Source organism: Methylobacterium sp. D54C (assembly GCF_053345595.1).
The window spans coordinates 115,344-156,394 of sequence record NZ_JBKFAK010000011.1 but is presented as its reverse complement, the minus strand read 5'-3'; the positions used below and the strand labels follow the sequence as shown (position 1 = coordinate 156,394).

Here is a 41,051-nt window from a genome sequence, read left to right as displayed (position 1 = left end):
GTCGCTGGCGTCGAAGGCGTAGCCGGCGTTGATACCGAAGTAGGCGCCGGTCCAGGTGAAGACCGGGACGGGGGTGAACACCGGCGGCGGGGCGGCGCGGCGCGGCAGGTCGGCGGCCGAGGCGGCGGCGGTGAGGGCCGTGAAGGCGGCCAGCGAGGCCAGGAGCTTGGTCATGTCGGTTCCCCGAATGTGTGATCTGGCGGTGTGGCTACCGATCACCGGGGGAAATAGCTGTAGTTTTGAGGTCACACCGCCTGTCGAAGGCCCGAAATGCCAGAGTAAAGCATCCTTCAAGACGCGACGAAGCGCCGAAATACAGCGCGCATTACGCGGGTGAGCGCGACAACAACGCGGCGGCGTTTTGGTTGCATCGACATGTCGGGTCGGCACCGGGTGTGACGGGTGCGCCACACCCGGTGCCGGTGGGCCGCCGGACGGCGCGGCGGCGATCCCGGTCGCTCCCGCGGGATCCCGACACCGGCCTGGGCGACCCGGCAAGGTGCCGGAACGCCCCCGCTGCCGCGAGACAGCTTTTCATCCCGCGGATCCCGATCGAGGGTCCGATCACCCGCGCGTCCCGGGCCTCGATCCGAAGTTATGACTCCTGTTACCAACGGGAAAATAGATGGACTCGACAGTCGTCGTCGCGACGACCGCGCGATGGGAACCGGGCGCCATGCATGTGAGAGTTCGCCTCGACGGCGCGAACCCGCGGCGCTGGCACGTCGCGCTGCTGGACCGGCTGTCCGGCCTGCCGGGCATCGCGGCGGTGAGCGTCGACGCCGCGCCCGGTCCGGAGGAGTGGCCGGCACAGGCCGACCTGCTGTTCCGCCTGGAGGCCCTGATCTTCCGGCTGGCGCCGAACGGGTCGGGGCCCGTGCCGCCCGCGGATCTCGCGGCCTGGACCCGTCCCGGGACCCCGGACCTCGTGCTCGACCTGTGCGGCGACGCGGCCGCCGCCTGCCCGGTCTGGCGCGTGGCCTACGACGGCGGCCTCGGCGAGACCGGCCTGCTCGCGAGCCTGCTCGCCGGCCGGGTCCCGCAGCTCGACCTCCTCGAAGGCGGCACCGTCGTCGCCGCGGGTCGCCTCGGCTCGGACTACCGGGGTTCCATCGCCGTCTCGTTCGAGGATGCCCTGTCGCGCACGGCGACGCTCGTCGCCGCCGCCCTGCGGGCCCGGTCGGACGGCCGCGCCTTCGCGGCGACGCCCGGCGCGGCCGCGGCCGCGCCCGCCCGTCCGGGGCGGATCCTGGCGTCCCGGCCGGCGCGGCTCGTCGCCCGGAGCCTCGTCGGCCGCCTGTACAGGCTGTGCTACCACGCCCCACACTGGCGCACCGGGTGGCGGACCCTCCGCGGGCCGGACCTCGTCGCGCTGGGCTGCCATCCCGCGGAGGGCTGGCAGGTGCTGCCCGACGACGGGCGGCGCTTCTACGCCGACCCGTTCCCCCTCGCGGTCGACGGGACGACCCACGTCTTCGTGGAGGAGTTTCCGCACGCGACCGGCAAGGCGATCATCTCGGCGGTCCGCTTCGGGCCGGACGGGCCCGAGGGGCCGCCCGTCCCGGTGCTGGAGGAGCCGCACCACCTCTCCTACCCGTTCGTGTTCGCGCGCGCGGGCTCCGTCTGGATGGTGCCGGAGAGTTCCGCGGCCGGCACGGTCGATCTCTACCGGGCGACCCGCTATCCGGGCGGCTGGGTGAAAGAGGCGACGCTCCTCTCCGGCGTGGTCGCGAGCGACGCGACGCTCCTCGAGCACGGCGGCCGCTGGTGGATGTTCGCCACCGTCCGGGACGCGCCCGTCGGCGCCCCGCCCGGATCGGGCTGCCACCACGACGCGCTGTATCTCTGGTCCGCGCCCGACTTCCGGGGGCCGTACGCGCCGCATCCGGCCAATCCCGTGCTGGTCGACCCGTCCTTCGCCCGGCCCGCGGGCCGGATCGTCGCGCGCGACGGGGTCCTGATCCGGCCGGTCCAGGATTGCGCCCACGGTTACGGACGCGCCCTGTCGCTGGCGCGCATCGACCGGCTCGACCCGGAGGGGTTCGCCCAGACCATCCTCGACCGGATCGAGCCCGGCCCGGCCTGGCCCGGCAGCTGCCTCCACACGCTCAACACGGGCGGCGGGATCGAGTGCATCGACGGCTCCGGTCGGGCCTCGCGTCTCAGGGCTTATCTGAGCGCGCGGTCCGGCGCCTAGGCCGGGCCGCGGCGGAAGCTCGGCCGTCCGGAACCAGCCGCCGCGATCCGTGTTCGCTCACGAACGCGGAGACCCGTTGCCCCCATGATCATGATCCTCATCTGCTTTCTCGCGCCGTGGCTCGCCATGTTCCTGCGCGGAAAGGTGTTTCAGGGCATCCTCTGCATCATCCTCCACCTGACGATCATCGGATGGATCCCGGCGACGATCTGGGCGCTCGTCGTCACCCGCAAGGAAACGGCCTGACCGGGGCGGCCTGACCGGGGCGGCCTGACCGGGGCGGAGCGGCCGGGATCGGCGGCTTCGTCGCGCGGTCCGATCCCCGCATACGGGAACGGCGGGGCTCTCGCCCCGCCGCTCACGCCGTCCGTCGGGTAATCCGTCCCCGGGCGGCCCCGAGGGCCGCCGCGGCTCAGAAGCCCATCAGCACCCCGGCCGAGCCGGTCACCGTCATCGCGAGGCCGCCCAGGAAAGCGCCGATCATCGCGTAGGAGAAGCCCTTCAGGACCATGTCGTGCACTCCTTTCATCAAGCGGCGGGTCCTCAGCCGGACCCGGTCGGTTCGTCTGCAATGATGATGCCGGATCGGCCGGGCGCGTGCGGTGCGAAGAGTCACGCTGCACCGCGGAACCGTTCGGCGCGCGCTCAGGCGGCGACGGTCAGCGGACGTGCCGCCGGGGCCGTCTCGCTCACGCGAAATGGGCCGGCAGGCTGAGGGCCTGCGCGTAGGTCACGAGCGCGACCGCGCCGGCGATCAGGGTCGCCACCAGGGCGATGCGGTTGGTCCAGGTCATCGTCGTCTCCATCGGGTTCGCGACTGTGTTCGCGGTGTGATCCCGATGTACGCTCAAGCTTTCGGGCCCGGCGTGTCCCGGAACACCCGCGGTCGCCGGAGCCGCTCGGAACCGCCGCGCGCGGGCCGCTCCCGGCCACCCGGAAATCGCGAGCGGCGCCCCGTCGGCCCTAGGCGGATTGCGGCCCCGACGCGCCGTCCTTCGCCGCGGCGCGCAGGGCGGCCGGGCGCGCCCGGCAGCGGTCCAGATAGGCATCGAGGGCCGCGCTCGCCGGGAAGGCCGCGCGGCCAAAGCCCAGGGCGCTGCCGATCAGGATGTCGGCGCCGGAGAACCGCGCGCCCATCACGTAGGGGCCGCGCGCCAGGGCGGCTTCCAGGCGGTCGACCACCGCCGCGTGGTTCCGGCGCTTCTGCGGCGATCCCGCGAGCTCACCCGTCAGGCCGGCGAACAGCGCGGGCTCGAACTCGGCGACGTACCAGGCCAGCCACGTCAGGTACGCGCCGCGCTCGGGGGCGCCCACCGCCGGCGCCAAGCCGGCTTCGGGGAACGTCTCCGCCAGGTAGAGCACGATGGCCTGGGACTCGGTGACCAGACCGCCCGCGTGCAGGACGGCCGGGACGCGCTTGTCGGGATGCGGGTTGGCGGCGTCCGGCACGCCCTCGCCCGTCATCGGCCGGAAGATCGAGACCGGCGCGATGGTGTAGGGCACCCCCATCTCCTCCAAGAGCCAGACGATGCGCGAGGAGCGCGATTGCGGGGCGTGGTACAGGGTGATCATGGCGCGGTTCCTGTCGGCACGGCGCGCGGGATGGCCGTGGCGGGAGGACTTGTAGGGACGCCCTGCTGACAGCATTCTGTCAGCAGGAGTCGGTGGATGCGGCGCGCGGACAGGCTGTTTCAGATCATCCAGATCCTGCGCCGCTCGCCGCGCCCGGTGACGGCCGCCGCGATCGCCCGGGAGCTGGAGGTCTCGGTCCGCACGGTCTACCGCGACGTCGCCGACCTCGTCGGCCAGCGCGTGCCGATTCAGGGCGAGGCCGGGCTCGGCTACGTGCTCGGCGAGGCGTTCGACATGCCGCCGCTGATGCTGACGCCCGACGAGATCGAGGCGGCCGTCCTCGGCGCGCAGTGGGTCGCGGGACGGGGTGAGCCGGTCCTCGCCAAGGCGGCGCGCGATCTCATCGCCAAGATCACCGCCGTGGTCCCCGAGCGCCTGCGCCCGCTCATCGCCGATCCGTCGATCGGCACGCCGACGGCGTTCGCGCAGGCCGCGGACGGGATCGACGTCGCCCGCGCGCGGACCTGGATCCGCGAGGGCCGCAAGATCCGCATCCAGTACCGCGACGTCCGCGGCGATCCGAGCCGGCGCGTGATCTGGCCGGTGATCGTCGGGTTCTTCGATCAGGCCCGGATGGTGGCCGGCTGGTGCGAGCTGCGCGGGGCGTTCCGGCACTTCCGCACGGACCGGATCACGGACGCCGAGTTCCTGGAGGAGCGGCACGGCCTCCGGCCCGCCGTCCTGCGGGCGCGCTGGAAGCGGAGCCTGCCGGACCGGCAGGAGGCGGCGAACCCCGCCGCGCCGGCCGCGCCGTAGGGGCGGATGACAGGGCCACACGGAAAGACCTGGCGACCCCGGTAGGGCTCGAACCTACGACCTGCCGCTTAGAAGGCAGTGTTCCCTATTGCCTTGAGACCTCTTTCGGGCGTAAGCCCCCCAAGGGAAAGCGGCGCATGGTGCCGGTCGTAAATCGTTGTTATATCGTGCAAAATGGAAGTTAAGTCGAGTTAGCTTCCATCGCGATTTCGGCCAAACGCAAGGAAAGGCGTTGCGATCCAGCGAGATGCTTGATTCTATCGAGCTGTCCCAGGGCTGTCCGAGCTCGGGGCCACCAGTAGCCCAGGGAACGCCATGGCAAGTGAGCGCAAGGAGATCCGCCAGTCGACCATCGACAAGGCCCGGCGGGACGCCTCTGAGGGGCAGAGGCGCGAGATCGTCGACATCGGCGGCAAGGGGCTTGTCCTGAGGGTCCAGCCTTCGGGATGCGTGTGGCAGGCTCGCGTGCAGCATCGGCGTCGGCCTCATCGGGTCACCATCGGTCCGGTGGACATCTGGAGCCTCGCCCAAGCCCGCGAGGCCAGCCGCAACATCCACTGGCACGTCAAGTCCGACTACGGCGTACCCGACGCCCGTTGGATGAAGGAGTTGCACGACCGCCTGCTGTGGGTGGACAGGTCGCAGGAGCGCAACGGGGATGACGACCCGAAGGACCCTCGGCCTGGGCGCTCGTTGGTCCGTCCTCGCGAGGAGCGCCTGACATCCTGGACATTCCGCCAGGCCCGGGCGGCTTGGGGAGTCCATCTGGAGGCGGAGGTGAGCGTGGGCGACCTGTCGCCCGAAACGGTTCGGAACTACCTCGGGATCATGGGCTGCCCGGCCATGCGGACCCTCGATGACCGTCGGGTCGCCCACATCACCGACGTTGATGTCGACAAGGTCGTCCAGGGCTTGGTGAAGGAGGGCAAGCGTTCCACCGCGCGGGACGTCGCGCGGGTGAGCAAGCGCATGTGGAAGTGGCTCTACAGGCCGGCGAACCGCGAGTCGTCTGGCGTCGCGGTCAGCGGCACGCTCGACGATGTCCAGTCCCCGAAGCTCGGCAACGTGAAGAAGCGCCAGCGTTTCCCGAAGGTGGAGCAACTCGGCCTCGTGGTCGCGACGGCACGCAGCGGCGCCCTCGACCCGGTCATCGGCGCGGCGCTCGAATTGCTCGCATGGTCGGCCCAACGGCGGCTCACGGTGGTGCGCGCCCATGTCGACGAGTTCGGTGACTGGGACGGGCGACCCGGCTGGGGCCTGTGGCGCGTCGGCCATCGAAAGGTTCACAAGGATGGCAACGGCACGGTCGCCCATACGGTCCCGCTGCCGCCGCCGGCATGGGAGCGGGTTCGCGAGCACTTGGCCTGGAATGGGGTGAATGCCTCGGGCTCGGAGTGGTTGTTCCCCGCACGGCGCGACGCCAAGCTCGGCCAAGCTTCCAAGGCCGGGCACTTGGAGGAGGGAACCCTGACGAAGGTGCTCCCGACCATTCCCGGGGCCGATATGAGTCCGCACGACGTCCGACGCTGTTTCTCGACGGCGCTCTCGGTGGCCGGCCACCACCTGACCTTCATCGGCTACGTCATGGACCACTTCTCTCTCGGGTCCGTCACCACGCGCGACGAGAACGGGATGACGCGCCACTACACGGACGCTGAGATGATCGCCTTCAAGACGCCGGTCATGGAGGCGTGGCAGCGGTTGCTGGAGCCAGCCGTGCAATCCGCGACGCTTCCCCCGCTGCCTGAACTCAAGGCCGAGATCGTGCGCCTGAGGAATGAGCGGCGTGGCACCAGCAAGCCGCGCGAGAAGGCGAGGCTCAAGGTCATCAACGATGCAGCGTATGCAGAAGGGCGCACGCATCGTCAGCGCAAGCGGACCGACACCGCCCGACCGAGCGAGAGCATCTGACCGGTCAGAATTCAACCTGGGGCGCACCGCCAACATGACGTCGGGCGCCTTTGCAAGGTCGCGCCAGACCATGCCGCGGGCCAACGGCCGCCCATCTGATATCAGGTCCCGGGGGGAAGTGGCCGTTCGGTCCCCGAGACGTCGTGGCTAGGGTTCGGGGCCTCGTGTTTGAAGGCTGTGCATGACGCGCCGAATGCGCGGCCAGGATGGCAACCGGGCATCCAACTTCGCGTTCGTCCGGATGTGATCATGGCATCCTCATAAGAGGCGCGATGAGGAGGAGGCAGCGATGGCATCCCAGGACGAGCCGACCCACCTCGACATCCATGACCGGTCCAGCCGCCAATCTTACGCCCGGCTGTTCGGTGTCACGGAGGAACAGCTTCGCAAGGCGGCGCGCCTCGTTGGCACCCGTGTGAAGACATTGCGAAGCCACCTCGCGCGCTGATGCGGACGCACGGCAGCTCACGCCCGCTGTGTGTCGCCCAGCGCGCTCACCCGCTCTGTCGATCAAGCTGCCCATCGCCCGAGAGTCGCGTTCGAAGCACTGGCTGACGGGTCGGCATTAACGGCATGCTTCTCGAAGGACGCCTTCGCGGGGGGATCCCAGCGCCGGTAGTGCATGAACACGAGCCAGCAGACGGCGACGAGCGGGAAGCCGACGAGGAGCAAACAGAGAGGCAGACCGCACAGCCCCGCCAGGACCAATGCCATCTTCGCCGGCGCGAACGGGGATTCCTTGCGGTAGGCATCCTCGTGGTTCGTCTTCAAGCCGTAGAGGAGCGCCATGTGCCCCTCCCCGCGCCCGGAGAGGAAGAGGTGGACGAGTTCGCCCTGCGTCTCCCGGAACAGGCTGTCGATCTCGTTGTGCATGATCACCCGGCCGAGGAAGTGGCGCTTCCCGTCCGGCATCACGACCTTCACTCCGTTATGGATGACGAACTCGCTGCCCATCTCGACGACGCCCGTGTCGATGACCTGGGCTCGGACATTCCATCTTGCCATCGTGCGGCCTCAAGCGATTGAATTCGGGATCACAGGTCGCCGTACTCGCGGAAGCGCAGGACGGCATGGCCACCGCTGGCGGACATTCCGGTCACGGCACAGTCGTCGGGGGCACGCCGAGGCGCCATCCCGCGCAAGACGATATCGGACCCCTTCCTGGTGCCGGTGACCGCGTAGGGGGCAGGCTCGCAGCCGGCCTTGAAGGCGTACGCGGTGCCGGACACAGGCCCGCCCGCGGCGAAGGTCCCCTTGAAGAGAAGCGTTCCCTGCCCGACCACGCCGCGCATGCCGGGCCTTGGGTCGTCGTACCGGATCTCACCGGCCCTTTCGTCCACCAGCACGAGGCTGCCATTATGCGTGTACGCGGTGCCCTTCGACTCGCCCACCACAGGGGCTGCAGGGTTTGGCGGCGGCCCACCGGCGGCGACCCGTGCACCGGCCGTCACCCGACCCGAAGCGAGGTCGATCCAGTAGCGCTGCGTGCCCGTGAGGCAGCAGCGGGCATCCCCCGGCATGAAGGCGGCCATGGAGAAGCTCGCGGTGCCCTTGTCGAAGGTTACGCCTGTCGGCCCCTCGCCGTAGATGCCCTCGACCTTTCGGACGAACGTCCAGTCCGGTCCTGCACGCCGGAACTGACCGACCGCCAGCGACACGGCGTTGCCGACAGCCGGCGTGTAGGCGACGAAGGCCAACCCGGTGCCGGCGTCGTCATAGAAAGCCCGCAGGGCGAGGATCCGGCCCGCATCACAGGCCTGATCGACCCCGTTCACGTCGGTGCAGACGATGTCGCGGCCCCCGGCGAACCACTGCTCGATTGCAGCCTTCGCCGGGCCAGCGGTCGCAAGCCCGCCGGCTACCTGTCCATGTGCCGACATCGTCGTGATGCCCAGGGCGAACAGGGCGATGCCGGGGTAGCCCCATGCATTCCCTGGCTGACGCCGGGGGATCATCGGACGCCTCCCAGGGGCGCCGTTCCGTTCGTATGCCCGATCAGAGTTCGGGGGCAGGCGTTTCCGGGCAAGGCCACATCCTGGCGGCGACCTCCCGCTCCTCGGGGCCCATCAGGTCCGTGTAGATGGAGGTGGTCGCGATGTCGGCGTGACCGAGCCATCGCTGCAACAAGTTCAGCGGGACACCCGACCGCACCGCGTGGACCCCGAAGCCGTGCCTCAGCCCCTTCGGCGAGGCGGCGTGACCTCCGACGTGCGCGAGTTCCATGACCTCCTTGACCTGACGCCACGCGGTCGTGCGCCCGATGGGCCAGAGCCGCGCGGTCGAGGGGCCGGCGCCATGCACGTGCGCCAGCATGTCTAGGAACGCCCGGGGCACAGGCACCTCGCGTACGATGCCGTCGCGGCGTTTCTTCAGGCAGCGCACCGACACCAGGCCGCAGTCGGGATCCAAGTCGCCGTAGGTCGTCCCGAGCGCCTCGCTGATACGGCATCCCGTCCAGGCCAGCATCAGGCAGAGCGTCTCGATCTGTGGAGGCCGGGTGGCGGCCGCGGCGATGAAGCGAGCCCTCTCGCCGTGGTTGACGTACTTGCGCCGCCCTCCGAGCGTGTGGAGGGAGAAGACACGGACCGGCATCTTGCGGACCATCACAGCGCGTCCTTGAGGCGAACAGGATTTCCAATTCTGTTCCGCGCCCTGGAAAGGGACCATGCCGTCGAGGAGATGGCGCCCCCGGAAGCAAGCGTTAAGCTTTGGTGTTCTAGGGTTTGCCCAGTGATCGCAGGAGCTTGAACAGAATTGGAAATTCTGTTCCGCGAGCGAAGGCCGACGAATCGGTCCCGGCCGGCTGGATCGGGCTGTCGACGCTCCCGGTACCACGGTCGCTAGCTCCATTTGGATAAACGTGGCTCGCTTCCGACGGTGAGGCGGACCGGACGCACCAATGCGGCTACAGCGGGAGACTTGTCGCGAGATCTCACGCCGTGCGACAGCAGAGACATCGCGTCGATCTCCCCCGGTTGTAACCCAATCATATTCGAATGATTACAATTATCAATAAATTGCTTGCCAGCTATTGGCGCGATGCTCGCGCAACGATCCTCGTGGTGGTCGCCTCCACCGTCGTCGGGGCCTTGGCCGCCATCGCCGCGCCGTACCTGTTTTCGCGGGCCGTCGACGACCTCGCCAAGGGAGGGCAGCGGACCGATGTCCTGCCGATCCTCATGTCCTACGCACTCTTGTTCGGGTGCGCGAAGGCCTTTGGGATGGGGTCGCGATTCTTGATCTTCCTGTGCGCCGAGCGCCTCTCGTTCATCGCCAACACGGCCTTCTTCGGCAGGCTGCTACGCAAGACGCCGGCGTTCTTCCTGGAGCACAACGCTGCCGAGATCGGCACAGCGCGCCAGCAGGGGACGCAGACCCTCAACACCATCACGCAGCTCGGGCTCGGAGGCCTGCTGCCTGGCTGCGTCCAGATCGCCTTCAGCGTCCTCCTGCTGGGCAAGCTCGTGAGCTGGGACATCGCGCTGATCGTGTTCGTCTACGGGGCTGTCGTGGTCTCCGTGGATTACCTTCGCGTCGGCCGCGTGAGAGGATCCCTCAATGCGGCCATGGACCGGAGCCAGGCGAACGCGAGCCTCGTCGGCAACGCGGTCGCCGTCATCGACACGCTGCGCCAGACGCGCGGGGAGGCGTGGGTCACGCAGCGGTTCACCGCCAGCGCGGGCGAGGCTTTCGCCCAGTGGAGGCGCTACGCCATCGTGAGCAGCGCCTTCTGCGGCGCCCTGGGCGTCGCCGCGGCCTCGCAACTGGCTGTCACGTTCCTGATCCTCGTGCCGCGCTACGAGGCCGGCCTCATCTCGATTGGCGGCGTCGTTCTCTTCAACACGCTCCTGATCCAGCTGAACGAGCCGTTCCACCTGATCGGCATAGCGATCAAGGAGACGGTGGAGGCCGCCGCCCGCTTCCGTCCCCTCGCGACGATGTGGGGCGCCCCCGAGGAAGTCGAGCCCACGGATCCGCTGCCCTACCGTCCGTCCGAGGGCATCGTCGCCTTTGAGAACGTGACCTTCCGACACCCGAACGGACGGGGTGTCTCGGGCGTGTCCTTTGTCGCCCGGCGGGGAACGCCGACCTTCCTCGTCGGCGAGACCGGCTCCGGCAAGTCCACCGTCCTGCGCCTGCTGTTGAAGGGCTTGCGGCCGACTACCGGGCGCGTCCTCGCCGACGGCCTCGATCTCGCGCGGGTGACGAGCGAGGACTGGTTCGCGCATGTCGGCGTCGTGCCGCAGGACGTAACGCTCCTCAACGACACCCTGTCCGTGAACATCGTGCTCGGCCGCCCGTACGACGCCGCCCGGCTGCGCCGCGCCGCCGCGAGCGCCTCCATCCTCGCGCGCATCGATGCGATGCCGGACGGGTTCGATACGGTCGTGGGCGAGCGCGGGCTCAAGCTGTCCGGCGGCGAGCGCCAACGCATCGCGATCGCCCGCGCCCTCTACGGCGAACCGTCTATCCTCCTCCTCGACGAGGCGAGCTCGGCGCTCGACGACGATACCGAGAGGCAGATCATGGATGGCCTGCGCTACGTATCCCACCGCCTGACAGTCATCGCGGTCACCCACCGGACCTCGATGATTCGGCCCGGCGACCAAGTCATCAACTTGGAGGCACGAGGCTGACGACCGAATCGAGTCGGCGGTCTGCCGCAGCACGACGGATGTCGTGGCCGAAGTCTGACGGGGGTACACAGTTGTGAGCCACCTGCGGCAGGAAGCCAGTTATTTGTTTTCCGTCATAGGCCGGACGTTCCTCATGAGTCTTTGGGTGCGCTAAGGTCCCAATCGTACTATTTTTCTTCGGGTTGAACGAAGTATTTCGTGGGGTGGCTTTATTAAAACTCAGAATTTATTGAACGACGTTGTTCTCGCCTTGTCTGGAAAAGTTGATGGCAGAGGAAAATACTGTCCGCATCGTGGATGTCGTTAAAGAGCCTTCCGAGGCGTATATGGTCACCATAGTGGGCGACTCGATTAGAGGGCTTGGAGTATCTGGCTTATGCCGGTTCCGACGCCTTGGGCGAAAAGCGAGAGGCCGCCCGGAGCTGCGATCCCCGCCACCGCGACTTCGACCGCTGCCACCGTGACGTCATGTACGCGAATGGTCTCCGACAGGCGGACCTCTCCGACCTGAGGAGATCGATCTTTCCGCTGGATATGAGGATAGGCAAGGATGCAGTGCCGGATCCCGGTGGCGCGAGCGAACGCCAGCGCCTCGTAAAGATCCGCTGATGCCACGGCGCTCGATTTCAGTCGTATCTGGCCCTTGTACTTCACGTCGATGATGAAGGGGCGGGTACCGTCGATCACGAGGTCGGGCGCCACCTTGACCTGCCGTCGATGGCCGCCTGGCCTCGAACTGGAGCCAAGTTCGAACTCGCGCTGCACGCCGACAACGCCTGAACCGAATGCCCGTCGGGCCGCGATAGTCAGAAGGCTCTCCCAGGCCTGCCAAGTCGCCACGACATATCCAGGCGCTTCCCGGCTGCCGGCGGAGTAGCTGCCGCCCATGCCATCAATGACGTCAATCGCGAGTTCGTAGGTCGACCGCCATGCGCTTGCTCTGCTCGGCAAGCGTTTGTGCTCGCCCCTACGTGGGGGAGGCTGACGCGGAAGATGGCGGATCACGCGTTCGAGGTTCGCGCGGATCTCAGCATCCTGAACGAGGGGCGCCAGGACCGAAGCTGCGGCGGCGATTGTGCGGTTGTGATGGTTGCGACGGCTGAGACTTGTCACGGCCTGCGCATACCCCTCCGCCTCGGGATAAAGCAGATCCGCCGGGTCGTAATCCCCCTCTAGCTCCACGCCCCAAGTCGCTTCGGTCTCGTAGGACCGGATCGGCCGTCGATGGTTCCTCCAGTATAGGGACGCCAAGGCCCGCCCGACCAAAGCCGCGAGATCCGTGTCGCGGGCTGTCGAGGCACGCAGGGTTTCGTCGAAGACGTGCCCATGCGTTGCGAGCACCGCGATCAGGAAGAAGTCCTCTCGCCACGACCCGCTCTGGTCAAGAAACTTAGGGACGACCTCGATTTCGATGCCGCCACCGGGCGTCAGGAGGCCAGCGAAATCGATCGCCCGGATCGAGCCTCCGGTTACCTGGAGTGGGGATCGCTCGAATCCCAAGGCGCCAGCGACTCTTTCGCCGGCATCAGCCAGCAATCCCCGTACCCGCGCAGGATCAATCCCTGAGGCCGATGCGATTTGTCCAATGATGGGTTGAGGCGGGCCGTACTCCGAGATCGTCCAGCGCCGCGGCAAACGGACCGCCATCTAATCGGCTTCGACGACCGACAAGAGGATCCGATAGATTTCTGCCCGACCGGGCGCGGTCGGCCCCACGAGCATGGCACGGGGCATCTCGCCGAATTGTCTTTGCTCAAGGCGATAGGGCCGACTGGAGCCATCCTCGCCGGCATTGAGAACCGTTGCTGCGCCTCGGATATCGCCGAAGAAGGCTTCGTCCACGTGGGCTTTGACGCTTCTCCAGGCGATCGCGAGGTGATCGAGCGCGCCGTCCACGGTTGTCGCTGGCGCCCCTGCGGACATCAGCACGCCGTGCCCGATCCTGAACTCCGGGCCGCGGCCGAGGGCGATCCGGTCGTTGACGGCCGCCCAAGCGCGTACGGCCGCCTCGTAGGCGTCGGTGGCCGTAGCCGGGGTCGCTGGCGGAGCGGGGGCGCCAGGCTGAAGCTTGAAGTGCGCCCTGAGGACGTTTGCGTCCGGCTCCATTGGGAACGGCGCCCAGCGTCGCAGGAAAGCGACGTCGAGGGGTTCGACCGAAACGTCTGCCTGGTTCATCGCGGCGAGAATGTAGAGATGATGCGGGAACGCGTACTCGCGATAGTTCCCCGACGCCGGATCCAGAAGCTCGAAGCTTTGCGTTTCCGGGCGACGCGAGCCGTCCGGCGCAAGCCGTTTCTCTCCCTCCATGGCGACGATGGCGCCGCCGAATACCTGAACTGCGGGCCCGCGGTTGATCTCGTCGACGATGAGCAAGGAAGCACCATCGGAGGTCAAGGCGTGCTCGCTCGCCCTATAGAGAATCCCTTCGTGCACCTTGAACTGGGTGGCCGCACCAGCCCCAAGGTTTGGAACGATGCCGGTTATGAAGTCCCTGTTCTTGCTCCCTTGGTGGAGCGTCGTTCGGAAGACCTTGCGGTCCGTCCTGCTCGGGCTCGGTATGACCAGGGTGGTCGAAGGCGCCTGCGGTCGGCGGATGGCCGCTGCACCGCTGCGTGTATAGATGGGCGTGACGCTCCGCGTCGGCGCACCGGCTTGGAAGAACGCAGCGACCTCGGCGAGCAGCCTGGACTTACCGGTAGCCGGCGCGCCAGCGAGAAGAACGTTGTGGCGGGCGGACAGTAATTCGAGCACCTCGGCACATGTCGGCGACGGACCGGACGCCATTGCCGTTCCGGCGCCCGGAGCGGGGGATCCGGACATGCTCAACGCCTCGGCGAGGGGTAGCTGTCGCCATGTTCGAAGTCGATCCAACCCTGCGCAGCCCTTCCAGGGGGCGTGTCCGTGAAACACCGCAGAAGGAAGGCTTTGGCCTCGGGCTCCCAATCCGGATCGTTCAGGTGAGCATGCGAAACGAATCGGGGCTCGATCCGTCCATCGGTCATCTGAACGAAGAGGAGCAACACGCGATCCGTATCCTCATCGAACTGTAGGGCCTCCAATTGGTCGTCGAGGCCATACCGATGGACCTTAGCCAGGCGAACCTCGCCCGGACGAGCATCGGTCGGATCCCAAACCTCGATAGGGGCCCGTCGTTCATTTGAAGTATCGCCGGGTTGGCCGATAAACCAATGGAGTTCGCCGGTACGCACGGTCCCCTCGACCTTCTTTCCGTGCAACTTGCGTTTGACAGTCTCGGTCTTCGGGAACATTCGTGCCATGAACGATAAGAAGGCATCCTGCGGCCGAAGACGGATGTCGCGGGCACCGCCACCGGATTTCTTATCGTTCGACTTGGCCTTGAACTTCCTCACGTCGCCCGGCAGGACCTCGCGCGCGAGGATGCGCCGAACGGCCGTCGCGACCGTCCCGGCTTGTCTCTCTTCACTTGGCATCCCGTAGGCCAACCTCATGTTCGGCGAGTTCGGCGGGAACGTATGGCACCGCTCCCGCCCCTCGCGCTGATTCGATGCGTGCCGCCCAGTCTATACCATCGCCGCGACGCTTGTCCGACCACTTGGCTAAGACGAGATCCCGTGTCGCAGTCGAACGCTGCTCTCCGGGAAGGGCCGGCTGCCCTCGATCCAGTAGCGGGAAATCGTCGAACACGAGAAGCATGTCGTCGACGGTGAAGCCGTAGGAACGCGCGACGAGCACGTCCGCCTCCGCACGCAGTTCGGCGATCCGCCAGAGCATCGTCGGGGACGGGGGCCCGGCCCTGTCGAGCTCCGATAGCCGCGCCACGATCTCAATCAGCCTGCGACCGGGCAGGCTCGTCGGATGCAAGGGAGGCAGGGCCAAACCTCCCAACAGGAAATAATTGACCGTGGTCGTCACCACTCTGCGCATCGCCCAGTCAAACGCGAGGCTGTTTACGATGCCGATCCACAGTTGCAGGCGGGCAACCCCCGGATCATTCGGGAAAAGGACGGTCGGGACCTTGTTGCCGCACAGGACGCCCGGCGGGATTAGGGCCGCCATCATCGAACGCTCGTTCGTCTGTCCCGTGATGTCGCAGAACCCTGCGCGGACGCTGCGCGAGCGCTCCAGGGAGGGCTTGGCGACCCGTTCCGCGTCGATGAAGAACTGGGGCCGTACGGTGGACGCCCCGGGAGGCATTGCCGACCAGCGTGCCGCACGTCCCTGTCCATCGACGTAGACCTTGGCACCGAACCGATGGGGTTGGACCATGCGGCCCTCGACGACAGGCAGCCTTCCCTTCCCTGCGGCGGACAAAAAGTCGGCGCGCGCATGGGTCATGTCCACCTCGCGGCGGTACTGGGGCTGCCACTGGGATCCAGGGGCGTCGGTGCGCTCGCCCGTCTTCTGCATCCTGAGAAACAGCCGCCATTCGGCGTCGGTACGAACCTCCGGGATGGTCAGGTCTGGCCTGATGGTCTCCAACACCTTGCGCGCGAGCTGAACGGGCGGGGTCACCTCCACCCCCCGCGTCGAACCGTGCCCATGGCATAGCTCGATCGCCGCCTTGGCCGATCGTCCCGGAGGCGCGGCCGCATAGGTCACAGCCAGAAACTTGAAGCGCGTATCGATCGGGAAGAACCGCGCCTTGTTGTCGAACACCGTGAGCCGCATCGCCGACGACTTGCGCAACAGAAATCGGCGGAGCCCTTCCGTGCCTTGGGACCGGATCAGGCCGCCCGGCACGAGGAGGGCGCCGTGTCCCCCAGGCTTTGTCAGCCCAACCATCAACTCGGTGAAGGCGACATAAAGATCCGGCTCGCCGTCGGAGAGTGTGGCGTAGCGCGCGGCGAGAAGCGCCGAGCGTCCGGCGGCCGTCAAGCGCGCCGCGTCGTATCCGTGCAGATCCGCCGGCAGGAAGTCTTGGCCGTAGTGTCGCGCGACGCCCGCACCCTTCACGAATTCATGTCGTGACAGCTTCACCTTTTCCCACGGTGGGTTGCCCACGACGACGTCGAAGCCCCCAGGGGCGAGCGCAAGCCAGCGTTCGCGGGGGACGAGAAGGCTGTCGTGAACCTGCCAGCGCGACCGCATCGCGTGCAGGGCATCGACGTCGTTAGTGAGGCTGGCCAGCGAGAGAAGCGTGCCGCGGAGGGCCGCCGCCGACAGGTCGGCGGCATGTACGCTATACGCCATCCATTCGGATGCCAGCATCCGGTCGGAACCGCACGCGGCCAGGGCCACCGCGGCAAGCAGCATGCCCGCCCCGCAAGCCGGATCGAGCACGAGCGCACCCGGCTTGAGCCAGTCACGCACGGCGTCGGCGAGATGCTGGGCCAGGCGGTGATCGGTATGATAGGCGCCGTCGGTGCGCTGGCGAGACTTGGTCAAGGGCTCGCGGGCAAGCGAGCTCAAGGCCAGTGCTGGCGGTACGCCCGATCCGTCTATGGACGAAACGAGATCCCGGCCGAGATCCATCAGCCGTCCGACAGATGCCACCGGACGACATGCGAAGGCGGACTGGAAAGCGGTAAGGTCGAATCCTCCAAGGCGGCTGGCGCCGGCTTCCAGGATCTGAAACCTCGCTTCGTCGGATCCACCCAAGCGTTCGGCAGAACGCCGGAGGATTTCCCGCGGGCCGGCTAGCTGTCGCTCCTCTGCGGTCGCCGTGCCGATCATGCCGCGGCCTTCAGCGTCGGGACCGACCGATCCACGCGGATCAGCACTTCGGACACCTCGGAACCCGCTTGGCTGGCGACCGCGTTCGGCCGGTACCGGCCAATCGTCATCAGGGGTTCGAGGGTTACCTCGCCGAGCGGCGCCAAGGCTGCCTTGAGATCGCTGAGCGGCACATGGCCCTGATCGCTGTACGAAAGCAGGACCGTACGCGTCGGCAGGCCGGCGACTAGGTCGCGGAGCGCTCGCACGGCCTTCCTCCGATAGCAGAAATCGGATGCCTTCTCCCGCCAAGGGCGGATCCCGCCGACACCTTCGACCTGCGGCTCGTCGGCGAGGACCAGGGTCTCAAGGATGTGGTAGTAAGCAGCGTACTGTCGCTTGGTGTACGGCGGGTCGAGATAGGCGACGTCGCTGGGACGGCATTCGACGTCGCGCGCGTTCCGGGTGCTGGTCGTGAACGTCGGCATGCGTTCAGGCAAAAGCCTAGCTTCGAGACGGACCTCCTGCAGAGCCTGCGCCTGCCACCGAGATAGGAAGCAGCCGTAGGTCCCGGCCGTGTTGGCGGCACGGTTGGCCGCTCCCACGAGATCGGCCAGGAGCAATCGGTGCTCTGCGTCCGATAGTTTGCCTGCCTCGTGCCAAGCCGCGATCAAGGCGCGCATGCCATCCAGCTTCATGGCATTGGACTCGGTGAAATAGCGGCGTTCGATCCCGATCCTTCGGGAGGACGCCGGACTGTACTCCCGCCACATGAAGCCCTTTCGCGGCTTTGTGGCGTTCAGGGTCGCTACCGCAGCCTGGTATCCTCCAAACCCCGGAAAACGGACCTGTTCGGCCCCCGTCAGGCGGGCTCCGGCCACGACGGTGGCGGCATGGAGATGGTCGTTCAGGAGCACGGGCCAGCCGGCCCGCGCAGCCACCTCGGCTACCGCGCCGGTCCCGCAAAAAAGGTCCACGAACCGACCGCCGGACGGCGTCCCCAGATGTTCGAGGATGGCGTGTGCCACGCGGGCCTTCGATCCGATGTAGCGAAACGCCAAGGCCTTGATCTCCGCCGATACGCCCGTTCCGCGGGCGAATCCGCATAAGCTTAGCCGCACCACCCGCATCCATCCAGAGCGAGTCGCGTTTCGTCGACAACGTCCGGACCTGCCATATCGAACAGCATGGTTCCCTGTTTGTCCACAGCTTACCGAGGCGGGGCGCCCGGCAAGACCAGCTGCCGTTTTGAACCATCGCAGGGCAGGATCATGCTCGGTGCCGCCCCGGGCGAACATTGCCCCCTCCAAGCGCGGCCCCCTACGGAGGTGGTGGGGACAAGGCACTACACATTACGGGATTCGATTGATCGCGCGCTCCGGATCCATCCTGAAGCACATCTTCGCCGTATTGCCGGTTCAGGAACGGTTGTGTTGCCAGGGGGCGTCGGTCGCTGCGGGGCGGTCAGCTCGCTGTTACCAGCAAACCTCAGGCCATCTGTGGGATCGAATATCGGGTCATGATCGACCTTGCCCTGAAACCGCTCCTCGCTTTGCGGCAAAAGACTGCTGGGGAAGGCTGCGGTCTCGGCGGCGTGTTCGTGGCGCTCGTCGCTGTTGCTGGGGCCGGCACCTTCGGTTTCGCGTCGTTTCATGCCATGTCGGGCCTCGCGGGCAAGGCGTCCGCGCCCCCCGCATCCGTGGAAGTGGGACAAGCCAGGGATTGGCCTGACCTAAAAGATGGGGTGCCGGTCTTGGCTGCAGCTCCTATGGAACGAGCTCGCCTGGATCGATCTGGCCAAGTTGCCGCTGTCACGGCAGTGGCGCGCTTGTCCGCGCCCCCAGCCACGCAGTCTTTGCCCCTCGCGCCTCCCGGGGCCCACGAAGCGAAGGGGGCGTTGGCCTCCTACAAGCAGACTCCGGTCGCGATCCAGATATCGGCCCTCGGTCCGACACAACTGGTGACGCCCCTGCCGCCCAGCCGGATAGTGAGTGCTCTTGCCCTGCGACCTGATCGGTCGATGCGCGCATGGGACGGGCCTGTCGGTGAGACGCGACCTGCTCCCGAGACGGGGAAAGAGCCCTTGGTCGCGATGGCTGCTCCCAGAGAGCGTCCAGGTAGAGTGCATCGCATCGCCATATCCCGGAATCCCAGTTCGTCTTCGGCGGTCCCCGCTTCCACCGCAGCTATTCTCCCAAAAGCGGCTGCCTCCGCCGTCGCCGGAGAACCTCGATCCGATGACAACGAAGAGGTACTCGGCGTGATGATCCCCTCGCTTGCCCCGGCGAGGCGTAAGCTTGCAGAAGGCTTCGAGGCTCTCAATCGCGCGATGCGTGATGCGTTCTAGGAGAGAAGGCCAAGACGGCTGACTCTAGGAAGCTTCGGCTCATTCGATCAACCAGCCCATAGCCTCGCATCAGCGTGCACGCCGGGCAGTTGGTTTTTTTGTTGTCCGCTTGCCCTTCCGCCCCGAAAATCTACCTGCTGCCCAATTTTCCAACCCGACAAAGCTTCGGCTAAGCGAAGGCCATGTCGCCGTGCCTTCATTTCGACAAGATCGGGCGGGTATCGGCTCAGCCGCGTGGCATGACGACATGCCTAAGGAGCGTTTCGCGTGATCGAGAATTTGCGGCCACAAGCGTTCGCGGTCGCGGCCATCGCCGGGATCGCTCTCAGCGCCGGGCAGGTGCAGGCCGCGCAGTGCGGCAACACCGCGGCCGGCTTCGATGCGTGGAAGCGGCAATTCGCCGAGGAGGCGCGCGGCCGGGCCAGCGCGGCCAGCCTCGCGGCGCTGCAGAACACGACCTACTCGACCGCCACCATCTCGGCGGACCGGGGCCAGCACAGCTTCAAGCTGTCGCTGGACCAGTTCCTCGCCAAGCGCGGCGGCCCGACCATCGTCAAGCGGGGCCGCGCCCTGAAGCAGCAGAACGCGGCCCTCTTCGACTCGATCGAGCAGCGGTACGGCGTGCCGCCGGGCCCGCTCCTGGCGATCTGGGGCATGGAGACCGGCTTCGGCGCCGTGCGCGGCAACGTCAACACGCTCTCCGCTGTGGCGACGCTCGCCTACGATTGCCGCCGCTCCGAGTACTTCACGGACCAGCTCTACGCCGCGCTGACCCTGGTCGATCGCGGACTGCTGACGCCGAACACCCGCGGCGCGGCCCACGGCGAGGTCGGCCACACCCAGTTCCTGCCGAAGAACGTGCTGGCCTACGGCACCGGTGACCTGAACAACGTCGGTGCGGCCCTGTCGTCCACGGCCAACTTCCTCAAGGCCCATGGCTGGCGGGCCGGCGCGGGCTACCAGCCCGGCGAGCCGAATTTCGCGGCGATCCAGGGCTGGAACGCGGCACCCGTCTACGAGAAGGCGATCGCGCTGCTCGGGCGCCAGATCGACAACGATTAATTCCTCTCGATCTTCGTCGCATCGCGAGTGGCGCGGCACGAGAGCAGGGTTTGCGGAAAGCTGCCGAGACCGCCCGCCAATGCGGGCAGTGACGGCTTCCGCCGGCCCGACCTCACTACCGTGTGGCCGCCCGACCGCGCCGGTCAGCTCGGTCCCTAGACTCCTGAAGCTCGATCCCCATGCCCGGGCGGCGAGCGGTATATCGGCGTGGTGCCATACGGGATATGAACCGGACGGATGCGCCGGTATGGATTTGGGTCGAGTGGTGGAGTTGGCGGATATTCGGGCTTTCGCCCGATTTGCGGATTTCGGCACCGTATCGGGGGCCGCACGCACGCTCTCCCTATCGAAATCGACGGTTTGTCGCTCGCTCTCGCGGCTCGAAGCCGCGCTCGGCGCTGCGCTGCTCGACCGATCGGCCGGGCAGTTGCGCCTCACGGACGCTGGCTTGCTCTTTCGTCCTCACGCGATGCGCATCCTATCAGACATCGAAGAGGCGACCATTGCCCTCGACGAGTTCCGTGGCCATCCGCCGGGGATGCTGCGGGTCAGCGCACCGACTTCGGTAGCTCTGTCGCTCGTGGCACCGATGACACCGACCTTCATCGCACAAAACCAGCACGTTCGTCTGATCCTGGACGTCGACGATCACAATCCCGGTTTTCCAGTCGGCCCCGTGGACCTCGCCTTGCGCGTCGGCCCACGGCCTGAGGGCGACTCCATTGCCCGCCACTTGATGACCACGGAGATGTGGACCTGCGCGAGCCCTAGATATCTAGCCGCTCGGGGGACGCCGGCCCGAGTGGTCGACCTTGAGAATCATGTGTTGATTTCCGGCGACGCTCGATCGGTGAGGTGGTCATACGGCACGGCTGACGGCGGCTGGGAGCACTTGGATGTCAGCCTCCGAAGCGCAATTTGCGAGCCCGCGGCGCTGGCACGCGCGCTGACGGAAGGTGCAGGCATTGGCCGGCTTCCGGATTTCTTGGCCGTCGAGGCCATCCACCGAGGTGATCTCGTTCGCGTCTTTCCCGAAAGGGCAGAAGACACGTTCGAGATCCATGCCTTGTGCGCCGTCCGTCGCAGATCATCCACCGACGCGCAGGCATTTCTCGTCGCTCTTGAGGACTACATAGCCTCGAAGATGGAGATCATTCAGTCGGCCTAAAATCGCGCGATGCTGGCAGAACCGGCACATCGTGTCGCCTCCTTCGCTCGTCCCCTCCTGGTGGCTCGCACGACGCATCGGGTTTGCTTCCTTAGCCGATCAAAGGGATCAAAAGAGCTAAGCCGGCACGATCGGTCGCAGCACGTGGGCAGGCTCTTCGCCGCCTTTCGCTCTCGTCGGCGGAGCGAGGAGACAGTTGTTAACCGACTGGCGCGTTCCGTTCTCAAGCGCATTACCCGACCGTGGTCCGGGCCGACCAAACGCATCCGGTCGCGAAATTCATGGGCGATGGCTCGGGTCAGCCACAGGCCGCCGATCCTCGTTCACCATCCGGGAGAGGGGATCACGAGCCAAAACCGTTGGCGGTCCCAATAATCTAGGGTAGCCCTAGGGAAAGGGAGTTGAAATGCATAGCCTCGGTCCAGCCGAACTGCGTGGCCTCTACGAAGGCGAGTTCGCCGCGTACAGGGACGAGGATTGGGCCAGGGCTTGGCGCCAGAATTACGCGAGCCAAGTCCACAGGGTGCGCAATGCCGACCGGGCGGCGTGGCGCGAGCCAGAGTTCCAGAGGATGCTTTGGGACGCGTCGGACGTCTCCGGCATCGGGCCGGGCCAAGCCGTCACCGTCGTGGACGCCTACCAGGACATGCAGCTGGCGGACCTCCTGTTCGATGCGCGCGCCTCGCTCAATGAACTGGGTGTCGAGGATCGCGGCTTACGTCTTCAGGCGCTCTTCGACCAAGTGCTGGGCTGGGTCTATCCCCGCTACACGCAGCGACGTCCCAAGGCGCGATTGGTGCGGCTGCTGGCCTCCATGTTCCCGGACGACATGACCTGCCTCATGGATGCTGGCCGCGTTTTCGCGGTCCAGCGTGCACTAGGGGCCTTGCGTTTCACGGGGGGCTACGTCGCGCAGCACCCGGGTCTACGAGAGCGGATCCGCGAGGCTGTCGGCACGGTGGCGACGATTGAACAGAGCGTAGACCAGTCGATCTTCTCTTGGTTCCTGTGGCAGACCAAGGTGTCGCGGGCGGATGACGGCGCCGTGGCGTTGCCACCGACCCAACGTGAGGCCAATGCGCTGCCGCCGCTCTCCCTTCTGCCGGCGAACGCGCAGCGCCGGTCGCTGGCGACGGTCAGGGATAACGTCAACCTGCTGGTCGCGATGGTGCGCGAAGCCGAACAGGGCATCGCCCGGGAAGACCTGATCGACGTCGTCCTGAACGAGGCATCGCAGCTCAACGCCAGGTCGGCACCGGGCATGATCTCCCAGGCGATGGGCGGCCTTGGCCTGATCCGGCTTGAGGATGGCAGCTACCGGCCGACGGAGCGCGGCCAGGAACTCCTGATCGCCAGCGACCCGGTGCAGGTCCTTCGAGCCCCGCTTGTGGGGCGGGTCTTCGGAATGGGCCATCTTCTTCTCATGGTCAGGCGCGAGCCGGGCAAGCTGCGGCACAGCGAGGCCGCCAAACGGGTGCAGGATCTCGTACCGACCTGGACGACCACGCTTCCCGGCTCGCATATCGTCAACTGGGCGAGGTTGGTCGGCCTCGTCCAACTCGATGGCTCGGCGGACGGAGGTCGGCTGGTCCTCACGGACGACGGCGAGGACTACGCTGCGGCGCTGCCGGAGGACTTTGAGCGGCTGTGGCGGCTTGCGCCCGAGCAGAACGTCGAAGTCGACGGAATCCCGGGCGAGGACGCGGCGCCCTCGCCGGAACGGTCGGCGGCGCCCGCAGCGCCCTACGACGCGCAATCCATCCTCGGCGAGGGTTGCTTCCTTGGGAAGGACCGCATCGAGGCCGCCGTGGAGCTCCTGCGGCGCAAGAAGAACCTCATCCTCCAGGGGCCTCCCGGCACGGGCAAGACCTGGCTCGCGAAGCGGCTCGGATACGCTCTGATCGGCGCGAAGGACCCCGAACGGCTAGTCGCGCTGCAGTTCCAACCATCGCTCTCGTACGAAGACTTCGTGCGCGGCTGGCGGCCGGACGGGCTGGGTGGGCTGAGGCTAGCCGACGGGGCCTTCATGGAGGCGGTACAGGCAGCTGCCGCAGATCCGCAACGGCCCTTCGTCCTCGTGATCGAGGAAGTCAATCGCGGCAACCCGGCGCAGATCCTCGGCGAACTGCTGACGTTGGTCGAGGCCACGAAGCGCGGTCCAGAGGAGGCGCTGCGCCTCGCCTACCCGAGATCGATCGATGAGCGCGTCTACGTGCCGGAGAACCTGTACATCGTCGGCACCATGAACATCGCCGACCGGTCGCTGGCGCTGGTCGACCTCGCGCTACGCCGTCGCTTCGCGTTCCTCACGCTCATGCCGGAACTCGGCCCGCCGTGGCGGGCATGGTGCATTGATCGCGGGCTCCCGCCGGCACTAGTCGCCGAGATTGGGGCGCGCATGGACGCGCTCAACACCGCAATCGCCGAGGATCGAGCGCTGGGGGCGCAGTTCCAGGTCGGCCACAGCTTCGTGACCCCAGTCGGCGACGATGCCAAGTCCGAGGACGGCTGGCGGCGATGGTACGACGAAACCATCGTCACCGAGGTGGCGCCACTGCTCGCGGAATATTGGTTCGACGACCCAACGAAGGCTAGCGAACGAACGGCCGCGCTTCGCCTGCAGGATTGAGGGGTGAGAGTCGCATCGACCATTGATGGACATGCGACGTGGCGTAGCCACGTCGGGATACCCGTCCGCAATCTTTGGATGCTGTTGGTCTACGCCGCGGACCTGGCCGGCTTCCTGGATCGGGCGGATGCGGACGTCGACGAGGAGACCGAGCTGCCGGAGCTTCTGGCGATCCTGCTCGCGACCGTGGTCGAGCGCCGCCTGCGTCGCAGCCTGTCGCGTGGGTACCTGATGACCGCGGCCACGCTCCCGAGGGTACGCGGACGGATCGACTGGCTGTCGACGGAAAGCGGCTCGCTGCTCCGGCGCGGACTGGTCGCCTGCCGTTTCGAGGAAATGACCAACGACACGCCGCGCAACAGACTCGTTCGGGCCGCCCTCGAACGTATGGCGGCTGTCGTCCCGAAGCCGGACCTGTCCCGGCGCTGCGGCGCCCTCGCGCGGACGCTGGCGGCGCAGGGCGTAGGCGGCAAACGCCCGACCCGTTCGGAATCCTCAAGGGATCAGGTTGCACGGCAGGATGCCGAGGACCGCCTGATGGTGGCGGTCGCTACGATGGCGCTCGACCTCCTCGTCCCAGCGGAGGCGGCGGGCGGTGTCCAACTCACGCGCCTGGATCGCGACGAGCGGCTGCTCCGCAGGATCTTCGAGAAGGCGGTGGCGGGCTTCTATCGGCACGAGCTCGGGCGTGCGCGGAACGTGCGGGTGCAGCACGGCCTTGGTTGGGACATAGCGGTGCCCACACCTGGTCTTGCCGCGCTTCTCCCAGGCATGCAGGCCGACGTGGTCCTGGAGAGCGCGGGGCACCGGATCGTGATCGATACCAAGTTCACCGGCATCCTGACCTCTCGTCCCTACGGGGGCGAGTCGTTCAAGAGTCCGCACCTGTACCAAATGTACGCCTACCTTCGGTCCCAGGCCGGGAGGGGCGACGCGCGTTCGGACGTCGCCGAGGGGGTACTGCTCCATCCGTCCCTAGATCGCCACATCGACGAGAGCGTGACGATCCAAGGGCATCGCGTCAGGTTTGCAACGGTGGATCTTGCGCGTCCCGGGGCGGACGTGCGTGCCAGGCTACTCGAAATCGCGGGTCCGTAATCCCGCCGACCCGACCCGATGCGCTGCCTACCTGGCATGGCCCCGAAGCTTACCTTCGAAATTAATGAGACCGTGGGCGCCCCGCGGTCACCCTGCGTCGTGGAAGGTCGGCCAAGAGGTCGTGTAGGTCGCGGCGGACGCTCACCCATGACAAGAGGGACATGTTCAGTACGACTACTCTCTACCCACTGAGTATATATTCACAATAAATATCTGACTTTATTGTTAAAATTGTGGTATGATGGGGCGCCAATGGTTCGTTCTGCCGGTAAAGATGATCTTCCCTCGGTCGCTGCTCTTTACCACCGCGTCTGGCACGAGACTCACGGGCCGTATATGCCGTATACTGAACGTGAGGCGCGAGGCGAAAGCTTTTTCCTGGACCGCTTAGCCAATGTGATGCCCAACGTAATCCTCGGCGAGGCTGAGGGAAAAATCATTGGATTTGCCGCCTGGAAGGGCTCGCTGCTCGCGCAATTTTTCCTTGACGTTGCGGTCCGCGGTTCCGGCTTCGCGCCGCGCCTCATGAAGGCAGCTGAACAAGGCCTTTACGACGACGGTATTAGGGAGGCTGAGCTGCATTGCCTCGTCGGCAACGAACGCGCACGGCGGTTTTATGAGCGCTCAGGCTGGCAAGTGCGTGGGATCATAGCGGAGTTGGTCAGAGGCGATACGGATGGTGAAGAGCGCAGCTTCTGGATGATGTGCAAAAGCCTCGCGCCTCTCAAATTGTCAAAGCAGTTTCCTCGCAAATACAGACACTAATCGCTCTTCAAAATCGGAATTGTTATCCTGCCGTTAACAAGAATCTGAATAGTTTAAAATCCACGATCATGAATCTGTGCAATAGTTATAACCAATTCTGTCCCGATAGCGTTTTCAGGATCGAATTGCTGATGACGCGCCGCGCCCATAGCATGCGGACTACGGGCGCATTAACGTCGATGTCCAGCGGTGAAGCTTTGTCGTATCGAGTTGTCAGCTTGTGGTGCAGTACGGTCATTGTATTCTTTCGGCATTTATTCTAGGTCGCGTGGCGGCGTCGCCTCGGATGAGAACCTATCCGGCTGGCCGGGCCTGAATGCCGGGCAATCTGCGCGCGACCCGACAGCCTTCCGGGCCGTCCCGAAATACGGCGGCTGCAATCGCCTCGGCGCTGCCCGCAGGGTCTTTCAGCCACCTCAGGAACACCACGGAGGTCGCATTTGCTGGATCGAGGTTGACGCTCGTGGTTAGGTCGCCGCTCGGCGGGCAGCGGCTTGATCGCCCTTCTGGCTACACGCAGACGATCGCCGAGTCGGTACGGCACCAGTGCTGCACGGCGTCCGCGAGCGACGAGCCGGCCGCATCGGTGCAGGTCGGGGCCCCGGCATCCGTGAACCACCGCGCGATGGCTTGGCCGGCCCGGATATGGTGAAGCCGGTCTCCGCAAGGGTCGGGGAGGCCGCAGCCGCGAGGATGCCGGCGCTGATGATGCGAGCGGTGACGGGAACGCGGGTCATGGCTGCTACCTCCGGGTCAGTTGACCGACATCACCAGGGCGCCATCGGCAGCCCTGAAGAAGCGGGCGCGGTCCTTCGCCTCCCCCCTACCGCTCAGGGTGGCCGTGAACTCGCACAGATGCCCGACACCGATTTCGACGGGCTGACAGCCCAGCTTGCGGAAGGCGGTGACGGTCGGCATCGCCGGTAGGTTTCCGCGCCCCGTACCGACGACGAACGCCATCGCCGCAGCCTGCTGCTGGTACAGAGTCGACGTGAACTTGGTGACCGCCTGGAGCATCTCGGACTCGGACGGTTCGCCGGAACAGGCAGCCAGGGACAGCCCGAGGACGGTCGCAGGGAGGGTGAGGAATCTCGGGATCACGGGGGACGCTCCGGGCGGCCACGAAGGCCGGGATGGGGACCGTGCGGTCTCCGCCGGCGGGTGCGGCCGGCCGAGAGCACGTAGACTGGCGAGAGATCCGTCTGTGGCGCCGGGGACGGTGGGGCGCGGGATCAGCGCAGGAGCTGGAGGATGCCCTGGTTGGCGGTGTTGGCCAGCGACAGGGCCGAGATGCCGAGCGACTGGCGCGTCGAAAGCGCTTGCGAGTTCGCCGCCTCCTCGTTCATGTCGGCGTTGGTCAGGTTCGCCGCGCCGGTCGTCAGCACGTCGATCATCGACTTGGTGAAGTCCTGCCGGTTCTGGACCGTCGACAGGTTCGAGCCCAGGTTCGACGACAGCGACTTCAGGCTGGCGAGCGCGTTCGTCAGCGCGTCCGAGGCCTTGCCCAGGTCGGCGTTGTTCTGGATGCCGACGTTGGCCCCGGACTGAGTCGTGGCGGAATCGACGAACTTGCCGATGCCGAGGCTGTCGGTGGTGAGGGCGTTGCCCTGGATCGACAGCTTCGACTGCGCGGTGCCGGTCTTCTCGTTGAAGGCGATGGTCAGGTTGTCGCCGGTGAGCAGGTTGGTGCCGTTGTAGCCGGCGTCCTTGGCCGTCTGGTTGAGCTGGTCGCGTAGGGCGGTGAACTGGCTGACCAGGGCCGAGCGCTGCGCCGAGGTGCCGCCGGCCGCCGTGGGGGCTGCGCCGCCGGTGAGCTTGGCGAGCTCGCCCGCGTCGGCCGTGAGAGCACCCGTCGTGGTGTTGAGCTTGCCGGCGGCGACGGTCAGCGTGTCGGAGCCGGTGCCGGTGATCTGGAGCTGGCCCTGGCTGTCGATGGCCGCCGTGGCGATGCCTGACTTGTTGATGTTGTTCACCAGGTCGTTGACCGTGCCGGAGGTCAGGCTGACGTTGTAGACCGTGTTGCCGGCGGCGAGCTGCAGCGTGTCGGCCTTGGTGTTGTCGATGCCGACGATGCCTGTCGCCGACGAGCTCGCGGGGGTGGCGGTACCGGCGAGCGTCTTCGCCAGCGCGGTGTCGTGCAGGCTCTTGCCCGTGGCGGTGGCCTCTCCGGAGGTCGCGAGGGCCTGGGTGCCCTGGAGCTTGGGCAGGTTGGTGGTGGCGTTCGACTGCGCCTGGGCGACCACGGACTGCATCTGCTTCACGATGCTCGTGATGCTATCGATGCCCTTCGAGGCCGCCTGGATCGTCTGGATGCCGTTGGAGATGCCGTCGAGCAGGCTCCCCAGGGCGGTGGAGCGGTCGGTCAGGCCGGCGGCGGTGAAGTAGTTCACCGGGTTGTCGAGCGCCGAGTTGACCTTCTTGCCGGTCGACAGGCGGTTCTGGTTCGTCGCGGCCAGCGCCGCGGTGTCCTGCAGGGACTGGAGGTTCTGCCGCGTGGCGGCGGACAGCGTGATGGACGAGGACATGGGCGGGGACCTTCGCGGGTCGCGGGGATCGCGACGACGGGCGAAGTCTCGGGTCGTGGCCCTTTTGCCGGTGGTGACCGTTTTTGGCTGCCCACGATGCTTGGTGGACGTTCCCTGCCAGCATGGGGACGTTTCTCGCCAAGGCGGCCCGCCATGGGGTCACAGCGCACGCAGCCATGCCAGTGGCGGCACGAGAGTCGCCTCGTCATCCGCTCCCTGGATGCCCGCTCGGGCTTCGGCGGGAAGGATGCCGTACCTTCTTCTGAAGGCACGGCTGAAGACTCGGGGATCGGCGAAGCCGCAATCATAGGCCAGGCGGGCGAGCTTCGGCGGCCGGGCCCCCGTTGGCAGCCGTGCGAGCGTCCGCATCGCTTGGGCGAGCCGTCGGTCACGGATGAAGGTCGACACCCCTTCATCCGGGAAGAGCCGGTACAAGGAGCGTTGGGAGAGGCCGAAACGGTCCATGAGCGTGGACACGTCCACGGTCGCGAGGTTCGCCTCGATGAAGCGCCGGATCGCTATGATGGTCGGGTCGCCCGGCTCTTTTCGGGTGCTCTCGGCGGAATGCGCGAGGATCGCGCGGCACAGCGCGAGCGTCGCCGCAACGAGCTGTGCCGCCGGGTCGGGCACCGGCAGGCAGGCGGCGAGATTGCGAAGGTGGTCGGCCACGAGCCGGGTCATCGGGTTCTCGGTCCCGAGGATCTTCCCGTGCTGGAGCTCGATCCTCCCGGCACCATCCGCCAGCACCAAGCGAGGCAGGATGAGCTCGACGCCGGCGGACGGTTCGGCATCGATGCGGATGGCATGCGCGAGGTCGAGGAGAACGATGTCACCGGGGCCGATCTCGCCGCCGGACCCTCCGGTGTCGATGCGCGCACGGCCCCGGAAGTGAGTGCGCAGGACGAGATGGTCCAGCGCCTGCCTGATCACGAGGGATTCCGGACGCTCGGTCGTCTGGGCCGGCGCCTCGAAGTCGCCGAGGATCATCTCGCCGAGATGGCGGTAGCGATGGAAGGCACCGACCGGCACGCGCGCGCCGTGATCAAGACGCGCCTCCATCAGGGGGGCGAGGCTGGCGACCCAGGCGCGGCCACGTCGCGCATCCTGGGGGATGTGCGCGAAGCGATGCTCGACGATCACCGGACCGCCGGGTGCCGGCAATCTCGACCTTCGAGGGGGCGCCCACCGACGCGGCGCGCTACCACATGCGCGCGGCGATCTCCTGTTCCTCGGCTCCCATCACGTTGGCGTAGATGGCGGTGGTGGCCATGCTGGCATGCCCGAGCCAGCGCTGGAGCAGGTTTAGGGGCACGCCCGAGCGGACGGCGTGCACCCCGAACGTATGGCGCAGGCCCTTCGGGGACGAGGCGGCCGAGCCCACGCCGATCGACGCCATCACCGCCTTCACGTCCCGCCAGGCGGTGCTGCGTGCGATCGGCCAGAGCCGGGCATCCGGTGCCCCATGACCGTGGATGCGCGCGAGGGTGGCCAGGAGATGGGCTGGCACCGGCACCTCGCGCACGACGCCCGTCCGGCGCTTCTTCAGGCAGCGTACGGTGACGGTTCGGTTCTCGTGATCGAGGTCGGCATGCGTGAGGCCGAGTGCCTCGCTGATGCGGCAGCCGGTCCAGATCAGGGTCAGGCAGAGCGTCTCGACCTCGCCCGGCTCCTGGGCGGCAGCCTCTAGGAAGCGCAGACGCTCTCCCGGGGTGAGGTACTTCCGGCGACCCTGGGCCGTATGGAGGGAGAGGCTGGCCCTTGGCAGGGGACGTGTCATCGCGGCGAGTCCTGGGACCGTCCGCCGGTCGCCAGCCGAGTGCCGTGCGCCAGGACGGAATTGCCGATTTTGTACCAGCTCGCCTCGCAAGGGACGCGCGCCCAGGGGAGAGAGGGAGTAATCGGCCAGGTTCGGCGGGAACAAGCGTCCCAGGTCAGTGTCTAAAAGCGTAGTGAGAAGAATGCCTTCAACAAAATCGGCAATAGTGTTGCACGAATCGATGGCAACCTTTGTCCAGGCTTCGCTCGTCGTAAAGACCCTCCATCGAGAGTCGCGCCAATTCGTACGTGACCGAAGATCCTGATTGCCGCGAAAAGGCGGTCCTGTAGTGGATGCGCCGCTATGCGCCACGCCCGGACATCATCCACGCCAGGAGGCGTCCAACCTCCCACAGCAGCGGGTCGGTCAGCGCGCGGAGACGTGCCGACGGGAGGGCACGCGCGATCTCGCTGGCCGCGATGACGTGGTCCGCAAGCATGGTCACCTCCCGCGACAGGGCCGCGTCCGGCACCCGCGACGCGGCAACCTCGATCGCGGCCTCCGCCACGTCGCGGGGCCTGGTGCGGGTCGCATCGATGACGATGCCCTGGCCACGCATCGGGCGACCGTTGGCGTCGAGGGAGAAGCTGCCGTAATCGCGGACGAGGCGCACGCCTTCGCCCGTCCGTACCCGGTACTGCAGGGCGATGGGTGTCCCACGCCTGCTGGCGCTCTCGACGTCGGCGGCGAAACCTGCCCGGTCCGATGGGAGAATGGCCTCGACGTAAGCGGCCAGGGGATCCCCGTTGCAGGGGTCGGGACGCACGATGCCGAACAGGGCGGCGACGTCCTTGTCCGCGACGACGCGGTCGGTGGCGACGTCATGCGTCCAGGCGCCGACGACGCCGGCGGCGGCCAGGCAGCCGGGCAGGTTGAGAAGCGACGGCTGGATGGCCTTGCCCACGAACGTCCCCCCCCCCTCCGCCCGGTCGGAGAGAACCGGTCCAGGCGGCGTCAGAGTGTTCGAAGTCAACCCGCCGTGCAACCTAAGCGCGAGCGGCTGGCAGTCGCATCCACTACGTATCGAGTAGGCGACGGGCCAGGCTAAGCACGGCAGCCCGGCCTTTCTTATCCAATTCCGAGTACAGCCGGATCAGTTCGGACACGTCTTCGCTCGATGATGTGGCGCCCGCTCCCTGTCCCGTCCGGACTGCGGAGTTGTAAAAAGCAGAGACCGGAACGTCGAGACGGCGTGCGATCCTTGCGAGGCGGCTGGATGTTCCCGTGTGCCGCTCCGAAGGTTCATTCTCGACTGTTGCACACACGATGCGACCTCCATGACGGCGTGGTCGCGACACCGCGGCCTGAACCCAGCATGGCCAAGACCTCGGCCGAAATGGGACGGCACTACCAGGCGGCGCAGGCGGCGCACTCGTGGAGCCAACGGCGATGCCGCAGCTGCACATCCGGTCCGGGTGGACTGCGTGCGGGAGGCCGACGTCACATCATTACCCTGCAACGCTAACCCAACGGCAGGCCCCACATGTCGGTGAGGCCCCAGAGCGCCCAAGCCCGCTCCCGCTTCCTGCTGGCGGCCGCATCGATGCGGGCGATTGCGTCCCGGGCGCGCGCCGCCGCTGCCTGATAGCCGGGGCCGGGCAAGGGCCGCATCAGACGCCGGCGGTTGGCGAGCCGTTCCTTTGGCCCGCTCGCCCGCAGCCGCTGCAGGGCAGGCCCCTCACCGCGCCCGCCATGTCCGCCACCGCCTCGGTCAGGTCGGCCAGCGTCTCGACCAGGTCGTCGAACCCGCTCCCCTCCTCCGGCGGAGCCAGGGCCGCCAGCAGCTCGTGGAGCAGCCTCTCCTGGGCGGCGAGCCGCCGCGCGATCTCCGTCTCCTGCATCGTCGATCCTTTCCAACGTCAGCCCCGAGAGGCGCGCCCGCACCTCCGCCGCGGGTATCCGGGCTCCCTCGGAGCGGCGTGCCGCGGCGCCGATCACCCGCGTGGCGAGATGGACCGCGCCGCCCCCGTCGACGATGACGGGGCCCCGCCGCCCCAGGCGCAGGTCGAGTCCCCTGGCGCGCAGGGCGGCCACGAAGGCGGGCCCATCGTTCGAGGCGCGCCATGCATCAAGGGTCGCCGTGCGCGTCGCGTCCAGCGGGGTGGCGGTGCGCTCCTGGACCATGCGCTCCCGCGGCGTGAGCGGAGCCTCGGGACGGGGCGCGGTCGTCGTGCCGGCAGCTTCCAGCCAGGCGGCGACATCGTGCCGGCCCTCGGCGCGCAACCGGCGCGAGACCGCACGGGCGTGCCTGGACGGGACCGCAGGCAGTCCCTCGCCATGCTCGACGATGCGCGCGCACTTCTCGCGTCGGGCATAGTCGAAGCGCAGGTCGACGACCTTGCCGGATGGCAGCACCAGTCCGTAGACCCGGTGCTCGTGCGTCCTGCCTTCCTTCGTATGCTCGACGCCGCAGTACGGCTGGCCGGTGAGGCCGAACTCACGCTCGAAAAGGTCCCAGAAGGCTTTTCTGGCGGCCGGCCCGTCCGGCGCCGATGGCTCGGGGCTGCAGAAGACATGGTAGATCGGCCGGTCGGTGCGACCGCCGGCGGACTGCGCGACGATCTCCCTGATCTGCTCGTGCAGGCTGGTCCCGCCCAGGCCGCGTGAGGGCAGGATCTTCACCGCGTTCCCTGCGTGCAGGAGATGGCGAGCGAGTGCGCGGCCGAGCCCCTTCCCGCGCGTGCCGCCGGTGATCACCGCGTGCCCGACCGGCCGAGCGCCAGCGGGATCAGGATCCGGCGGGCGCGGTCGACGCCGGCACGGGCGCCGGCGACATCGCCGAGCGAGAGCGCGGCGCTCAGGGCGGCGAGTTCGCGGACCGCGGCCGCGAGCGTCGCCACGTCCTGGTCGGGAGTGCGGGTCGGTGCGTTGCTGTGGGCGTCCCGGTCCGACCGAAGGCCGAGCCGCCCCATAGCGGTCCGGCGCATCCAAGCCCCGGTGGAGATGCCGTCGCTCCGGGCCGCCCGGACGATGGCGGCGTGCAGGTCGTCGCTCATCCGGGTCACGAACCGGACCGCCAGTCCGGGCCGGACCCGGCGCCGGACTGTGGCCGCACCCTCTGCCGCCGTCGGCCCCATCGCCTCGCCTTGCGTGCGCACATCGTTCATTTCGGTTGCCGTCACCTTGAGATCCCTGCCTCTCCTCCGCCGCGTTCACGGCTTCGCGGTCGGGAATGGAGGGTGGTGGACCCCCTCCTGCGGTAGCGGGGCCGCGCCGCCGCCGGCGGCTCGGGCCTGCCGGCGCCTCGCCCTTTCCCGGACGGCCTCACGGCGGGCCTCGATGGCTTCGAGTACCTCGGACGGGACCCCGAACGGCGGCGGCGCCTCGCCGCCGCCGAGGAGCGCGCGTTGCTGTTGCGCGTGATGCGCCGCGACCGCTCGCTCCCACAGTTCCAGGTCGAGCATCATCTCGCGCAGCGCGCGCGAGCGTTCGAAGCTCTCGCTGGCGTTTCGGCCGGCGCGCCACGGCGGCTGGCCGGTGAGGCGCCTCGCGAACTGCCACGCCCAGATTTGCGGTCCCATGATGCCGGCGAGGCCGGCCAGATCGCGCGGCCGGAGGCGGTCGACGTAGCCGGAGTCGACCGCGAGGGCGTAGTCCCGCGTGGCCGATGACAGCGATGGCAACGGCAGGGAGCGCAGCTTGCCCGACGCTTCCCGCGAACCGCCCATGCCCGGCGATCCCTCATCGGGGCGAGCCTTTAGGGTTGCCTCGGGGAGCGGGAGGCGCGGCGTGGTCGAACGGAACAGTCTGAGGCCGAGCATCGTGTTGTAGCTCCCCGGCCGAATCCGGGATCACGACGATCAGAGCACAAAGTGTCGACGCAACAAGTGGGATTACAAAAATATTCCTGGGCTGTGATAGGCATCCATATTTGCCGAGGATTTTAGCATTCCGGATCGGCGCAAACGCGCGTGGGCTGTTTAGGGTACGTTTACGAAACTCGATTGGATCGAGCACAGTCAGACAGCCGGCGATGCTTAGCAACGGGAATGGCCGAGAAGGCTGTAGCGGCGATGACCAGCGATTCGTCGGCCGCTGGCCTGAAACGACCCCGGCGGCCGCGTGAGAAGGGATGACATCCATGGTTGAGGGTGCCGCCGCCGCACTCGTTGGAGGCCATCGGATTTGGCCGGGGTGCGGCGTCACGGAACAATCGGGTCCCATCACCACCGAGTTGAGGACCGATCATGCTCACCAGTCTCGTCGCCTACATGCGCCGGCACGGCCTGCTGCCGCCGGCACCGCCGCAGCCCGCGGCGCGCATCCCCGTCCCGAGCAGGCTGGCTGCCGCCCCGATCCGGGTGCCGGCGCAGGCCCGGCGGAGGGCCGAGATCGACAATCGGAGGGAGTGGGTTCCCGAGGGGCTCACGGCCATGGGGCGAACATCTCCGGACCGTCACCAGGGTGGCCAAAGGCCGAAAGAAGGGGTTGAGCCAGCCATGGAAGGCATCCCTCGGGATGCCTTCCAGAGGATGCCGCCTGCGGCGGCATCCCCAGGGCTCCCGCCCGTGGACCCGGTGGACCCGCTCATCGCGGAGCTGGCCGACGGGGTTGCGCCCATCGTGCCGGACAAGGTCGCGGCCTCCCGCGAACGCGGCGCCGCGACCGATTCGGGAGGCCGGGGCCAGGGAATCTCAGGCTCCGAATCGTGCCAAAACGTCGCATTCCCGCCCTGGGATAATCCTTGCGCCAATCCTTCGCGGGCTCAGTCGGGCATCCTGGCGCCCGAACTGTCGCTCAGAGGGACAGCGTCGAAAAGCGGTGAAGCCGAACGCCACGTCGGCTGGGCCGATGCGGAGAGGAATTCGTCAGCATCGGCTGAGACTTACGGTGCGCCCAGGTTGAGCGCCGCCAAGGAACACTTACCTGATCCTTGGCATGCTTCATCGGCGCCAGACACCGATGAAGCCTTCGATGCTACCGAGCCGGCCGAGCCGCCGCCGGTCCCCCTAGACTCACGATCGAAAGACGGCTCCCTTTGTGCGGGGGAGCCGATGCCGCCGAGGCGCCGACTTCCCCCGCGCATCGCCGAAAGGCCCCGCGTCGAGGAGTGGACCGATGATGAACTGCTGACCTTGCCGGAAGCCGCCGCCTTGTTCTGGCCGACCGGCCCGATCACGACGAACACCCTGCGCACGGCCGGGCGCGACGGCGCGCTCGCCATCACGAAGGTCGCGGGGAAGTTCTTCACCACCCCGATGGCCATCCGCAGGATGGGCCACGACGAGGCCGACGTGGCTCCAGGCCAGGAAGCGGCGAAGCCGGTGGCGAATTCGCCCCGGGACCTGTTCGAGGCGAGGCTCGAAGAGGCGAGGAGGCAGGGCCGCGACCGCAAGCGTCGGCAGCGGGCGGCCAAGAGGTCCGTCGTGTCCCTCGACAAGGGGGCGGGACGGTAAGCGGCGGACACGGGGCGCGTTCAACTTGCCGGAAGATCCGCCCCGGGTCCGCCTCCCGAAATGCCCGCACGGGTGCGGGCGCAGGAGACAGGACACTAGAATCATGCCGGAGACGATGCAAGCGGGTGCCATCGGGCGCGCCGCCGAGGACATTCGCGTCAGCCTGATGACCGCGGCCGCGGCCATCCCCGAGTTCGAGCGGAAGCGGGGGCCGGCCCCCATGGAGCCCCACCTCGTCGAGCGGCCTTCGAAGGGCAAGAAGGCGAAGGGCAAGGGGGCTAAGGGCAGCGGGATCACGCTGTACATCCGGGACGGCAGGCGGGAGATCTCCACCCGCCTCGGCCCCGACCGCCGGGGGGACGCCAACACCCTCCTCGACCTGTACAAGCTGCACAAGGGGGCCAAGGCTCGCGGCATCGTCGCGCCGAGGATGGTGCCGGTGACAGCCGCGCTGGCCCACCTGCTGGAGGCCGACAGGCCCGTCAGGGTCCTGCGGCCCGACGGCAGGCGCGAGCCGGTCAAGGGCGCGCACCACATCTACCTCATGCGGTGCACCCGCCTGGCCACGCTGTCTAAGTTCTTCGGCAATCTCGCCTTCAAGGACGTGACGACCGCGAAGTGCAAGGAATTCATCGAGTGGCGGATGACCCTCCCGGATGCCCGCTACAAGCCGGGGAACCCCGACGCTCCCTTGGCAACGGCGGCCAGCGCCCGCGAGGATCTCTACGACCTCAAGATGGCCATCGAGCTCTATGCCAGCGAGCACTCGCTGGCCTGGCACCCCGACGTGTACCTGCCCAAGGCTGGGCCCGGGCGGACGCGGTGGCTGCGGCCGGCGGAGATCGACCGCATCTACTGGGCGATCCGCGGCCGGATCTGGGACCATGCCACGGGTGGCTGGAAGACCGAGACGGTGGCGGACGAGGACGGCAACGTCGTCACCCGGCGGGTCCTTCGGCCGGCCGAGACCATCCAGGCGCGGCGGGCGCTTCGCCGCTTCGTGTTCGTCGGCCTGATCACCGGCACGCGGAACACCGCGATGCGCGACCTGCGGTGGCACATTACGGATGAGGGGGGCTGCTTCGACCTGGATGCGGGGCTCATCCACCGGCGCGGCTTCGGCCTCGACCCGAACGTGGGCAAGCCCAGGGCCAGCTCGCGGATCTCGGGCCGGTCGGTCGCGACGCTGGAGCGGTGGCGCCGTGCAGATCTCGCTGCCGGCATCGACCACGTCATCCACAAGCTCGACGGCACCGCGTACCTGAGCAGCCCGCGCTACGTTTGGTGCTCGGTCATCGAAGACGCCGGGCTTGGCGAAGACGTCGTCCCGCACACGCTCCGCCACACGGCGGCGACCCTGCTGCGCATCGCCGGCGTCGACGTGCGCCGCGGCGCCGACCTGCTCGGCATGGCGGTGCAGACGATGGTCCGCATCTACGGGCAGTGGACGCTGGAGGGCCAGGAAGAGGCCGCCGAGGCGCTGGCTGACGTCCGTGGCCTGCGCAAGGCCATGCCGCTCCTCTCGCTCGTCCCGTCGCTGCCGCAGCCGGCGGTCATGACGACGCCGGCGAACGACGATGCGGTCGCGCGCGGCAAGACGACGGACCGCCGCCGCGTGGACATCGCGGCCTCGCGGGTCGGCACGACCGTGGCCCCTGTGCCTCCGCCCTCCCCCGCGCGTCTCGCCAACGTGGCCTGAGAACGAGGGGAGCCGTTAGGCATCCCGGTATCGTGATGAAGCCCGGGGCGCTTGTTCGCCCCGGGCTTCATCCGACTTCAGGATCCCTCAATCTGGAGTCGCATCGTCGAAAGGCCGCAAGTATCGAGCGGTACGGTCGGCATCCGTCCATCGGGTCTGGCAACTCCGCGGCTGGCGGTGCCCGACGATCTCGGACGCCGGGATGTCGAGGTTGTACATGAAGATGAAGTCGACCGGCGCCGTCCAACCGATTCCGTTGCAAGCCCAACGCACTCACTTAGCGGCCATGATGGGCAGGCGCTTCCAAGGTTGGCCAAGCCCTGGGCGACACAACCTGCGCATCGTCGCCAACGCTGCCTTCCTTTGTCGCCCTTCGGTCTCCACAACGATCATGTAACGCGGCCGCCGATTTGAGCCGGCCGCAGCGACAAAGGATCGTTGACGCCAATCTTGTCATGCACGTAGTCTCGGTTCGACCGAGGGGAGAGACTCATGTGCAGAGCTTGCAGCCGTCGAAGCCTCTTGTTTGGAGGGGTGGCGACGGTTGCGGCAGGGGGCGTTGCCGTCTCGGCTCGGGCAAGCCCCGCCTGCGTCACTATCGATACAGGTTTGCCTTTGACCTGCGCGTGGGATGCAGCGCAGGTCGAGAATTTTCAGGTCTTCTCGTCTTCTGGCCGCAAGCAGATCGACAACGCCCTCATCGCGGAATTGAAGAAAATACTGAAGGTATTTCCTATAAATCCGGGATTCAAGTTCATCAACGACACGTCTCCGAATGCCTTCGCTTCCCAGGCTAGCTCGGTGAAGGATACCGCCGGAACGGTCTTCATCGGCCTCAACCTCATCAACGGCGAGTTTAACGCGTCGGATTACGGCGGCGTGGCCGTGGCAGGCATTTGCGCTCACGAGTGCGGCCACATCTACCAGTTCAACACTCAGTGGGCTGCCCGGCTCAGCGGGCCAACAGCCAAGAGGGTTGAGCTCCACGCGGACTACCTCGCCGGTTACTACCTGGGGGCGGACGCATCCCACGCAAAGGACAAGGCCGAGGCCTTCGCGCACAGCCTGTTCGCCAAGGGCGACTTCAACTTCAACGACCGGAACCACCACGGCACGCCCGAGCAGCGTGTCGCCGCGATGCGCAAGGGGTACGAGGCGGGTCAAGCCAAAGTTGGCATCGAGGCTGCTGCGCAATCGGGCGCAAACTTCGTGGGGGGACTATGATCGGGAGAAACGGCTTGCTCGCCCTCGCGATGCTGGCGCCGACCGCCGCGGCCGCCCAGTACGGGGGCCCCCAATATGGAAGCGCGACCCAATACGTATGCCAGACGCCCGCGTTCTGGTGCGGCTTCGTTCTGCCGGGCGGCCCGACGTACCCAAACGGGACGCCGTGCCACTGCAACCAGATGGGCTACCAGGTCGGGGGGCAGATCGTGGCGAGCTCGGCATGGGGTCAGCAGCAGAGCCCCTATCCCGTCCCATCACCCAATCCCCTGCCGCAGCCCTACCCGCCCATTCCGACCCCATCTACGCCCGTACCGCCCCCCACGACGACGACGAGCGCGGATGATTGCTACCGAGGTCTCGGGAACTGCCCGGGTGCGTTCTCGGGGGCTCGGTGAGGTGGCGATAGGCCGCAGTAAGGAGTCGCCGAGATATGCGTCTCGGGTCCGTTGGCGGGACACCTATCGTACTCATACGGATGCCTTGAGGCCGGGTTGACCCGCTCAGAAAGCGGCGATGCATGGCTGCAACGGCCTTACGCCTCGCCTGCGGCCTTCCTCGATGCATCCGGGGTTCGAATGGGGCCAGGGAGGGGCGGTCCGCGGGGACGCACAGGCGCGGGCCGCGTTCAATCGGACAGGACAAGGGCCTGCGTCTTCGCTGCCCCGCAGTCGATCTCATCAAAAGCGCGGCACAGACAGGAGCCGCTCGAACTGGAGCTGGACCAGGGCCTCCTGTGCGCTGGTCGGCGAGGTTTCGACGACTGTACGAGGTTCGATGACCTTCAGCGTCCTTGGTTTCAGGCGATCCTCAATCCGGAGAGCCTCGGCCTTGCTGCGTGCGAGCCGCCCCTCAAGTTCCACCTTCCTGCGGGTCTGTTCCGCGGCGCTCATTTCGGTGAACCCTTCGATTTTGATCGCGGGTGAGGCGAGCTGGGCCGTGAGAGACTTCTCGGTCGCGTCGAGGCGAGCGAGTTCCTGGACCTCCTCACGCGAAGGGGCCCGCCCTGGCACCACCTTGGACTTGGTCTCCAGCACGGTTCTGACGACGGTCTTCGGCGGTGCGAACGTCACCTCCAGGCTGTGGTCGTCGATTCGCCCCACAGCCCCCGAGGGACCGAACGTGGCGCCGCCCGCCGGCAGCAACGTGAAACCCGCGCCGGCATTGGCGTCGACCTGCACGACGAACTCGAAGGTGTGACCTACGCTGGCGGGCGTGCGTGCGCTCGGCGTGGTCTCGTCGTCACGCCCAGCCGGATCGACGGCATCGAGCGCGCGGACCAACCACTCGGATAGGCCGGTCCTACCGAGAGACCGACCCGGCACGAAGGGGTGGTCCCTGACGTCGCGATAAGCTTCGCAATGGTATCCGCGGATCTCCGACAGCTTCGCCACGAAGTTCAGCTTGGCAATGCGACGCCTCGTATGCATGGCATCGACCCCGGCGTTCAGGCCGACGAGCACGTCAGCCGTGGCGACGGGCGTGCCGCCGACGGCCTTAACAGACCCCGTCTCGGTGATGTTCAGCGTCAAGGCATAAGCCGCCTCCCACCCGGTCAACCAAGGTCGGCTTTTGCTCGCGGTCGCTTTGACGACCGCTTCCTTCATCTCGCATTGGACGCTTTTGACGACGTCGCCTACCGCGAGTTGGTTCGCGTCGGGCAAGGCCGGCACGACTGTGGAGCAAGCCCCGCAATGCAGGATTGCTATGATCGAGCCTGCAATACGTACTGTATTCCGACAGACCATGATCCGCCCCGACATCGCGAGGAGGCCATTTTGGCTTCCTTGAGCAGGACGGATGCTGACACCCATGGTTGAGGCCGCAACCATCCGGCATCGACATGCTGTTGATGGGCCAACGCTTCTTGGCGCCTGTTGCGTTTAGGCTTCGGCGCGCTCGGATTATCCCGCACCGAGCCTCCGGTTGCGCCGAGACGTTGGTCGCCGGCGCAGGGTTTCGGCATTCGGACCCGAATGCCGGCCTGTCGGAGAACCGTCCGGCGGGCGATGACCGAGCCGGGCGTCAGCCCACATCCCGAGATGACCTTGAGGCAATCTGGATCCCGCCTGCGGCGAGGAACCGAGGCTCGGGAAACCTTAGTCCTCCGACCATATCCTGCCCCAGGAAGCCGAGCGGGCACGCGGTGAGGCCCAGCCACTCCGCGGCGAGGCAGAGCGTGGCCAAGAGGCACCCGGCATCTCGCCAGACGAGGCTGTACGGCTCCTCGTAGGCCGCAGCGACCTTCGCGACATCGGCGATGAAGCGGATGGTGCATCCCGTCTCCCGCCCGAGGACCGCACGCACCGCGGACCCGTTCAGCGCGCAGATGCGAGCCGCATCGACATCAAGGATGCCGAAGGCGTGGGCGTCCGGGTCATACCAGCGGACGAAACCCGCCACGCTATCGATGCAGATCAGGTGAAGGGGATGGAGCCCTCCGGCGGACGGAACGGGCCGCCGTCGGGTCGTGATCCCGGCGCGCCCGAGCGCCGGCTCCCCGGCATCCGAGGTGACGTGCCGGAGGAGCGTGCCTATGGCATCCCGCCCCACCT

Annotated in this window: 33 protein-coding genes and 2 pseudogenes; 14 read left to right on the top strand and 21 right to left on the bottom strand. The window is 67.2% G+C overall.

Annotated elements, in window-relative coordinates; genetic code table 11:
• Nucleotides 1-174 (bottom strand): annotated as a pseudogene (locus tag ACLBYB_RS20725) (porin family protein); the annotation flags it as partial.
• A 502-nt stretch (nt 175-676) separates the two neighbouring features.
• On the opposite strand from ACLBYB_RS20725, the gene ACLBYB_RS20720 reads away from it, so the two are divergent.
• Both ACLBYB_RS20720 and ACLBYB_RS20715 read left to right on the top strand, forming a co-directional pair.
• Nucleotides 677-2,197 carry a glucosamine inositolphosphorylceramide transferase family protein gene (locus ACLBYB_RS20720; RefSeq protein ID WP_447699904.1) on the top strand — a complete coding sequence of 507 codons (1,521 nt, stop codon included), beginning with the start codon at nt 677-679 and terminating at the stop codon, nt 2,195-2,197.
• Between the two features lie 84 nt (nt 2,198-2,281).
• Nucleotides 2,282-2,443, top strand: a complete 162-nt coding sequence (locus ACLBYB_RS20715; protein ID WP_020096541.1) for a YqaE/Pmp3 family membrane protein — start codon at nt 2,282-2,284, stop codon at nt 2,441-2,443.
• Between the two features lie 717 nt (nt 2,444-3,160).
• Here the strand turns inward: ACLBYB_RS20715 and ACLBYB_RS20710 are convergent.
• Nucleotides 3,161-3,769 carry a glutathione S-transferase family protein gene (locus ACLBYB_RS20710; protein ID WP_447699903.1) on the bottom strand — a complete coding sequence of 203 codons (609 nt, stop codon included), beginning with the start codon at nt 3,767-3,769 and terminating at the stop codon, nt 3,161-3,163.
• A 96-nt stretch (nt 3,770-3,865) separates the two neighbouring features.
• On the opposite strand from ACLBYB_RS20710, the gene ACLBYB_RS20705 reads away from it, so the two are divergent.
• The 3 genes from ACLBYB_RS20705 to ACLBYB_RS20695 all read left to right on the top strand — a co-directional run bounded on the left by ACLBYB_RS20705 (nt 3,866) and on the right by ACLBYB_RS20695 (nt 6,944).
• The gene (locus ACLBYB_RS20705; protein ID WP_447699902.1) at nt 3,866-4,585 is read left to right on the top strand and encodes a helix-turn-helix transcriptional regulator; all 720 of its coding nucleotides are present in this window, start codon (nt 3,866-3,868) and stop codon (nt 4,583-4,585) included.
• 315 nt (nt 4,586-4,900) lie between these two features.
• Nucleotides 4,901-6,496: a tyrosine-type recombinase/integrase gene (locus ACLBYB_RS20700; RefSeq protein WP_447699901.1), complete on the top strand. Its 1,596-nt coding sequence runs from the start codon at nt 4,901-4,903 to the stop codon at nt 6,494-6,496.
• A gap of 289 nt (nt 6,497-6,785) precedes the next feature.
• Entirely contained in the window at nt 6,786-6,944 is a 159-nt protein-coding gene (locus ACLBYB_RS20695) for a DUF3606 domain-containing protein (RefSeq protein ID WP_447699900.1), read from the top strand.
• Nucleotides 6,945-7,006: 62 nt separating this feature from the next.
• Here ACLBYB_RS20695 and ACLBYB_RS20690 read toward each other — a convergent pair whose 3' ends face one another.
• Genes ACLBYB_RS20690 through ACLBYB_RS20680 form a run of 3 tightly spaced genes read right to left on the bottom strand, consistent with a single transcriptional unit; the run spans nt 7,007 to nt 9,100 of the window.
• Nucleotides 7,007-7,501, bottom strand: a complete 495-nt coding sequence (locus ACLBYB_RS20690) for a hypothetical protein (RefSeq protein ID WP_447699899.1) — start codon at nt 7,499-7,501, stop codon at nt 7,007-7,009.
• Between the two features lie 29 nt (nt 7,502-7,530).
• On the bottom strand, nt 7,531-8,451 hold the full coding sequence (locus ACLBYB_RS20685; RefSeq protein ID WP_447699898.1) for a hypothetical protein: 921 nt from the start codon (nt 8,449-8,451) through the stop codon (nt 7,531-7,533).
• Between the two features lie 40 nt (nt 8,452-8,491).
• Nucleotides 8,492-9,100 (bottom strand): tyrosine-type recombinase/integrase, encoded by a 609-nt coding sequence (locus ACLBYB_RS20680; protein ID WP_447699897.1) that lies wholly within the window; start codon nt 9,098-9,100, stop codon nt 8,492-8,494.
• Between the two features lie 458 nt (nt 9,101-9,558).
• Here ACLBYB_RS20680 and ACLBYB_RS20675 point away from each other — a divergent pair, with 458 nt between their 5' ends.
• On the top strand, nt 9,559-11,133 hold the full coding sequence (locus ACLBYB_RS20675) for an ABC transporter ATP-binding protein (RefSeq protein ID WP_447699896.1): 1,575 nt from the start codon (nt 9,559-9,561) through the stop codon (nt 11,131-11,133).
• A gap of 351 nt (nt 11,134-11,484) precedes the next feature.
• Here ACLBYB_RS20675 and ACLBYB_RS20670 read toward each other — a convergent pair whose 3' ends face one another.
• The 5 genes from ACLBYB_RS20670 to ACLBYB_RS20650 all read right to left on the bottom strand — a co-directional run bounded on the left by ACLBYB_RS20670 (nt 11,485) and on the right by ACLBYB_RS20650 (nt 17,828).
• Nucleotides 11,485-12,780, bottom strand: a complete 1,296-nt coding sequence (locus ACLBYB_RS20670) for a 5-methylcytosine restriction system specificity protein McrC (protein WP_447699895.1) — start codon at nt 12,778-12,780, stop codon at nt 11,485-11,487.
• Nucleotides 12,781-13,884, bottom strand: a complete 1,104-nt coding sequence (locus tag ACLBYB_RS20665) for an AAA family ATPase (protein WP_447699894.1) — start codon at nt 13,882-13,884, stop codon at nt 12,781-12,783.
• A 71-nt stretch (nt 13,885-13,955) separates the two neighbouring features.
• Entirely contained in the window at nt 13,956-14,597 is a 642-nt protein-coding gene (locus ACLBYB_RS20660) for a hypothetical protein (RefSeq protein WP_447699893.1), read from the bottom strand.
• Nucleotides 14,575-16,788, bottom strand: a complete 2,214-nt coding sequence (locus ACLBYB_RS20655) for an Eco57I restriction-modification methylase domain-containing protein (protein ID WP_447699892.1) — start codon at nt 16,786-16,788, stop codon at nt 14,575-14,577. Before ACLBYB_RS20655 ends, ACLBYB_RS20660 begins: the two co-directional genes overlap by 23 nt.
• The gene (locus ACLBYB_RS20650) at nt 16,785-17,828 is read right to left on the bottom strand and encodes a DNA adenine methylase (protein ID WP_447699891.1); all 1,044 of its coding nucleotides are present in this window, start codon (nt 17,826-17,828) and stop codon (nt 16,785-16,787) included. The genes ACLBYB_RS20655 and ACLBYB_RS20650 overlap by 4 nt, the downstream gene beginning before the upstream one ends.
• Before the next feature lie 1,553 nt (nt 17,829-19,381).
• On the opposite strand from ACLBYB_RS20650, the gene ACLBYB_RS20645 reads away from it, so the two are divergent.
• The 5 genes from ACLBYB_RS20645 to ACLBYB_RS20625 all read left to right on the top strand — a co-directional run bounded on the left by ACLBYB_RS20645 (nt 19,382) and on the right by ACLBYB_RS20625 (nt 25,836).
• Nucleotides 19,382-20,176, top strand: coding sequence for a lytic murein transglycosylase (locus tag ACLBYB_RS20645; RefSeq protein ID WP_447699890.1), 795 nt, complete (start codon nt 19,382-19,384; stop codon nt 20,174-20,176).
• Between the two features lie 247 nt (nt 20,177-20,423).
• A complete protein-coding gene (locus ACLBYB_RS20640; protein ID WP_447699889.1) occupies nt 20,424-21,344 on the top strand; it encodes a LysR substrate-binding domain-containing protein in 921 nt (306 codons plus the stop codon).
• 406 nt (nt 21,345-21,750) lie between these two features.
• Entirely contained in the window at nt 21,751-23,973 is a 2,223-nt protein-coding gene (locus ACLBYB_RS20635; RefSeq protein ID WP_447699888.1) for an AAA family ATPase, read from the top strand.
• A gap of 3 nt (nt 23,974-23,976) precedes the next feature.
• Nucleotides 23,977-25,071 (top strand): 5-methylcytosine-specific restriction endonuclease system specificity protein McrC, encoded by a 1,095-nt coding sequence (gene mcrC, locus ACLBYB_RS20630; RefSeq protein ID WP_447699887.1) that lies wholly within the window; start codon nt 23,977-23,979, stop codon nt 25,069-25,071.
• Between the two features lie 252 nt (nt 25,072-25,323).
• The gene (locus ACLBYB_RS20625) at nt 25,324-25,836 is read left to right on the top strand and encodes an N-acetyltransferase family protein (protein ID WP_447699886.1); all 513 of its coding nucleotides are present in this window, start codon (nt 25,324-25,326) and stop codon (nt 25,834-25,836) included.
• A 753-nt stretch (nt 25,837-26,589) separates the two neighbouring features.
• On the opposite strand, the gene ACLBYB_RS20620 is transcribed toward ACLBYB_RS20625, so the two are convergent.
• The 9 genes and pseudogenes from ACLBYB_RS20620 to ACLBYB_RS20580 all read right to left on the bottom strand — a co-directional run bounded on the left by ACLBYB_RS20620 (nt 26,590) and on the right by ACLBYB_RS20580 (nt 33,938).
• Nucleotides 26,590-26,937, bottom strand: coding sequence for a hypothetical protein (locus ACLBYB_RS20620; RefSeq protein ID WP_447699885.1), 348 nt, complete (start codon nt 26,935-26,937; stop codon nt 26,590-26,592).
• 131 nt (nt 26,938-27,068) lie between these two features.
• Complete coding sequence (locus ACLBYB_RS20615; protein WP_447699884.1) at nt 27,069-28,361, bottom strand: flagellin N-terminal helical domain-containing protein; 1,293 nt, start codon at nt 28,359-28,361, stop codon at nt 27,069-27,071.
• 159 nt (nt 28,362-28,520) lie between these two features.
• On the bottom strand, nt 28,521-29,501 hold the full coding sequence (locus tag ACLBYB_RS20610; protein WP_447699883.1) for an AraC family transcriptional regulator: 981 nt from the start codon (nt 29,499-29,501) through the stop codon (nt 28,521-28,523).
• 58 nt (nt 29,502-29,559) lie between these two features.
• Entirely contained in the window at nt 29,560-30,138 is a 579-nt protein-coding gene (locus tag ACLBYB_RS20605) for a tyrosine-type recombinase/integrase (RefSeq protein WP_447699882.1), read from the bottom strand.
• 340 nt (nt 30,139-30,478) lie between these two features.
• Nucleotides 30,479-31,081 carry a PAS domain-containing protein gene (locus ACLBYB_RS20600; RefSeq protein WP_447699881.1) on the bottom strand — a complete coding sequence of 201 codons (603 nt, stop codon included), beginning with the start codon at nt 31,079-31,081 and terminating at the stop codon, nt 30,479-30,481.
• Between the two features lie 706 nt (nt 31,082-31,787).
• Nucleotides 31,788-32,018, bottom strand: a complete 231-nt coding sequence (locus tag ACLBYB_RS20595) for a hypothetical protein (protein WP_447699906.1) — start codon at nt 32,016-32,018, stop codon at nt 31,788-31,790.
• Nucleotides 32,019-32,502: 484 nt separating this feature from the next.
• Nucleotides 32,503-32,799: pseudogene (locus ACLBYB_RS20590) on the bottom strand (relaxase/mobilization nuclease domain-containing protein); the annotation flags it as partial.
• A gap of 71 nt (nt 32,800-32,870) precedes the next feature.
• Complete coding sequence (locus tag ACLBYB_RS20585) at nt 32,871-33,299, bottom strand: hypothetical protein (protein WP_447699880.1); 429 nt, start codon at nt 33,297-33,299, stop codon at nt 32,871-32,873.
• Between the two features lie 30 nt (nt 33,300-33,329).
• Nucleotides 33,330-33,938, bottom strand: coding sequence for a hypothetical protein (locus ACLBYB_RS20580; RefSeq protein WP_447699879.1), 609 nt, complete (start codon nt 33,936-33,938; stop codon nt 33,330-33,332).
• A 426-nt stretch (nt 33,939-34,364) separates the two neighbouring features.
• On the opposite strand from ACLBYB_RS20580, the gene ACLBYB_RS20575 reads away from it, so the two are divergent.
• The 3 genes from ACLBYB_RS20575 to ACLBYB_RS20565 all read left to right on the top strand — a co-directional run bounded on the left by ACLBYB_RS20575 (nt 34,365) and on the right by ACLBYB_RS20565 (nt 38,496).
• Nucleotides 34,365-35,573 (top strand): hypothetical protein, encoded by a 1,209-nt coding sequence (locus ACLBYB_RS20575; protein WP_447699878.1) that lies wholly within the window; start codon nt 34,365-34,367, stop codon nt 35,571-35,573.
• 103 nt (nt 35,574-35,676) lie between these two features.
• Nucleotides 35,677-37,272, top strand: a complete 1,596-nt coding sequence (locus ACLBYB_RS20570) for a hypothetical protein (RefSeq protein WP_447699877.1) — start codon at nt 35,677-35,679, stop codon at nt 37,270-37,272.
• 534 nt (nt 37,273-37,806) lie between these two features.
• Complete coding sequence (locus tag ACLBYB_RS20565) at nt 37,807-38,496, top strand: hypothetical protein (RefSeq protein ID WP_447699876.1); 690 nt, start codon at nt 37,807-37,809, stop codon at nt 38,494-38,496.
• 680 nt (nt 38,497-39,176) lie between these two features.
• Here the strand turns inward: ACLBYB_RS20565 and ACLBYB_RS20560 are convergent.
• Together ACLBYB_RS20560 and ACLBYB_RS20555 are read right to left on the bottom strand one after the other, a co-directional pair.
• Nucleotides 39,177-40,310, bottom strand: a complete 1,134-nt coding sequence (locus ACLBYB_RS20560; protein ID WP_447699875.1) for a hypothetical protein — start codon at nt 40,308-40,310, stop codon at nt 39,177-39,179.
• A gap of 211 nt (nt 40,311-40,521) precedes the next feature.
• A complete protein-coding gene (locus tag ACLBYB_RS20555) occupies nt 40,522-40,899 on the bottom strand; it encodes a hypothetical protein (protein ID WP_447699874.1) in 378 nt (125 codons plus the stop codon).
• Nucleotides 40,900-41,051: the final 152 nt, after the last annotated feature.

Coding starts and splice junctions, on each gene's coding strand:
- ACLBYB_RS20720 (WP_447699904.1), top strand. CDS start 677: ATGCATGTGAGAGTTCGCCTCGACGGCGCGAACCCGCGGCGCTGGCAC.
- ACLBYB_RS20715 (WP_020096541.1), top strand. CDS start 2,282: ATGATCATGATCCTCATCTGCTTTCTCGCGCCGTGGCTCGCCATGTTC.
- ACLBYB_RS20710 (WP_447699903.1), bottom strand. CDS start 3,769: ATGATCACCCTGTACCACGCCCCGCAATCGCGCTCCTCGCGCATCGTC.
- ACLBYB_RS20705 (WP_447699902.1), top strand. CDS start 3,866: ATGCGGCGCGCGGACAGGCTGTTTCAGATCATCCAGATCCTGCGCCGC.
- ACLBYB_RS20700 (WP_447699901.1), top strand. CDS start 4,901: ATGGCAAGTGAGCGCAAGGAGATCCGCCAGTCGACCATCGACAAGGCC.
- ACLBYB_RS20695 (WP_447699900.1), top strand. CDS start 6,786: ATGGCATCCCAGGACGAGCCGACCCACCTCGACATCCATGACCGGTCC.
- ACLBYB_RS20690 (WP_447699899.1), bottom strand. CDS start 7,501: ATGGCAAGATGGAATGTCCGAGCCCAGGTCATCGACACGGGCGTCGTC.
- ACLBYB_RS20685 (WP_447699898.1), bottom strand. CDS start 8,451: ATGATCCCCCGGCGTCAGCCAGGGAATGCATGGGGCTACCCCGGCATC.
- ACLBYB_RS20680 (WP_447699897.1), bottom strand. CDS start 9,100: ATGGTCCGCAAGATGCCGGTCCGTGTCTTCTCCCTCCACACGCTCGGA.
- ACLBYB_RS20670 (WP_447699895.1), bottom strand. CDS start 12,780: ATGGCGGTCCGTTTGCCGCGGCGCTGGACGATCTCGGAGTACGGCCCG.
- ACLBYB_RS20655 (WP_447699892.1), bottom strand. CDS start 16,788: ATGATCGGCACGGCGACCGCAGAGGAGCGACAGCTAGCCGGCCCGCGG.
- ACLBYB_RS20640 (WP_447699889.1), top strand. CDS start 20,424: ATGGATTTGGGTCGAGTGGTGGAGTTGGCGGATATTCGGGCTTTCGCC.
- ACLBYB_RS20635 (WP_447699888.1), top strand. CDS start 21,751: ATGCATAGCCTCGGTCCAGCCGAACTGCGTGGCCTCTACGAAGGCGAG.
- ACLBYB_RS20625 (WP_447699886.1), top strand. CDS start 25,324: ATGGTTCGTTCTGCCGGTAAAGATGATCTTCCCTCGGTCGCTGCTCTT.
- ACLBYB_RS20615 (WP_447699884.1), bottom strand. CDS start 28,361: ATGTCCTCGTCCATCACGCTGTCCGCCGCCACGCGGCAGAACCTCCAG.
- ACLBYB_RS20605 (WP_447699882.1), bottom strand. CDS start 30,138: ATGACACGTCCCCTGCCAAGGGCCAGCCTCTCCCTCCATACGGCCCAG.
- ACLBYB_RS20595 (WP_447699906.1), bottom strand. CDS start 32,018: ATGCAGGAGACGGAGATCGCGCGGCGGCTCGCCGCCCAGGAGAGGCTG.
- ACLBYB_RS20580 (WP_447699879.1), bottom strand. CDS start 33,938: ATGCTCGGCCTCAGACTGTTCCGTTCGACCACGCCGCGCCTCCCGCTC.
- ACLBYB_RS20575 (WP_447699878.1), top strand. CDS start 34,365: ATGCTCACCAGTCTCGTCGCCTACATGCGCCGGCACGGCCTGCTGCCG.
- ACLBYB_RS20570 (WP_447699877.1), top strand. CDS start 35,677: ATGCCGGAGACGATGCAAGCGGGTGCCATCGGGCGCGCCGCCGAGGAC.
- ACLBYB_RS20560 (WP_447699875.1), bottom strand. CDS start 40,310: ATGGGTGTCAGCATCCGTCCTGCTCAAGGAAGCCAAAATGGCCTCCTC.